At 43.4% G+C, this 57,671-nt stretch carries 53 protein-coding genes and 1 pseudogene (1 of these 54 running past the window's edge); 29 read left to right on the plus strand and 25 right to left on the minus strand.

Annotated features, from left to right (window positions below; genetic code table 11):
- Positions 1-73 precede the first annotated feature (73 nt).
- Complete coding sequence (gene lipA / locus AAA938_RS17255; protein ID WP_338222040.1) at positions 74-952, minus strand: lipoyl synthase; 879 nt, start codon at positions 950-952, stop codon at positions 74-76.
- A 48-nt stretch (positions 953-1,000) separates the two neighbouring features.
- Positions 1,001-1,729 (minus strand): hypothetical protein, encoded by a 729-nt coding sequence (locus tag AAA938_RS17260; RefSeq protein ID WP_338230011.1) that lies wholly within the window; start codon positions 1,727-1,729, stop codon positions 1,001-1,003.
- 209 nt (positions 1,730-1,938) lie between these two features.
- Between AAA938_RS17260 and sdaAA the strand changes: the two genes are divergently transcribed.
- Positions 1,939-2,847, plus strand: coding sequence for an L-serine ammonia-lyase, iron-sulfur-dependent, subunit alpha (gene sdaAA, locus AAA938_RS17265; RefSeq protein WP_338230012.1), 909 nt, complete (start codon positions 1,939-1,941; stop codon positions 2,845-2,847).
- Between the two features lie 443 nt (positions 2,848-3,290).
- Here sdaAA and AAA938_RS17270 read toward each other — a convergent pair whose 3' ends face one another.
- The 4 genes from AAA938_RS17270 to AAA938_RS17285 form a co-directional block, all read right to left on the minus strand.
- Positions 3,291-4,232 (minus strand): calcium/sodium antiporter, encoded by a 942-nt coding sequence (locus AAA938_RS17270; RefSeq protein WP_338230013.1) that lies wholly within the window; start codon positions 4,230-4,232, stop codon positions 3,291-3,293.
- A gap of 3 nt (positions 4,233-4,235) precedes the next feature.
- Entirely contained in the window at positions 4,236-4,874 is a 639-nt protein-coding gene (gene upp / locus AAA938_RS17275; protein ID WP_338230014.1) for a uracil phosphoribosyltransferase, read from the minus strand.
- A 49-nt stretch (positions 4,875-4,923) separates the two neighbouring features.
- Entirely contained in the window at positions 4,924-6,216 is a 1,293-nt protein-coding gene (locus AAA938_RS17280) for an OmpA family protein (RefSeq protein ID WP_338230015.1), read from the minus strand.
- A gap of 117 nt (positions 6,217-6,333) precedes the next feature.
- Positions 6,334-7,620 (minus strand): OmpA family protein, encoded by a 1,287-nt coding sequence (locus AAA938_RS17285; protein WP_338230016.1) that lies wholly within the window; start codon positions 7,618-7,620, stop codon positions 6,334-6,336.
- A 176-nt stretch (positions 7,621-7,796) separates the two neighbouring features.
- Here AAA938_RS17285 and AAA938_RS17290 point away from each other — a divergent pair, with 176 nt between their 5' ends.
- The 9 genes from AAA938_RS17290 to AAA938_RS17330 all read left to right on the plus strand — a co-directional run bounded on the left by AAA938_RS17290 (position 7,797) and on the right by AAA938_RS17330 (position 15,832).
- Positions 7,797-8,705, plus strand: coding sequence for an aminopeptidase (locus AAA938_RS17290; RefSeq protein WP_338230017.1), 909 nt, complete (start codon positions 7,797-7,799; stop codon positions 8,703-8,705).
- Between the two features lie 9 nt (positions 8,706-8,714).
- Positions 8,715-9,251, plus strand: a complete 537-nt coding sequence (gene hpt, locus AAA938_RS17295; RefSeq protein ID WP_338230018.1) for a hypoxanthine phosphoribosyltransferase — start codon at positions 8,715-8,717, stop codon at positions 9,249-9,251.
- Positions 9,252-9,265: 14 nt separating this feature from the next.
- Positions 9,266-9,838, plus strand: a complete 573-nt coding sequence (locus AAA938_RS17300; RefSeq protein ID WP_338230019.1) for an adenylate kinase — start codon at positions 9,266-9,268, stop codon at positions 9,836-9,838.
- 75 nt (positions 9,839-9,913) lie between these two features.
- Positions 9,914-10,906: a GTPase ObgE gene (gene obgE / locus AAA938_RS17305; RefSeq protein WP_338230020.1), complete on the plus strand. Its 993-nt coding sequence runs from the start codon at positions 9,914-9,916 to the stop codon at positions 10,904-10,906.
- Between the two features lie 77 nt (positions 10,907-10,983).
- Positions 10,984-11,553, plus strand: coding sequence for a nucleotide exchange factor GrpE (locus AAA938_RS17310; protein WP_338230021.1), 570 nt, complete (start codon positions 10,984-10,986; stop codon positions 11,551-11,553).
- Between the two features lie 4 nt (positions 11,554-11,557).
- Positions 11,558-12,664 carry a molecular chaperone DnaJ gene (gene dnaJ, locus AAA938_RS17315; RefSeq protein WP_338230022.1) on the plus strand — a complete coding sequence of 369 codons (1,107 nt, stop codon included), beginning with the start codon at positions 11,558-11,560 and terminating at the stop codon, positions 12,662-12,664.
- 80 nt (positions 12,665-12,744) lie between these two features.
- Positions 12,745-13,629, plus strand: a complete 885-nt coding sequence (locus AAA938_RS17320; RefSeq protein ID WP_338230023.1) for a hypothetical protein — start codon at positions 12,745-12,747, stop codon at positions 13,627-13,629.
- 6 nt (positions 13,630-13,635) lie between these two features.
- Positions 13,636-14,529 (plus strand): ABC transporter ATP-binding protein, encoded by an 894-nt coding sequence (locus tag AAA938_RS17325; RefSeq protein ID WP_338230024.1) that lies wholly within the window; start codon positions 13,636-13,638, stop codon positions 14,527-14,529.
- Positions 14,522-15,832 (plus strand): ABC transporter permease, encoded by a 1,311-nt coding sequence (locus AAA938_RS17330; RefSeq protein WP_338230025.1) that lies wholly within the window; start codon positions 14,522-14,524, stop codon positions 15,830-15,832. The genes AAA938_RS17325 and AAA938_RS17330 overlap by 8 nt, the downstream gene beginning before the upstream one ends.
- A gap of 33 nt (positions 15,833-15,865) precedes the next feature.
- Here AAA938_RS17330 and AAA938_RS17335 read toward each other — a convergent pair whose 3' ends face one another.
- Positions 15,866-16,336 carry a Dps family protein gene (locus AAA938_RS17335; RefSeq protein ID WP_338230026.1) on the minus strand — a complete coding sequence of 157 codons (471 nt, stop codon included), beginning with the start codon at positions 16,334-16,336 and terminating at the stop codon, positions 15,866-15,868.
- Between the two features lie 144 nt (positions 16,337-16,480).
- Between AAA938_RS17335 and AAA938_RS17340 the strand changes: the two genes are divergently transcribed.
- Both AAA938_RS17340 and AAA938_RS17345 read left to right on the plus strand, forming a co-directional pair.
- Positions 16,481-17,716, plus strand: coding sequence for a sensor histidine kinase (locus tag AAA938_RS17340; protein ID WP_338230027.1), 1,236 nt, complete (start codon positions 16,481-16,483; stop codon positions 17,714-17,716).
- Positions 17,717-17,888: 172 nt separating this feature from the next.
- Positions 17,889-19,469: a peptide chain release factor 3 gene (locus tag AAA938_RS17345; RefSeq protein WP_338230028.1), complete on the plus strand. Its 1,581-nt coding sequence runs from the start codon at positions 17,889-17,891 to the stop codon at positions 19,467-19,469.
- A 182-nt stretch (positions 19,470-19,651) separates the two neighbouring features.
- Here the strand turns inward: AAA938_RS17345 and AAA938_RS17350 are convergent.
- The 5 genes and pseudogenes from AAA938_RS17350 to ade form a co-directional block, all read right to left on the minus strand.
- Positions 19,652-19,807: pseudogene (locus tag AAA938_RS17350) on the minus strand (adenine deaminase C-terminal domain-containing protein); the annotation flags it as partial.
- Entirely contained in the window at positions 19,795-20,235 is a 441-nt protein-coding gene (locus tag AAA938_RS17355) for a hypothetical protein (RefSeq protein WP_338230030.1), read from the minus strand. The gene AAA938_RS17355 and the pseudogene AAA938_RS17350, both read right to left, overlap by 13 nt.
- On the minus strand, positions 20,195-21,340 hold the full coding sequence (locus AAA938_RS17360; RefSeq protein WP_338230031.1) for a DUF4221 family protein: 1,146 nt from the start codon (positions 21,338-21,340) through the stop codon (positions 20,195-20,197). Before AAA938_RS17360 ends, AAA938_RS17355 begins: the two co-directional genes overlap by 41 nt.
- A 79-nt stretch (positions 21,341-21,419) precedes the next feature.
- The gene (locus AAA938_RS17365) at positions 21,420-21,614 is read right to left on the minus strand and encodes a hypothetical protein (protein ID WP_338230032.1); all 195 of its coding nucleotides are present in this window, start codon (positions 21,612-21,614) and stop codon (positions 21,420-21,422) included.
- A 147-nt stretch (positions 21,615-21,761) separates the two neighbouring features.
- Entirely contained in the window at positions 21,762-23,390 is a 1,629-nt protein-coding gene (gene ade / locus AAA938_RS17370) for an adenine deaminase (RefSeq protein WP_338230033.1), read from the minus strand.
- A 126-nt stretch (positions 23,391-23,516) separates the two neighbouring features.
- Between ade and cmk the strand changes: the two genes are divergently transcribed.
- The 9 genes from cmk to AAA938_RS17415 all read left to right on the plus strand — a co-directional run bounded on the left by cmk (position 23,517) and on the right by AAA938_RS17415 (position 31,245).
- The gene (gene cmk, locus AAA938_RS17375; RefSeq protein WP_338230093.1) at positions 23,517-24,221 is read left to right on the plus strand and encodes a (d)CMP kinase; all 705 of its coding nucleotides are present in this window, start codon (positions 23,517-23,519) and stop codon (positions 24,219-24,221) included.
- The gene (locus tag AAA938_RS17380) at positions 24,205-25,101 is read left to right on the plus strand and encodes a 4-hydroxy-3-methylbut-2-enyl diphosphate reductase (protein ID WP_338230034.1); all 897 of its coding nucleotides are present in this window, start codon (positions 24,205-24,207) and stop codon (positions 25,099-25,101) included. Before cmk ends, AAA938_RS17380 begins: the two co-directional genes overlap by 17 nt.
- A 120-nt stretch (positions 25,102-25,221) precedes the next feature.
- On the plus strand, positions 25,222-26,565 hold the full coding sequence (locus AAA938_RS17385) for a Na(+)-translocating NADH-quinone reductase subunit A (RefSeq protein WP_338230035.1): 1,344 nt from the start codon (positions 25,222-25,224) through the stop codon (positions 26,563-26,565).
- 4 nt (positions 26,566-26,569) lie between these two features.
- A complete protein-coding gene (locus AAA938_RS17390; protein ID WP_338230036.1) occupies positions 26,570-27,769 on the plus strand; it encodes an NADH:ubiquinone reductase (Na(+)-transporting) subunit B in 1,200 nt (399 codons plus the stop codon).
- Positions 27,756-28,523, plus strand: a complete 768-nt coding sequence (gene nqrC / locus AAA938_RS17395; protein WP_338230037.1) for an NADH:ubiquinone reductase (Na(+)-transporting) subunit C — start codon at positions 27,756-27,758, stop codon at positions 28,521-28,523. Before AAA938_RS17390 ends, nqrC begins: the two co-directional genes overlap by 14 nt.
- Before the next feature lie 34 nt (positions 28,524-28,557).
- Positions 28,558-29,241, plus strand: coding sequence for an NADH:ubiquinone reductase (Na(+)-transporting) subunit D (locus AAA938_RS17400; RefSeq protein WP_338222014.1), 684 nt, complete (start codon positions 28,558-28,560; stop codon positions 29,239-29,241).
- Between the two features lie 15 nt (positions 29,242-29,256).
- Entirely contained in the window at positions 29,257-29,868 is a 612-nt protein-coding gene (gene nqrE, locus AAA938_RS17405; RefSeq protein WP_338222013.1) for an NADH:ubiquinone reductase (Na(+)-transporting) subunit E, read from the plus strand.
- A gap of 121 nt (positions 29,869-29,989) precedes the next feature.
- Positions 29,990-30,616, plus strand: coding sequence for a 3-keto-disaccharide hydrolase (locus tag AAA938_RS17410; protein WP_338230038.1), 627 nt, complete (start codon positions 29,990-29,992; stop codon positions 30,614-30,616).
- 68 nt (positions 30,617-30,684) lie between these two features.
- Positions 30,685-31,245 carry a DUF502 domain-containing protein gene (locus AAA938_RS17415; protein ID WP_338230039.1) on the plus strand — a complete coding sequence of 187 codons (561 nt, stop codon included), beginning with the start codon at positions 30,685-30,687 and terminating at the stop codon, positions 31,243-31,245.
- Here the strand turns inward: AAA938_RS17415 and selD are convergent.
- From selD to AAA938_RS17465, 10 genes are all read right to left on the minus strand, one after another.
- Positions 31,242-32,282, minus strand: coding sequence for a selenide, water dikinase SelD (selD, locus tag AAA938_RS17420; RefSeq protein ID WP_338230040.1), 1,041 nt, complete (start codon positions 32,280-32,282; stop codon positions 31,242-31,244). The two genes, AAA938_RS17415 and selD, sit on opposite strands and share 4 nt — an antisense overlap.
- The gene (gene mnmH / locus AAA938_RS17425; RefSeq protein WP_338230041.1) at positions 32,272-33,309 is read right to left on the minus strand and encodes a tRNA 2-selenouridine(34) synthase MnmH; all 1,038 of its coding nucleotides are present in this window, start codon (positions 33,307-33,309) and stop codon (positions 32,272-32,274) included. The genes selD and mnmH overlap by 11 nt, the downstream gene beginning before the upstream one ends.
- Positions 33,310-33,376: 67 nt before the next feature.
- Positions 33,377-33,697 carry a thioredoxin gene (trxA, locus tag AAA938_RS17430; RefSeq protein WP_338222005.1) on the minus strand — a complete coding sequence of 107 codons (321 nt, stop codon included), beginning with the start codon at positions 33,695-33,697 and terminating at the stop codon, positions 33,377-33,379.
- Positions 33,698-33,822: 125 nt separating this feature from the next.
- Positions 33,823-34,605: a hypothetical protein gene (locus AAA938_RS17435; RefSeq protein WP_338230042.1), complete on the minus strand. Its 783-nt coding sequence runs from the start codon at positions 34,603-34,605 to the stop codon at positions 33,823-33,825.
- A gap of 48 nt (positions 34,606-34,653) precedes the next feature.
- Positions 34,654-38,940 (minus strand): DNA polymerase III subunit alpha, encoded by a 4,287-nt coding sequence (dnaE, locus tag AAA938_RS17440; protein WP_338230043.1) that lies wholly within the window; start codon positions 38,938-38,940, stop codon positions 34,654-34,656.
- Between the two features lie 318 nt (positions 38,941-39,258).
- Positions 39,259-40,002, minus strand: a complete 744-nt coding sequence (locus tag AAA938_RS17445; protein WP_338230044.1) for a GLPGLI family protein — start codon at positions 40,000-40,002, stop codon at positions 39,259-39,261.
- A gap of 28 nt (positions 40,003-40,030) precedes the next feature.
- Positions 40,031-42,844, minus strand: coding sequence for an outer membrane beta-barrel protein (locus AAA938_RS17450; protein ID WP_338230045.1), 2,814 nt, complete (start codon positions 42,842-42,844; stop codon positions 40,031-40,033).
- A 767-nt stretch (positions 42,845-43,611) separates the two neighbouring features.
- The gene (gene rsmG / locus AAA938_RS17455; RefSeq protein WP_338230046.1) at positions 43,612-44,256 is read right to left on the minus strand and encodes a 16S rRNA (guanine(527)-N(7))-methyltransferase RsmG; all 645 of its coding nucleotides are present in this window, start codon (positions 44,254-44,256) and stop codon (positions 43,612-43,614) included.
- Positions 44,256-44,867, minus strand: coding sequence for a sigma-70 family RNA polymerase sigma factor (locus AAA938_RS17460; RefSeq protein ID WP_338222001.1), 612 nt, complete (start codon positions 44,865-44,867; stop codon positions 44,256-44,258). Before AAA938_RS17460 ends, rsmG begins: the two co-directional genes overlap by 1 nt.
- Positions 44,858-45,997 carry a glycosyltransferase gene (locus AAA938_RS17465; RefSeq protein WP_338230047.1) on the minus strand — a complete coding sequence of 380 codons (1,140 nt, stop codon included), beginning with the start codon at positions 45,995-45,997 and terminating at the stop codon, positions 44,858-44,860. Before AAA938_RS17465 ends, AAA938_RS17460 begins: the two co-directional genes overlap by 10 nt.
- Positions 45,998-46,119: 122 nt before the next feature.
- Here AAA938_RS17465 and tgt point away from each other — a divergent pair, with 122 nt between their 5' ends.
- Genes tgt through AAA938_RS17480 form a run of 3 tightly spaced genes read left to right on the plus strand, consistent with a single transcriptional unit; the run spans position 46,120 to position 49,242 of the window.
- The gene (gene tgt, locus AAA938_RS17470) at positions 46,120-47,250 is read left to right on the plus strand and encodes a tRNA guanosine(34) transglycosylase Tgt (RefSeq protein ID WP_338230048.1); all 1,131 of its coding nucleotides are present in this window, start codon (positions 46,120-46,122) and stop codon (positions 47,248-47,250) included.
- A 3-nt stretch (positions 47,251-47,253) separates the two neighbouring features.
- On the plus strand, positions 47,254-48,327 hold the full coding sequence (locus AAA938_RS17475; protein WP_338230049.1) for an LptF/LptG family permease: 1,074 nt from the start codon (positions 47,254-47,256) through the stop codon (positions 48,325-48,327).
- Positions 48,328-49,242, plus strand: a complete 915-nt coding sequence (locus AAA938_RS17480; RefSeq protein ID WP_338230050.1) for a DMT family transporter — start codon at positions 48,328-48,330, stop codon at positions 49,240-49,242.
- Positions 49,243-49,246: 4 nt separating this feature from the next.
- Here AAA938_RS17480 and AAA938_RS17485 read toward each other — a convergent pair whose 3' ends face one another.
- Genes AAA938_RS17485 through ispE form a run of 3 tightly spaced genes read right to left on the minus strand, consistent with a single transcriptional unit; the run spans position 49,247 to position 50,661 of the window.
- Complete coding sequence (locus AAA938_RS17485) at positions 49,247-49,579, minus strand: type II toxin-antitoxin system PemK/MazF family toxin (protein WP_338230051.1); 333 nt, start codon at positions 49,577-49,579, stop codon at positions 49,247-49,249.
- Entirely contained in the window at positions 49,566-49,808 is a 243-nt protein-coding gene (locus AAA938_RS17490) for a ribbon-helix-helix domain-containing protein (protein WP_338230052.1), read from the minus strand. Before AAA938_RS17490 ends, AAA938_RS17485 begins: the two co-directional genes overlap by 14 nt.
- A 46-nt stretch (positions 49,809-49,854) precedes the next feature.
- The gene (gene ispE / locus AAA938_RS17495; protein ID WP_338230053.1) at positions 49,855-50,661 is read right to left on the minus strand and encodes a 4-(cytidine 5'-diphospho)-2-C-methyl-D-erythritol kinase; all 807 of its coding nucleotides are present in this window, start codon (positions 50,659-50,661) and stop codon (positions 49,855-49,857) included.
- 527 nt (positions 50,662-51,188) lie between these two features.
- On the opposite strand from ispE, the gene ilvD reads away from it, so the two are divergent.
- From ilvD to AAA938_RS17520, 5 genes are all read left to right on the plus strand, one after another.
- Positions 51,189-52,877, plus strand: coding sequence for a dihydroxy-acid dehydratase (gene ilvD / locus AAA938_RS17500; RefSeq protein ID WP_338230054.1), 1,689 nt, complete (start codon positions 51,189-51,191; stop codon positions 52,875-52,877).
- Between the two features lie 5 nt (positions 52,878-52,882).
- Complete coding sequence (ilvB, locus tag AAA938_RS17505) at positions 52,883-54,574, plus strand: biosynthetic-type acetolactate synthase large subunit (RefSeq protein WP_338230055.1); 1,692 nt, start codon at positions 52,883-52,885, stop codon at positions 54,572-54,574.
- A 10-nt stretch (positions 54,575-54,584) separates the two neighbouring features.
- The gene (ilvN, locus tag AAA938_RS17510; protein ID WP_338230056.1) at positions 54,585-55,085 is read left to right on the plus strand and encodes an acetolactate synthase small subunit; all 501 of its coding nucleotides are present in this window, start codon (positions 54,585-54,587) and stop codon (positions 55,083-55,085) included.
- A 134-nt stretch (positions 55,086-55,219) separates the two neighbouring features.
- Positions 55,220-56,263 carry a ketol-acid reductoisomerase gene (ilvC, locus tag AAA938_RS17515; RefSeq protein WP_338230057.1) on the plus strand — a complete coding sequence of 348 codons (1,044 nt, stop codon included), beginning with the start codon at positions 55,220-55,222 and terminating at the stop codon, positions 56,261-56,263.
- A 20-nt stretch (positions 56,264-56,283) separates the two neighbouring features.
- A protein-coding gene (locus AAA938_RS17520) for a 2-isopropylmalate synthase (protein ID WP_338230058.1) crosses the window boundary here: on the plus strand, positions 56,284-57,671 show its 5' portion. The gene runs 121 nt beyond the window's last position; 1,388 of the gene's 1,509 nt are visible here — the first part of the coding sequence; it begins with the start codon at positions 56,284-56,286; its stop codon lies off the right edge, out of view.

Consider the following 57,671-nt stretch of genomic DNA (forward strand, 5'->3'; position numbering starts at 1 on the left):
CTATTTTTGACCACATTACCTTCAAATCAAAGATTAAGAAAAAAGCACGTGGGAAGACGTGCTTTTTGATTTTTTATACATGAACATGCCGCTCTGCATGGTAGGAGGATCGGACAAGCGGACCGGACTCTACGTACTTTAGTCCTCTTCTTAGCCCTTCTTCTTTGTAATGTGCAAATAGATCCGGATGAATGAATTCTGCTACTTCGATATGTCTTTTGGTAGGCTGTAGGTATTGACCTAGCGTGAGAATATCACATCCGTTTTCTACCAAGTCATCCATGGCTTTGTAGACTTCTTCCTTGGTCTCACCCAGTCCTAGCATAATTCCGGTTTTGGTTCTTTTTCCGTAGGCTTTGGTGAGTTTGATTTGCTCGAGAGAGCGGTCGTATTTGGCTTGGGGTCTGACCATTCTATAAAGTCGGCCTACGGTTTCCATATTATGGGAAACTACTTCCTGACCTCCTTCGATCATTCTGTAAAGAGCATCCCAATTTCCTTTTACATCAGGAATGAGCGTTTCAATGGTCGTAGCAGGAGACAATTCCTTGGTCAATACCACGGTTTGATACCAAATCTCAGCTCCCCGATCTTTGAGTTCATCACGGTTTACCGATGTGATTACTGCATGTTTTACACCCATCAATTGGATGGCTTCAGCGACTCTTCTCGGCTCGTCAGTGTCATATTCATTAGGTCGGCCAGTGGCCACTGCGCAGAAAGAGCAGGATCGGGTACACACATTACCCAAAATCATAAATGTAGCAGTGCCGGCTCCCCAGCATTCGCCCATATTGGGACAGTTGCCACTTTCACAGATGGTATGCAGCTTATGCTGATCTACCAGTTTTCTTACTTTGGCATATTCCTTTCCTACAGGTAGCTTCACCCTCAGCCAGTCGGGCTTTTTTCTTTTGGTTGCTTCCTCGGAAATTACAGGTAATTCAATCATGTCGGGGAAATTTGGTACAAAGGTAATTCAGGACATCACAAATGCCAATCACTTCCTGAATCCGTAATAAAAGGTGAAGTAGGCAGATTGGAAAATCTGATTGTTTTCAGCAGTCGGGATCAGGGGGATTTCTTTGCTATAACCCTCAAGCATGTAGCCCAGTTCCAATCCCGTGGCACTACTTCGGAATACTCCAAATTCAAACATCAAAGCAGCCTTGACATGGGCTCCAATGGCTAATTCAGATTCTCCAAGACCTTGGAAAAGTCGCCCGGTTCCTAAGATGTTAAATCTACTTTGGTGGACTTCAGGGTCGTATTGCTCAGTTACTGTTTCCAGTCGATTCAAAGCATATTCGATGTAATAGGGAGCGATCAGCCCCAAGCTGGGACCTACGGCCGCCAAAGCGGAAACCTGAACTCCCTGGTTGGGTGCTTTTTTAAATAAGACCACCTCTCGGCCATAGTGCGGTCTGATTGCGTAGAGGTAATTGGATTTTCCGAAAATATAACTATTGCCCAATACGGTATTGTATCGGGTTTCTTTTTGATTCTTTACATTGGATAGTTCTACTCCCCAAAAGGAAAACTGACTGTCATCTATCCGAGTCCCGGCTTTAAAAACAAATCCTCCGATCAGTCCTCCGTTGGTGTTTTTATTCAAACCAAAAAGATATTCCTTGTCGTATTCATAATTTCCCACGTCATCTCTTTGGGCATAGGCCGCATTTAGGTTCAGTAAGGAAAAGATAAAAAGGAGGATAGGGAGTTTTCGCATTTGTTCTCGCGGATTTTGCCTACGTTTTAGAGGTATTTAACTCGAAATTAAAAGTAAGAGTTTAACTCGAGGATAAAAAGATGGTTTTTGATCCAGCTATTGATTCTTCTTTTTCAAAAAGTGAAGAAAAATTTTCAAATCACCTCCATCAGAGGATTAAAACCGATATTTGAACAAAAGAATATTAAACCCAAATAAATCGATCCACGATGTGCTATTTATTCGAAAGTTTTAAAGGCTGGAAAGGCTATTGTGAAGAAAGGCAGGTCTCTTTGGTCCAATCTGTCATAGAATATGAGATTGAGCAAAAGAATTCTTCTGAAGAAAGAATCAAATCGGGACTGGCAGAGGCATATAGGGTCATGAAAGAGGCCGTGACTACCGGGTTGACAGAAGACATGACCTCCCGGTCAGGAATGATCGCCAATGGAGCCAAAAAGGTATTTAATCACCCCTTGGCAGTATTGTCTCCAGAGTTTCAGCAATTGATTTCCAGGGCATTGGCTGCCAAAGAGGTGAATTCCTGCATGGGTAGGGTAGTGGCTGCCCCTACGGCTGGAGCATCAGGGATTCTTCCTGGTGCACTGGTGACTCTACAGGAAATTCATGGGTTGAGCGATGAAAAGATTATTGAAGGCCTGCTGGTTGGAGCCGGAATAGCCTTGATTATTGAGGAGAAGGCTAGCTTGGCAGGTGCTGTTGGTGGCTGTCAGGCCGAGACAGGCTCGGCTGCTGCAATGGCTGCCGGAGCAATTGTTTATTGCCTTGAAGGTACTACGGATCAAATTTTCAACGCGGTGGCAATCACCATTCAATGTATGCTAGGCTTGGTATGTGACCCTGTGGCCGGCTTGGTGGAGGTGCCCTGCGTAGTTCGAAATGCAAGCGCTGCTTCCATTGCTTTTAGTTCGGCCCAGATAGCCATAGCTAATGTTGGATCTGTAATTCCAGTGGATGAATGTATAGAAGCAATGGGAGAGATAGGAGCTTCCATGGAAAGTCGCTATAAGGAAACGGCTTTGGGAGGCCTAGCAGCTACTTTGACAGGTCAGGAAATCTCAAATCGAATCCTAATTCAGGATATTGAGATCCTTCCAGACGAAACCTTACCCGATTAAATTTTGAAAGAAGGGAATGGACAAAATCTGTTCTATGGTTAAGCTAAAAAAGCAAGCCCAAAATAGCCCACTGATGAACATATAGAGAAAAATCTTCCTTTTTTGGGTGCCAAAGGAAACCAATATCAATGTGCCTCCAATCGGGGTAAGTAGGAGTGGGGTCAAAAAGGCAATTCCGATAATTCCTGATTTTTGCCATACCTGAACAATCCTTCTTGATCGCTTACTGAATATTGGTCGCTTTTTTATAAGGTGTTTTTCAACCAATTTTTTTATCTCTGTTCCTATGAAAGTGAAGATGAACACGCTGGTCATCATTCCAGCTATGGTGACAAATACAGTTTCAAAAAAGGAATAACCAGCTGCATACCCCAAAACTGGGCCACTGATAAATTTGAAGAGACTCAGTACATAAATTCCAAAAAATGTAATCAAGGCTTCACTCATATCAAAAAGAAGATGTATGCTATGTAGCAAGCCAATAAAACCAACCCTTCAAAGTAGGAAATCTTCATTTTGGTTTTCATCAATGGGAAAAGAATGGCTGAGAATCCAATCATCCAAAGAAAATCAGAACTCAGAAATGCATCTGAGACTCCGATAGGCTTGATAATGGCTGTAAGTCCAATAATCGATAGGATATTGAGAATATTACTGCCCAGGATATTTCCCAAAGCCAAGTCTGTTTTTTTGGAAAGTGCCGCAAGGATGGAAGTAATCAATTCAGGTAAGCTGGTCCCAATGGCGATTACTGTTACCCCGATCACTCTTTCTGAGATGCCAAATTCCCGTGAAATTAGGACTGCATTTTCTACCAAAAGCTCTGAGCCGAAATAAAGCCCTACAATGCCTGCCAGAAAAAGCCCCACAGATGCCAGCCAAGAATAGCTTTTTACTTCTTCCAATTCTTCATCGGCTTCTTTCACTCCTTCTTTGATTCCTGAGCCAAGATTCCGGAAAAGATAGGCGTTGAAAGCGATAAAACTCCCAAAAAGTAAAATGCCTTCCCAAAGCCCAATCTGACCGTTTAGGCTTAGCAAATAAAAAACTACCGTGACAATCATCATCAAGGTATAATCAAATCTCAGATGTTGGCGGGAAATCAAAATGGGATAAAATAGACCACTGAGTCCCAATACAAGCCCGATATTTGCAATATTTGAACCGACCACGTTGCCTATTGAAATATCAGCGTTACCCTTTAGTGCAGCATTTATGCTCACTAGGAGTTCAGGGGCAGAAGTGCCAAATGAAACAATTGTCAGCCCAATCAGGCCTGCAGATAGGCCAAGTTTGAGAGCTATGGAGGATGCACCGTCTACAAGGAATTTTCCACCAAGCAATAAGATAACAAGCCCTAAAATGAGGAATAAATAAGGAGTCATAGATTAAAGTTTTGGTCCAAAAGCCAAGTCTCCTGCATCACCAAGGCCTGGAACAATGTAGGATTTGGAGTTGAGTTTTTCATCTATGGCCCCAATCCAAAGTGAATGGGGGATTTTCAGATTTTCTTTAATAAACTGGACTCCCTCAGGTGCTGCAATAACTGCCGCAATGTGAATTATTTTTGGCGTTCCGTGCTGCAGTAGTGTTTCTATTGATTTCAGGAATGATTTTCCAGTTGCAAGCATGGGGTCGGCTAGGATCACGGTTTTCCCTTCAAGTGATGGAGAGGCGTGGTAGCCCAAGTTTATTTTGACATCCTCGCCTTCCTCTCTAAATGCTCCAATAAAGCCGCTTTCTGCATGGTCAAAGAAATTCAGAAATCCTTGATAAAAAGGAAGTGAGGCCCTCAGAACAGCAAATATCACTGGCTTTTCTTCTGGGATTCTGGCAAGTATTGGAGAAAGAGGGGTCTGAATGGTTTTCTCAGAAAATTGCAAGGTTTTAGAAATTTCGTATGCCAAAATTTCACCTAGACGTTCCAGATTTTTCCTAAACCTCAAGCTGTCTTTTTGAATCTCAATATCTCTAAGCTCGGTGAGAAACCGATTGGCAATGGAAGGAGTATCGGTTAGTTGAAACATGCAGCTAATTTACAAGAAAAAACCCGGCTTAGAATCCGGGTTTTGCTTGTCATTTTATTTCAAAAGAAACTTTCCTTGCCAATTGCCTTGCATCTGAAGACCCTTTATCTACACTGGTGTCTTCCCCATACCCTTTATAAGTAAGTCTGGAAGGATCTATTCCTGAAGCCACAAGGATATCATATACGGATTTCGCTCTCTTTTCTGAAAGATTAATGTTGTAGTCTTCAGGTCCCAATTCGTCAGCATACCCCTTGATTTCAATGCCAATGGTAGGATTCTTCTTAAGGAAGTTGCTAACATAGGCCAAGGTATTATTAGAGAAGGACAAAGGTGTGGCGCTGTCAAATGCAAAATAGACTCCCACATATCCTTCTTGTATAGACTTTTTCAAGTAATCTTCCTGTTCTTTGATTTCTTCTAGAGGACATCCATTATTGGCTCCAGGGCCAGGAAGAAAAGGACAGGCATCTTGATGATCAGCTATTCCGTCATTGTCAGAGTCCAAAGTGATTCCGGCGAAGGAAACATGAGCGCCTACAGGGGTATTTGGTTCTTTATCCAAATAATCTGGAACACCATCTCCATCAGAGTCCTTCAGCATATCCATGATAGAATTGACCTCAGAAGCTAATTCTTCTTTTGTAGCGTATTTATCGCTAGCAATATACCAGTCTGCATGCTGCTCTGCCCCTCCTAAATAGAAGGCTAAGCCTAATGTACCTGTCCACCATCCACCCGGAGCGTGTACAAAGGGATTAGTAGGGGGATTAGGTATGAATGGGGCGTTGTACCTATTGCCATCAAAAGTGTAGGTTTGTCTGCCATTATGAATATAGGTGATGTCACCGGTCAGAGCGATCTTGTTCGTCAGCTTGAATTGCCCAGTAACACCTGTAATTATATTGTAGACATAATCAGGCTCTTGATTAAATACAGTTTCCTCAAAAGTCAATCTTCCGAATCCGGCTCCAAAATGACCTAGCATACCCAGCCTCGGACTTAATTTTTCAAAGTTTAGCATTCGGCCCCAGTTCATTACCATTTGGGCGTTCACTCTGATATAGTCAGTTGAAAATTCAGGACTTTCACCTTTTGCTTCGTTAAAAGTGCCAAATCCGAAATCTCCCTTAAACCCAAAATATTCATTTAGCATATATCGAGCTCCAATATCTGCATGACCAATATTTAGAGTAGGAGAAAAATAATCAGGAGATAATGGGCCCATTGATTTGTTAAAACCTCCGCTAACCTCTAGTGACCAGCGATTAAAAGCTTTTTCTTGAGAATACAGGCTATTTGTTACTCCAAGTAGGAATAACATAGCAACAAACTTTTTCATTGGATGATTTAGGGTGTTTAGAATGACACTTCAAAAGTAGAAAAACTTTTTATTCTCCAAGTATGGATAAAAAAAAAGCCTGACTTCAGAGTCAGGCTTTTTTTGGAGCATCAAAATTTATTTCAATTCGAAGCTAGCTCTTCTTGCCATTTGACGTGCATCAGCAGATGCTTTGTCTACGCTTGTATCTTCTCCATATCCTTTGTAAGAAAGTCTGGAAGCATCAACACCAGAAGCAACCAACAGGTCATAAACTGCTTTTGCTCTTCTTTCAGAAAGCTTGATGTTGTAGTCTTCTGGACCTAATTCATCAGCATATCCTTTTACTTCTACATTGACACCTGGGTTTCTCTTAAGGAAGTTAGAAACGTACTGAGCTGCACTTACAGAGTATCCTAGTGGCTTATCGCTGTCAAATGCATAGTATACATTTACGTATCCATCGTTGATCGCTTTTCTCATGTAGTCAATTTCCTCACGGATTTCTTCAACTGGACATCCGTTTGTAGAAGCAGGACCAGGAAGGAATGGACACTTGTCCAAGTGGTCAGGAGTTCCGTCACCGTCAGAATCCAAAGTCATACCAGCAGCATTTACCCTAGCTCCAGCAGGAGTGTTTGGCTCTTTGTCCAAGTAATCAGGAACACCATCACCGTCAGAATCCTTCAACATATCCTTGATTCCGTTGATTTGAGTAGCCAATTCTTCTTTAGTGGCATATTTATCAGCTGCAATAAACCAGTCAGCATGCTGCTCTGCTTTGCCAAGGTAGAAGTTAAGACCAAGAGTACCAGTCCACCAAGTACCGTTAGCACCGTAGAAACCGTTGCTGATATCAGGTCTGATAGCTTCTGCACCGTCCCAAGTTACTGTCTGACGACCGTTGAGGATAGTGGAGATATCACCTACTAAAGCAACTCTTTCACTGATTTTGAATTGAGGAGTAATACCGAAGATTAGGGTATACACATTGTCGTCAAAATCATTGAAGGCGTTAAGTTCTGGATTTACCAATCCAATACCCGCACCACCATGCATTAACAAACCGAATTTTCTGGTGAAAGACTCAAAGTTCATTACCCTACCAATATTGGCAACACCTTGTAGATTCAATCTAAAATATTTGGTGTCAAAAGGTAAACTTTGGGAATCATTGCCCTGAGCTTCACGAACTGACCCAAAACCATAATCTAGTTTAAGGCCAAATTTCTCATTGAACATGTAGCGAGCTCCGAACTCAATATGCCCAAGGTTGAGGGACGGAGAGAGGAAGTTTCTGTTGAGAGGGGCCATCGGCTTGTTGAAGCCGCCTCCTACTTCAAGAGAAAACTTGTTGAATTCCTGAGCATTGGCAGAAATTGCCATTGCACCAGCCATAATTGTTGAGAGTATGAGTTTTTTCATGAGAAAAAATTTTTTGTTCAGTTTTTATTTAAGTGATTGATGGATGCAGGGACAAATTTATAAACTTTTAACTTATTGCAAATCTAGATGAAATATTTAAATCTCAATTATACCGAGTTAAATATCCCTCTAATTATCCGCAAATATTTCAATAATACAACATAATTAATGCCAATATGGAATTTTTAAAGCAGTTACTTGGCCTTTCTGGAGTCTCAGGAGATGAATCCTTGGTTTCCGATTGGCTTATTAAACAGATACTACAACGGATGGGTAGCTGGAAGGTTTGTCCCAAAATCTATTCTGGGGAAGATTTTCATGATGCGATTCTTTTGAAGTTTGGAGAGCCTCGTACAGCGGTTTTTGCGCATATTGATACCATAGGATTTATGGTCAGATACAATAATCAACTAATTCCAATCGGCGGGCCAGAATTTATAGAAGGAACAAAGTTGGTAGGGAAAGATAGTTTAGGAGAGATCAGATGTAAGCTCGCAGGTACAGAAGATGCCATGTTTTATGATTTTCCACGGGCAATTGAGCGAGGAACTCGCCTTACTTTTGAGCAAAACATCAGAATCAGTTCTGGATTTATACAGGCGGCTTATTTGGACAATAGACTAGGTATATATAATGCATTTCGTCTTTGTGAAAACTTGGAAAACGGTTGGGTGGTTTTTTCTACTTACGAAGAACATGGCGGAGGAAGTATGCCATTTCTTTTGAAGTTTATACAGGAAACAGCTCCTATCAAGCAGGCACTAATTTCGGATATTACCTGGATTACTGAAGGGATTGAGCATCATCAGGGAGTTGTTATTTCTTTGAGAGATAAATTCATTCCTAGAAAGAAGTTTTTGGACCGTGTCTTGGCCTTGGCAGATCAAAGTAAAATCCCTTATCAGCTGGAGGTTGAAGCTTATGGAGGTAGTGATGGGAGGGAGGTCCAATTTTCACCCTATGCCATTGACTGGTGTTTTATCGGAGCAGCAGAAGATCATGTCCATTCTCCTGACGAAAAAGTTTCTTTGGCTGATTTGGACGCCATGATTTCGATGTATGAATATTTAATGAAAGAGCTTTAAGCATAATCCATGAAAAGAAAGATTAAAGACAAGGATTTCGAACTGTATTTGAAGGGTGATCAGTTGAAGTCAAAACTTAAAGACCTGGGTAAAGAAATAACAGCAGATTTTCTAGGGGAGGATTTGGTGGTATTTGGGGTGCTCAATGGCTCCTTTATGGTCATGGCCGATTTGGTAAGGGCAATTGACCTACCTTTGAAGTGTGAGTTTTTGAGGATTTCTTCCTATTCGGGAATGGAAACGACGGGAAAAGTTCAATCCGTGTTAGGACTTACTACAGACATAACCGGAAAAAGTGTTCTGATTATTGAAGACATAGTCGATACTGGAGTCAGCATGGATTTTCTTTTGAAGGAACTTAAAAAACATCATCCGAAACGATTGGCTATCGCTACTTTGCTTTTTAAAAAGGATGCTTTTCGGTTTAATTACCCCTTAGATTATGTGGGTTTTGAAATTCCCAATAAATTTGTCGTCGGCTTTGGCTTGGATTACGATGGTTTTGGCAGGAACTTGCCAGACCTTTATCAACTCAGTTTAAGTTAATACACCATTCAAAAATGCTAAATATTGTTCTCTTTGGCCCTCCAGGCGCAGGTAAAGGCACTCAAAGTGAGAAGCTCATCGAAAAATATAAATTGACCCACTTATCTACAGGAGATCTTTTCCGAAAGCACCTAGGAGAGGGTACAGAATTGGGTCTCTTGGCCAAAAAGTACATGAATCAAGGCCATTTGGTACCCGACGAAGTTGTGATCCAAATGGTAGAGGATAAAATCAACTCCACTCCGAATAGCAAAGGTTTTATTTTTGATGGTTTTCCAAGAACAACCGCTCAAGCGGAAGCTTTGGATGTAATGCTTCAAAAAAACTCCATGTCTATTTCCGGTATGATTGCTTTGGATGTTCCTGAGGATATCCTTCGAGAGCGAATCAAGGAAAGAGGAAAGACTTCAGGAAGAGCAGATGATCAGGATGACGAAAAAATAACCACTAGAATAAAGGTGTACTTATCAGAAACCCTTCCTGTGGCTAAGTATTACGAAAATCAAGGAAAGTTTACCAAGATTCACGGAGTAGGTCAGATTGATGAGATTTTCCAAAACATCTCAGAAGTGATTGATGCCTATTGATTTCCCATAATTTTCTAATTTTGCACTTCCAAGACATGGCTAGGCTCTCGGGCTTAGCCTTTTTCATTCTATATCATGGCCGATTCAAACTTCATTGATTACGTAAAATTCTGCTCCAGATCAGGTGCCGGAGGCGCGGGTTCTGTTCATTTCCGAAGAGAAAAGCACGTGCCCAAAGGAGGACCTGATGGAGGAGATGGAGGCCGTGGTGGGCATATTATCCTTCGTGGAAATGCCCAGTTGTGGACATTGCTTCACCTGAAATACAAAAAGCACGTCATTGCCGAGCCCGGCAAAGGAGGTGAAGGAGGACGCAGGACAGGGGCAGATGGCAAAGATGTCATACTTGAAGTTCCATTAGGCACAGTGGCCAAAGATGCCGAGACAGGAGAAAAGCGATTTGAAATCACCGAAGATGGACAGGAAGTGATCCTGACATCAGGAGGACGCGGAGGATTGGGAAATGACCATTTTAAAACATCTACCAATCAAGCCCCACATTATGCTCAACCCGGAGAGCCGGGGATTGAGGAGTGGATTATCCTCGAACTCAAACTTCTGGCAGATGTAGGATTGGTGGGATTCCCTAACGCAGGAAAATCGACACTGCTTTCTTCCATTTCTGCCGCAAGACCTGAAATCGGCGATTATCCATTTACCACACTAGTTCCTAATCTGGGTGTAGTAGGCTATAGAGACGACAAGTCCTTTGTCATGGCTGATATTCCCGGTATTATTGAAGGAGCAGCAGAAGGAAGAGGACTTGGCATCCGGTTTTTAAGACATATTGAAAGAAACTCCATTCTTCTTTTTCTAATCCCCTCAGACGCCCCGGATATTGGAGAGCAGTATCGAATTTTGCTCAACGAACTGGAGAAATACAATCCTGAACTCCTGGATAAAAAAAGGATCCTGGCAATTTCAAAAGCTGATATGCTAGACGAGCAGCTAATGAAAGAAATGGAGCAGGAAATCCCCAAAGATATCCCTTACCTCTTTATATCCTCAGTCAGTCAGTTTAATCTGGAAAAACTGAAAGATTTGATTTGGCAGGCTATCCATCAATAGAAGTGTCACTTTGTCAGAAAATCCCCTCTGGCAAAAAACTTGTAGGTTGAGGCGAGACCAACTATTGCCCGAATATTATGAAAAACAAAGATCACGTGGAACAAGAACCTAAAGCGCAGACGGAAGAGCAACTAGTGGAAGAGACTCAAAAAGAAACAGCAGCTCAAAGCCAAGAGGAAGTACAGGAAGAAGAAAATAAAGAAGCTAAGCTTGAAGCTGAGGTGGCAGATCTTAAGGATAAATACCTTCGGCTCTATTCTGATTTTGAAAATTTCAGAAAGCGAACAGCAAAAGAAAGACTCGACCTGATTCAAACTGCTTCAGAAGGTGTATTGAAAGACTTGATCCCCGTAGTGGATGATTTTGAGCGGGCTTTCAAAGCTTCAGAAAAGGAAAAAGACGCAGTCAAAATCCGGGAAGGTAATCAGCTGATCTTTCACAAATTGGTTAGAATCCTTGAATCCAAAGGATTGAAAGTCATGGAAGATTTGATTGGGAAACCCTTTGATGCCGAGACTCAGGAAGCAATCACTCAGATACCTGCGCCATCAGAAGAAATGAAGGGAAAGGTCATAGATGTGGTGGAAAAAGGATATACACTTGGAGAAAAAGTGGTCCGATACGCCAAAGTAGTAACCGGAGCATAAAATCATGGCAAAAAGAGATTATTACGAAGTATTGGGAGTGAGCAAATCAGCCACAGCCGATGAGATCAAAAAGGCTTATCGGAAATTGGCTATTCAGTTTCACCCTGATAAAAACCCGGGAAATCCTGAGGCAGAAGAGAAGTTTAAAGAAGCGGCAGAGGCTTACGAAGTTCTGAGCAATCCGGACAAAAAGGCCCGTTACGATCAGTTTGGTCATCAAGGACTAGGCGGCAACGGTGGCTTCGGCGGCGGCGGAATGAACATGGAGGATATTTTCTCCCAGTTTGGAGACATCTTCGGCGGCGGCGGTTTTGGGTCTTTTTTTGGTGGAGGAGGCGGAGGCCGAAGAACCAAGAAAGGAACCAACCTTCGGGTAAAGCTCAAGCTGAATTTGCAGGAAATCGCAAATGGCGTTGAGAAAAAAATCAAAGTAAAGCGTCATGTAGTGGCTCCAGGAGTCACTTTCCAGACTTGTTCTACTTGCCAAGGAACCGGACAGATCAAAAAGGTAGTGAATACCATGCTCGGACAGATGGTGTCAGCTAGCACCTGTGCGGTCTGTGGAGGAAGCGGGCAGATTGTAGATAAAAAACCAGCGGAAGCAGATTCCAAAGGATTGATTATAAAAGAAGAGATTATCTCTATCAATATCCCTGGCGGTGTAGGCGAAGGTATGCAGCTCAGCATGTCAGGAAAAGGAAACGAAACTCCAGGAGGAATTCCCGGAGACTTGTTGATTGTCATTGAAGAGGCGGAGGACAAAGTGCTTCAGCGTGACGGTAATAATGTGGTCTACGACCTTTATATTTCTTTTATAGATGCAGCTTTGGGATCTTCCATTGAAGTTCCTACCATAGATGGCAGGGTGAAAATCAAAATTGATCCAGGAACTCAAAGCGGAAAGATGCTTCGACTCAAGGGAAAAGGAATTAAGGATATCAATGGGTACTCCCGTGGTGATCAATTGATTATGGTCAATGTCTGGACTCCTACTCAATTGTCCAAAGAAGAACGGGCTATGCTGGAATCTCTCAAAAATTCGGAAAATTTCAAGCCAGATCCCGGAAGACAAGACAAGTCCTTTTTCGATAAAATGAAGGAATTTTTCTAAAACTATTCAAGCCAGAAGCAATTCTGGCTTTTTTTATATTTTTAAAAAACCTTTTACCCTCCGAGTCGTACCCTATCCGTATGTTAAAAAATTTGTGTCTGCTTTACACTTGGATTTTCCTAGGGCTAAATTCCGGACAGGCGCAATTTGTCAAAGAATACCAAGTCTCTGATGTCAAAGGGTTTGAGCTGGTAGACCTTAAGTTTTCTTCTTACAAAAGCCAAATCCAATTGCGCAGGTCCAAATCCTACGGACCTCTGCATATTCATGGGCATTTGGCACAATCCAATATTCTTCCTGAGTTCAATTATGCCATCGATAAGGAAATTCTTTCGGCATCCTTGGTGCATAAAAACATTGAAACAGATAATTTGGGAAAGAGTATTACCTCCAAGTTGTTTTCTTCCAATACTGATTATGATCACTCTTGGGATATCAGCCTGAATTCTAATTTTTTGTATGATCTAAACTTCAATTTAGGAATGGGGAAGTCCGAGCTGGATATCAGTCATCTTCCGATAGCCGGTCTGAAAGTCCGAAGTGCAAGCTCGGACGTAAAGATATTTTTTGGCGATCCGGTTCCTAACTCAGTTACCATGGATACCCTATTGGTTACTTTGAGTATGGGACTTCTGGAAGTGGCTGACGCAAATTTTACAAATGCCAGGGAAATGATTTTTGAGGTAGATTATGGAAAAATCAAACTTGACTTTTCCGATGGCCTTCCTCAATCCTGCAAAGTAATTTCTGCGGTCAGTGTAGGCAGCGTTCAGGTAGTTTTGCCTCCGGAAAAATACCCTGTCAAAATCAAAATGAATACTACCCCGATGTGCAGAACCGTCCTGCCGAAGTACCTTAAGTCCACCGAAAAAGGTATCTATGTGACCAAAGGATTTAGCGCATCCGATCCCCGGCTATTGGAAATGATCATCGACGTAGGGGTAGGTTCTGTGACCATCGAATAGAAAAAAATGCTTCAAATCACCGGCCTGAATAAATCATACGGAAATCACCAAGCCCTTAAGGATGTGGACATGAGCGTTCCATCAGGAGTGGTTTTTGGGCTTTTGGGTCCAAATGGCGCAGGCAAAACCACCCTGATCAGAATTGTCAACCAAATCATCGAGCAGGACAGCGGAGTGGTAGAGTTGGACGGAAAGACTCTTTCTCCCTCTGATATTCGAAAAATCGGATATCTGCCTGAGGAAAGGGGGCTTTATAAGAAAATGAAGGTGTGGGATCAGTTGTTGTATTTTGCTCAGCTCAAAGATCTCCCTCCAAATGAAGCCAAGCTACAGATCAAATCCTGGCTGGAAAAATTGGATTTGGGAGCCTGGAGAGACAAGAAAATAGAAGACCTTTCCAAAGGGATGGCCCAAAAGGTCCAATTTATCTCCACGGTCATTCATCGGCCTTCTCTTCTGATTTTGGATGAACCCTTCTCCGGGTTTGATCCTGTCAATGCCGAAATTATAAAAAATGAGATTCTGGAATTGAAGGAAAAGGGCACCACGGTTATCCTCAGTACGCACAGGATGGAATCAGTGGAGCTACTCTGTGATCATGTAGCCATGATTAACCGATCCCGGAAAATCCTTGATGGTACAATCCAACAAGTAAAAAACAGCTTCCGACCTGAGGTATTCGAAATTACCCTGACTCAACTCAAGCAAACCATTCCCCAAGAATGGATACCCAGGCAAGTGGAAGATCATTGGCATTTTTCTTTGCCTCTTTCCGGCAAAACTCCAAATCAGCTTTTGTCAGAACTCATGGAGCTGGGAGAGGTCTTGGTATTTCGGGAAAAAATCCCATCCATGGAGGAAATTTTCATTCATCAGGTAAAAGCAAAGGCAAATGAATAAGGTTCTTTTAGTCATTCAGCGGGAGTATCTAGCTCGGGTCAAGAAGAAATCCTTTTTGATCGCTACTCTACTGACTCCTTTGATTTTTCCTGCCATCATGGGGGTTTTTGTCTGGATTGCTGTCAATGAAAGTGAAAACCAATCTCTCCGGATCATTGAGGTGTTTGATGAGACTGGCTTGTTTTTCATGGAGAGTTCAGACCAGTATGCTTTCGTTTCTTCAGATTTGGAATTGGAAGAAGCCAAAAAAATGGTGCAGGAGGGTGAGCGGTATGGCTTGCTATTGATCCCCAAAATTAATCTTGAGGATCCAAAAGGAATTCAATATTTCGGTGCCGAGAATCCCAGCATGAGCTTGATGAGCTATCTGGAAGGGGCCCTCAAGCGGAAAATTGAGGATCAAAAGCTATATGAGAAAGGAATTGATCCTGCAGTGATCAAGGAAATCCGGACCTCAGTCTCCATCCAGTCCATTACTTTGTCCGAAGGTGGAGAGGAAAAAATCAATGATGCCACAGTGAATTATGCCTTGGGATTCCTGGCGGGAATTCTGATCTACATTTTCATTTTTGTGTATGGAAATCAAATCATGCAAGGCGTCATCGAGGAAAAATCCAGCCGAATAGTAGAAATATTGGTTTCCTCACTCCGCCCTTTTCAGCTCATGATGGGGAAAATAGTAGGAATCGGAGCCGTAGGCCTAACTCAGTTTTTGATTTGGGTAGTATTGATCGGGACACTCACTTCCGTGGTGGTAGGTGTGTTGGGCATGCAAATGCCTCAGCAGCAGGCTATTGAAATGGCAAGCCCTGAATTGGCTCAGGCAGCCATGCCTGATACGGAGGTTGGGCAAATTCTTCAGGTTATTCAGGGTATCGATTTTGTTTCTCTGGTGGTAAGTTTTATCATCTATTTCTTGGGAGGGTATTTGCTCTACGGGGCGCTGTTTGCGGCAGTAGGCTCTGCAGTAGATGCTCCTTCCGATGCCCAGCAATTCATGTTTCCGATCACTATTCCACTCATTGTGGCATACATGGGACTTTTTGTCTTTGTGCTTCAGGATCCCAATAGCACGACTTCGTTTTGGCTATCCATCATTCCTCTTACCTCACCGATTGCTATGATGGGAAGAATCAGCTTCGGGGTGCCTTTTTGGGAATTATCACTCTCTGTAGGCTTATTGATCGGAGGATTCTTGTTTACCACCTGGTTAGCTGCCAAAATTTACCGAATCGGTATACTCATGCATGGAACCAAGCCAACTTACCGAATCCTTTGGAAGTGGATCAGAACCAGCCAATAAAAAAAATCCCGGCCAAATGACCGGGATTTGTTGTTATTTCAGGTAAGCTGATAGCATCCAGACTACCTTTTCCTTAGCTGTAATGTAATCGCTCATCAAGGTCACCGTACCCTCATCGCCATTGGCTGATGCTTCCTCCAATGTTTTTCTTTCCAAGTTCAATAGGTGATTAAGATTTTCTCTTACGATCTCCACCATTTTCTTGGCATCATGAACTTCCTTAGCCTCCTTGATCCCGGAGTTTTCGATGTATTCTCCATAAGAAGAATAAGGGCGCTCTCCCAAAGTCAATATCCGCTCCGCCACCTCGTCTACCTGCGCATTGGCAGTAGTATAGAGTTCTTCGAATTTGGCATGAAGCTCAAAGAAATTAGGCCCGGATACATTCCAGTGGAAATTTCTAAGATTTTGATAATACACTTGGTAGTTGGCCAAAAGCTTGTTCAGCGTTTTTACCAAGTTTTTTGAGTCTTTAATTTCTAATCCTATGTCGTTGGTTTTCATTTTCAAAGTAGTTTTTTGCTTTTGATTAATACCTTAAATTTACTCAAATTGGACCGGAAAAGCCAACTGATAAATTCTATCACCAACTTATACTTTCTATGACCTTGGGGAGTTAAATAGGGTGAATAGCTACAAATTGCATAGATGAAGACCCCTTTTCAGGATTTAACCTCCATTGATTTTTACCAGAATAAAAAGCAGGTCAAATGGCTTGTTTTCTTGGTGTCATTGCTGATCGGTTCGGGGTCAATCTGGTATACCAACCTCCTAGTGGATGAATTGAGAGAAAGGGAAAGTCGTCAGATTCAACTCCTCTCCTCGGCGCTAGAATATGCAGCCACCACCTCCGAAAACCTCACCTTTATTAACCAGGAAATTATCCAGCAGAATTATTCCATCCCGATCATCATGGTCGATTCGGAAGGAAATCCTTTGGAGTTTCGAAACATCAAATTCAAGAAAAATGCGAATGAAAGGGATTCTACCAAGACCTTAGAAAAGGAACTGGCCGAAATGCAGGAGGAATACGAACCCATACACCTTCAGGAAGCAGATATTCGGGTTTTTTACCGGAATTCAGAGCTGCTTACCAATTTGAAATACTATCCATATGTGCAGCTTGCAGTCATTTTACTTTTTGGGGCCTTGGCTTATGCTCTTTTCAACCAAAGTAAAATCGCTGAACAAAACCGGGTATGGGCGGGCTTAACCAAAGAAACAGCCCATCAACTCGGCACTCCCATTGCCTCCCTGATGGCCTGGATCGATTACCTGAGAAATTCCCCGGTTTGGAATGAAAATAAGGAAGTCATTCAGGAGATGGACAAGGATGTGGTCAAACTCCGGATGGTTACCGAGCGATTCAGCAGCATCGGAAGCAAGCCAGTCATCCAGTCTGAGAATCTGTATGAAGTGATCAAAGAGACGATCAATTACCTCAAGCCCAGAATTTCCACCAAAGTAGAGCTCATCATCAATTCTGACTCCAAGGACTTGGAGGCGATGATGAATAAGCCGCTTTTTGAATGGGTGGTGGAAAATATCTGCAAAAATGCAGTGGATGCCATGAAAGGCAAGGGGACCATCACCATTGATTTGGTTCAGGACAGTGATAAGTTTGTCATCGTAGACATTACCGATACAGGAAAAGGTATTGAGAAAAAGAATTTTAAAAAAGTGTTCTATCCCGGGTTTTCCACCCGTCAGCGGGGCTGGGGCTTGGGTTTGACCTTAGCCAAACGCATCGTAGAAGGGTACCATGGGGGAAAGATTTTTGTCAAAAACTCGGAGGTCGGCAAAGGCACCACTTTTCGCATTATGCTGTTGGGCAATCTGGAGGATGCATCGCAGTTTATTACGGAAGGGATTTTGGAATATTAGGATATTTACGAAGGCAGATTTACGATTTACGACATGGAATCGAACTTCAAACTTTTATCCTCAAGTTTGACCTTTTGGAAGTCAGGGGTGAGGTTCCTTAAAATGTCGTAAATCGTAATTCAAAAATCGTAAATCCATTTTCCTTACCTTTGCCCCCTGAATTTTACTACCCATGAGTTTGACCGAGGAAATCAAAAAGCGGAGAACGTTTGCCATTATTGCTCACCCGGATGCGGGGAAGACCACTTTGACTGAAAAGCTGCTTCTTTTCGGAGGAGCAATTCAGACTGCAGGTGCTGTCAAATCCAACAAAATTGACACGGCCACCAAGTCTGACTGGATGGAAATAGAAAAGCAAAGAGGTATTTCCGTGGCTACTTCGGTGATGGGTTTTGAATACAAGGATGTCAAAATCAATCTCCTCGACACCCCGGGTCACCAGGACTTTGCGGAAGACACGTATCGAACTTTGACGGCTGTTGACTCCGTGATCATGGTCATCGACTGTGTGAAAGGGGTTGAGATCCAGACCGAAAAACTCATGGAGGTTTGCCGCATGCGCAATACTCCGGTGATCTGCTTTATCAATAAGCTCGACCGGGAGGGAAGAGACCCTTACGATTTGTTGGATGAGGTAGAGGAAAAATTGAATATCAAAGTCCGTCCGCTTTCCTGGCCAATCGGTATGGGAAAAGGATTCAAAGGAGTTTATAATCTATATGAGAAAAAGCTCAACCTTTTTACTCCTTCGCAGCGCAAATTGAGTGATGATCGACAGGTTTTTGAAAATCTGGAAGATGCCCAGTTGGACGCATTGATTGGTCCGGGAAATGCCAATCAGCTCCGTGAGGATGTCGATCTGATCGAAGGAGTGTATCCTGATTTTGATGTGAATGATTACTTGGAAGGAAAAATTGCTCCTGTATTTTTCGGTTCGGCGGTAAATAATTTCGGAGTAAACGAAATGCTGGACACGTTTATCAAAATCGCTCCTACTCCAAAAAGCAGAGAAACTGACTTGCGAGAGGTGAAGCCTGAGGAATCCAAATTCTCTGGCTTTGTCTTCAAAATACACGCAAACATGGATCCCAATCACCGGAACCGAATCGCTTTCTTACGGATCTGTTCAGGGAAATTTGAGCGAAATAAGCCTTACAACCATGTCCGTGGACCGAAGCCGCTTCGTTTTTCCAACGTGACTCAGTTTATGGCACAAGACAAGGAAATCATCGATGAGGCATTTCCGGGTGATATTGTCGGGCTTTACGATACGGGAAACTTGAAAATCGGGGATACCTTGACCGAGGGCGAAAACATGGTCTTCACAGGAATCCCGAGCTTTTCTCCTGAGATCTTCCGCGAAGTGGTCAATAAGGATGCGATGAAGACCAAGCAATTGGAGAAAGGCTTGAAGCAATTGATGGAGGAAGGTGTGGCGCAGCTCTTTACTTTCGAAATGGGTCAGCGAAAAGTAGTCGGCACGGTCGGTCAACTTCAGTTTGAAGTGATCCAGTTCCGATTGAAAAACGAATACAACGCCACCGTGGAATTCCATCCAATGAACCTCTACAAGGCCTGCTGGATCAGTTGCAAAGACAAAAAGCAACTGGATGAGTTTGTCCGGTCTAAGAATCGGTACATTGCCCGAGACAAGGACGATAAGCTGGTCTTTATGGCCGAGTCCAAATCCTGGCTACAAATGGTACAGGACAACTACCCCGAGATTGAGTTTCACTTTACTTCGGAGTTTTGATATCTACCTTCCAAGGGTTTCGAACCCTTGGAGGTTTTTTTTTGGGTATCGTGGTCAAAAATAGGTTGTCCTGCTTCTCCAGAAGCTGGACTTACCACTTATAGAATGCTGCTTTCGGAAAAGCAGCAGAGAGAAAAACTGGAAAAATATGGAATCTAATTCCATATTTTTCCAGTTTTAGTTTAAGCTAAAATTACTTTGGCTTTGAGTACTAAAAAAACATTAACAAACTCAAACTTTTTCCAATCAAACAATCCTTTATCACTCAATTTCAAATCCGGAATCACCAGCAAGGCCATAAAGCTTAGGGTCATAAAAGGTGAAATTATCTGATTTCCTGAAGTACCCTTTCATAATCCAAGATATCGAAGGATTCAGCTCTTTCCTTTCTAAAAAGCAGAATTTGATCGGTCATTTGTACCAATCCTTCCTTGATCAGAAGTTTTTGTTCGTCCAGGTAAAGAGGAATTGGGGAGTTTTCAATGAATGGGTGAAGCCGTAACGTTTTCGAATTTTTTGCAATCAATACAACAGCACCCGGACTCTCTTTAGGTAGGAGTTGTAGTTCACTGTAAAAGCTATCCAGACAGGTTTTGCATCCTTCAGGATGAATGACGAGGATCCATTCTTCAGGTTCTGGGATACCAAGGATCGAGGCAACTTTTGATTTGGAAGGAGAAGAACATGCTACCAAACAAATGATCCCTATTCCAAAAATAAAGCTCTTAATCATCATACTCCAATCCCTCAAATCGGATAATGTCATATCGAAGAACATTTTCATCAAAATCATCCCGGTTGGGATTATTGGTAGATACGTATAATCCTTTTCTTCCAACAAAGTAGTTCCAAGATTCTATGTAATTGTCATCAAATACTTGCTCTCCAATTATCTCAAGGTTTTTGTTTAATACCAAAAGGCCAATTTTTGGTCTATTGGAATACAAATCTCTATAGCCTAGATTGTAATCCTCCCAATCCACTCCTTTAAAGAAAAAACGGTAAAAAACATCCCGAAAAGGATCATGGAGAATCAATTCATATCTATCACTAGCCAATTCTTCAATAATTCCCTTGTCACCCTCCGGAAAACCTTTGATGATATGAAAATTATTTACGAATGATGAGCGGACTTCTTTATAGCCTAGTAATTTACCTTCTCGCTTGGATACTATCCACAGTCGATGATCAGTTTGAGGTGATATGACAATACTGTCATTTCGGTCAGTCCAGGTAAAATTAGGAGTTTTCTTGCCCTCGTCCCATGCGTTTGAAGGGTGGGAAATAGGTAGCCAATCTGTCTTTTCGGTGGAAAGGCTTACTTTGTAAATATGGCTGTAAGTTGCTATTTCATCCGGGGTTGTCTCAAAAAAATTCCGAAAAAATGGTTGAGCACCGAATAATTCATGGTCACTGAATAAAAAAGGAATCTCATTATTTGAGCTTAGAAAATTGACATGATTAATTGTGTCCACAACAGGAATTTCTTTTTTTTTGATTCCTTCAAAATTCAGAATTTTAATGGAGGGAGGAATAGAGGCGATCAGTAAACAGTCTTGGGAAATAATTCTGAATCCATTAGTAGTACCGACTCTGTTAGGACCATCTTGGGCTAACTTGATTCTAGATACATGCTGTTTAGTGTTTAAATTATAAACTTCGATTTTGGGACCAATTTTATTCTGAAAAGCCAAATATTCTCCAGAATCTGAATCTATATATTGAAAGCTAGTCCCATTTGGCATGATATCTAAATCCAATGGAATTTTAATTGTTTGATGAACAGTTGCTATTAGATCAGTATGCTGATTTTGCTTAGTACAGCCGAAAAAGGAAAAAATAATAACGAAGAAACAGAATGAATATTTCATGGAAAATGAAGCGAATTAAAGAGTCTACTTCAAAAATTGTAATTTGAAGTAGCCGTGTTTAACCAATTAACTTAAAGGTTTACGGATTACCTGATCCGTTTTCACAAATGCAATAATTATTCACCGATGGGCTTAGACAATCCTTACCATTCCATTGACAATATTCTACTGTTGATGCCTGTGCTTCAGCATCCGTGGCAACGAGATAAGAAATACCAATGGTACTTAGTCCTATAAGGCCTAAACCAAGTAAGAAAATTTTTACCTTTTTCATGATTTTAGATTTTAAGTTAGAAAATTGATTTTGTTTGGGAACGCCTAGAATTTCCCGGTTTAACCTTTTTGGCCAAAAAGATCACTAGCAATATAGGAGGCGCAAAAAAAAAACAAACTAATTGGATAAAATATTTTAAACTTTTAATCACAAACCAATAAATAGGTCACATAAAGCGAATTTTTGTCCATCAAACAGCCCCTTATCGCTCAATTTCAAATCCGGAATCACCAGAAGAGCCATAAAGCTTAGGGTCATAAAGGGGGAATTGAGCGTGGAACCCATTTCCTTGGCCATTCGGTCGATTCGGGTGTAAGCCTCAGCGACCTGATAGCCGTCTTCCGGAGACATAATGCCTCCTACGGGTAAGGGGAGTATTTCTTCCTTTTCTTCCGAAATAGCTGAAATCCCGCCTTTCGCTTCGATCAAAAGGTTAACCGCTCGGCAGATGGATTCATCATCCACGCCTACGGCGATGATATTATGAGAGTCGTGGCCGACGGAAGAAGCGATCGCTCCGGCTTTCAGCCCAAAGTTTTTGATAAAAACTACTGCTGGAGGAGCATCCTGATAGCGGTTGACCACAGTGATTTTCAGGATGTCCTTTTCCAGATTGGATTCCGCAAACCCATTCTGAACCAAAATCTCTCCCTCGATCTCTGGAGTGATCAATTGTCCGTCCAAAGCTTCGATGACGCGTACCTTGGTGCCGGAAGCGGAAATTTGAAAGTCTTCCGGCTTTTTGAGTGAGGTGTGGAAATTATTGATCACCTCATTTTTGATCCGGGGAATCAGGGTTTTTCCGTCTTCAGCTACTTTTTGTCCTTGGATATAGGTGGCGAGGACCTCAAACTTTTCCAGATCCTTCACCAAGATAAAATCCGCAGGATCTCCTTCCCGCAACTGACCCACAGGTAGGGAATAGTGAGCAATCGGATTCAGGCAAGCCGCCTGAAGCACTTGAAACAGGTCTTTTCCTTTGGCCACGGCCCTAGCTGCCAGTTCGTTGATGTGGCTAATCGCTAGATTGTCGGGATGCTTGTCGTCGGAGCAAAACATAATCATATCGGGATAGTCATCGATCAGATCGATCAAGGCTTCGAAGTTTTTGGCGGCCGAACCTTCCCGGATGGAGATTTTCATCCCGAGTTTGATTTTGCCCAGGGCCTCCTCGTAGGTAAAGCATTCGTGATCCGTGCTTGGGCCTGCGGACACATATTTTTCTGCTAGCTCCCCCATCAGACCCGGCGCATGTCCGTCGATAGGTTTGCCGTATTTTTTTGAAATCTGAATCTTTTCCATCACCAATGGATCCCGATTGACCGTTCCGGGCCAGTTCATCATTTCGGCTAGATAAAGAATCTCTGGGCGAGCCATCAGATTTTCGATATCGGCAGCATCGATTTCTCCTCCGGCAGTCTCAAAAGTTGTTGCCGGCACGCAGGAAGGTGCGCCAAAGAAAAAGTGAAAGGGCACCTGTTTGCCGTTTTCGATCATGTACTCCACGCCTTGCATGCCGCAGACATTGGCGATCTCATGCGGGTCGGAAATGGTAGCGACTGTTCCGTGAACAACAGCTAGTCGGGCAAATTCCGAAGGAACCAACATGGAGGACTCCACATGCACATGCGCATCAATAAATCCCGGCATCAAATAGGGGAGTCCTTCTTTCGCAGGAATTTCCTGAATTGAAATAATCTTTCCCGCTTCCAAGGAGAGCCGGACAGGCTGAAGTTGTTTTTTGGGAATATTTACAAGAATGCCTTCGATAGTCATAGGGAGAAGTTTTGGGGGAGACTGGGAGGGGATTTTGGATTTATCCCTCTCTTCCCCGGAAAATGGTTTGAATTAAAACTACTATATTTGCGCAAAATTAATAGCCAAACCAAGACAGGTTTTTTGATGGGCAAAATAGTCATTGCAATAGACGGATATTCAGGGTGTGGGAAGAGCTCGACCGCAAAAGCTGTTGCAAAGGCCTTGGGCTATACCTACATCGATTCGGGAGCAATGTATCGAGCAGTTACGCTTTATTTTTTGGATCAACACCTTTCTCCCAGTAATCCAAAAGACGTGCAAAGAGGTTTGGGAGAAATTGAAATATCCTTTCAGATCAACCCCGATACCCAAAAGCAGGAAACCTACCTCAACGGACTGAACGTTGAGGAAGAAATCCGAACCATGAGGGTGTCCCAATCCGTAAGTGAAATAGCGGCTGTTTCGGAAATCCGTCAGGCCATGGTGAATCAACAGCAGCGTTTGGGAAAGAAAAAAGGAGTAGTGATGGATGGAAGAGACATTGGGTCTGTGGTGTTTCCTGAAGCAGAATTGAAAGTATTCATGACCGCAGATTTGGAGACCCGAGCAGGAAGAAGGCAAAAGGAATTGATGGAAAAAGGAGATTTGGTCGATTTGGAAGAAATCAAAACCAATCTAGCCGAAAGAGACCGCGTAGATTCCTCCCGGGCAGCAAGTCCTTTGCTCAAGATGCCCGATGCAGCAGAAATAGATACGAGTAATTTGGAATTTGAGGAGCAAGTCCAGCAGATTGTGGATTTGGCCCAAAAAGCCATTCAAAAAGAAAAAGATTATGCAGGTAACCATTGATAAAAACTCCGGCTATTGCTTTGGAGTGGAATTCGCCATCAAAATGGCTGAGGACGAAATGGAAAACAGCGATCAGCTGTATTGCCTTGGAGATATTGTGCACAATGACATGGAGGTGAAGCGCCTTCGCGAGAAGGGACTGATTGTTATCGACCGGGAGCAGCTTGCTGAGTTGAGCGACTGCAAAGTGCTTATTCGAGCTCATGGTGAGCCACCGGAGACTTACAAGACGGCTATCGAAAACAACATCGAGCTTATTGATGCTTCCTGTCCCGTAGTACTGAAATTGCAGCATCGGGTCAAGACTGCTTTCGATAAAATGGAGCGGGAAAACGGTCAGATTGTCATCTATGGAAAAAAAGGCCATGCTGAGGTGATTGGCCTGACCGGACAGACTCTAGAGAAAGCTATTGTGGTCATGGAAGATTCCGATTTGGAAAAAATCGATTACAACAAGCCGGTCACTCTATTCAGTCAGACGACCAAGAGTACCAAAGGCTTCTATGAACTTTCTCAAAAAATTGAAGAAAGAATCAAAAACTCCAAAGGCGAATTGACTGAATTAGACTTCAATGCCAATGACTCCATTTGTCGGCAGGTTTCCAACAGAGAGCCTCAGCTTCAGAAGTTTGCAAAGGAAAATGATGTGATTCTTTTCGTTTCCGGGAAGAAAAGTTCCAACGGCAAGGCGCTTTACCAAGTCTGCCTAAGCGAAAATCCAAGAAGTTATTTTATAGAAAACGAAACAGAGTTGCAGGCTGAGTGGTTTAACCCGGAGGATAAAATCGGGATTTGCGGAGCGACTTCTACTCCGATGTGGCTGATGGAGCAGGTCAAAAACTCTCTGGAAACCATGGAAGAGAATCTAATGGAGGCTTGATTTCTCCGAATTCACCAACCAAGGAAAAGTTCCGATAATTCCCAGGACTTTGGCTTCAATTCAAAAGGTTTTTCTTTAGATTTGGGGCGTTTTTCAAAAGCTCATAGTTCAAAAACAGATATGTCTAAAATAGTGAAGCTTAACAAGGGTTTTGACCTAAAGTTGGCAGGAAAGGCCTCTCAGGAGATGGCCAACTTCGCCCCGGCACAGACCTTCGCCCTTAAGCCGACAGACTTTCCGGGCATCCAACGCCCCAAAGTGCTCGTCCAAGAAGGAGATACCGTAAAGGCCGGTACTCCCATCCTGATCGACAAAGCCATGGATCAGGTCATCTACGCAGCTCCCGTTTCCGGTGAGATTGTCGAGATCAGAAGAGGAGAGAAAAGAAAACTTCTCGAAATCAGAATCCTGGCAGACCAAACGATCTCTCATGAAAATTTGGGCAAAATCGATCTAAACGCAGAAGATTTGGCTGCTAAGCTCGCTTCTTCCGGTGTTTGGCCAAATATCATCCAAAGACCTTTTGGAGTGGTGGCCAATCCGGCAGATAAGCCTAAGGCTATCTTCATTTCTGCTTTTGACACGCATCCTTTAGCTCCGGATTATGGATTTACCCTACAGGGTGAAGAGATATATTTCCAAGCTGGAGTTAATGCTTTGGCCAAGCTTACTTCCGGAAAGGTTCATCTCAATGTGGATGGTTCCAAGCCAGTACCGGCAGTTTTCTCTGGAGTACAAAATGTGCAATTGAATACTTTTTCCGGCCCACACCCTGCCGGGAACGTAGGTGTTCAGATCCACCATATTGACCCAATCAACAAAGGGGATTTGGTTTGGACTGTAAGCCCATTTGGCGTAGTGCAGATTGGAAAGGCAGTCGTGGAAGGAGTCTATGATGCTTCCAGAACCATCGCCATCACAGGATCTGAAGTGACCAAAGCTGCTTATGTGAAAACTTACGTTGGTGCTAATGTTTCCACCTTTGTCAAAGGAAATCTCAATTCAGGTCACGTTCGGGTGATTTCTGGCAATGTATTGACTGGAGAAAAAATCAACCTTGACGGGTATCTTGGTTTTTACCATAATCAAATCACCGTTATTCCTGAAGGGGATTATGAGGAGTTCTTGGGCTGGTTGAAGCCAAGTACTTCCAAATTGAGCTTCCACAAAGCTCTTGGAATGTTCTCTTTCCTCAACAAAGGAGAATTTAAAGTAGATACCAATACTCACGGAGAAGAAAGACCATTTGTGGTTTCCGGGGTATTTGAAAAGGTTCTTCCTATGGACATCCTTCCAACTTACCTATTCAAAGCGATCATCGCTGAGGATTTTGATGAGATGGAAGAATTGGGACTATATGAATTGGTCGAGGAAGATGTAGCCTTGTGCGAGTTTGTAGATCCTTCCAAGAATGATTTGCAGGAGTTGGTAAGAAATGGGATTGAATTATTAATGTATAGTTAAAGATATGAAGGCGTTACAAAATCTCTTCGATAGTGTCAAGCCGAACTTTGAAAAGGGAGGCAAATGGGAAAAGTTTTATACCCTTTATGAAGGTCACCGGACCATTGCTTTTGCTCCGGACTTGACCACAAAGGCAAAAGGTGCTCAAATCAAAGATGCCACAGACCTGAAGCGGGTGATGATCACTGTGGTGATTGCCATGATTCCTGCCTTGCTTTTCGGGATCCTCAATGTGGGACATCAGCACTTCATCGCCACTGGTGAGGAAGCTACTTGGGTAGACAAAGCCATCTTTGGTGCTTGGTCTGTCCTTCCGATTGTAATTGTTTCTTACGCAGTCGGATTGCTTACTGAATTCACCTTCTGTGTAATCCGAAACCACCCTATCAGTGAAGGTTATTTGGTGACAGGTATGTTGATTGCCTTGGTAATGCCTCCGTACATTCCGCTTTGGCAAGTTGCATTGGCTACTATTTTCGCTGTAGTGGTAGGCAAGGAAGTATTTGGTGGCACAGGGATGAATATCCTGAACGTCGCGATGACCGCAAGAGCTTTCCTTTATTTCGCTTATCCTGCACAGATTTCTGGTGATCAAGTTTGGACTTATTTGTCTGACAAAACTGCTGTAGATGGTTTCTCCGGTGCTACCGCTTTGTCAGTGGCATACAATGCAGGCGTAGAAGGCACACCAGTAGTAGATGCCTTAGCCACCCACAATGCTTCCACAGGTGCTGACTTCAGCTTCTTCAATATGTTTATGGGATGGATTCCGGGTTCAATCGGAGAAACTTCCACCCTGATGGCCCTTTTGGGTGCTGTGATATTGATTGGTACAGGTGTAGCTAGCTGGAAAATTATCGTATCCGGTTTCGCAGGTGCTTACCTGATGGGCTTGGTAATGAATATTTTCGCTGTCAATGAATTTATGGCGATGCCTCCTCAGTATCACTGGGTAATGGGAGGTTTGGCTTTTGGAGTCATCTTTATGGCTACTGACCCGGTTTCTGCAGCGCAGACGGAGACAGGAAAATGGATTTACGGTCTGCTGATCGGTATGCTTACGGTGATTATCCGAGTGACTAATCCAGCTTATCCAGAAGGTATTATGCTAGCCGTTCTTTTCATGAACGTGTTTGCACCTTTGATCGATTATTATGTAGTAAAAGCCAACAAAACAAGGAGGTTACAACGTGCAACAGTCTAACGTTTATATCATCACATTTTCGGTCATATTGACCGTGGTTCTTGGTCTGCTTCTATCAGGCACTTCTCAGGTTTTGGGACCTTTGCAGAAAGAAGCTATTGCCTTGGACAAGAAAAAGCAAATCTTGGGTGCTGTGATTTCCGGTGAGGAGATCGATGCGATGAGTCCTGAGCAAATCAATGCCTTCTATGCAAATAGAATTTCTTCTGTAGTAGTAGACATCAATGGCAAGGAAGTTACTGAACAAGCTGGTGCACCTGTCACTGCTGAGAATGTAGACATTGCCAAAAACTACAAGAAGCCTGCTGATCAGCGCTTGTTTCCTGTTTTCATTTTCCATGCAGAAGGAGACAATGAAGCTGTTGAGTCCTACATTTTCCCGCTTTACGGAGCTGGACTATGGGATGCTATCTGGGGTTATCTGGCATTGGATACGGATATGAATACAGTAGGTGGTATTACTTTAGCCCATGCTGGTGAAACTCCAGGTTTGGGAGCAAGAATTACTGAGCCAGGTGTTCAGGAAAGATATACTGGAAAAGAGATTTTTGATCAGAACGGAGAATTGGTTGCAATCCAAATGCAAAAAGGAGAAGGAAAAGATTATTCCTCTGATCCTCACAAAGTAGACGGTATGTCTGGAGCTACAATTACCGGAAACGGTGTGAATGCCATGTTGCAGAATTATCTGGGCTACTACAAGTCTTTCATCGAATCCAAAAAGAACTCTCAGGCAGTTGCCGAGGCTCTTTAATCCCATTCTTTCCACCTTTCTAGAATAAAGACCTATGAGTGCTGAAACTATAGAAAAAGCGATTGAAAAGAAGCCAGCTGAGGCTCTTCTTTCCAAGCGCAGAAAAAAACTGGTTACCGATCCTCTAGTAGATGACAACCCGATCACCATTCAGGTTTTGGGTATCTGTTCTGCCTTGGCGGTAACGACCCAGATGAAGCCTACTCTAGTAATGGCAATATCTGTAATCTTCGTAGTGGTCATGTCCAACTTGGCCATCTCTCTACTTAGAAATACTATTCCGACCCGAGTTCGAATTATCGTGCAATTGGCTGTGGTTGCAACTTTGGTGACTTTGGTTTCCGAGGTGCTAAAAGCTTTCGCTTACGATATGTATAAGGAGCTCTCCGTATTCGTTGGATTGATCATTACCAACTGTATTGTAATGGGTCGTTTGGAAGCTTTTGCTTTGGGTAATAAGCCTTACGATTCTATCCTTGATGGTTTGGGGTCTGCCTTGGGTTATTCCTGGATCATTCTTGCGGTAGCTTTCTTCCGCGAACTCTGGGGTTCTGGATCTGTATTCGGAGTTCCTGTATTTGATTATGTTTCCGGTCTATTTGGTCCTGACTTCAAGTTGGCGACCAATGGCTTGATGGTTTCTCCTGTAGGTGCGTTTATCATCTTGGGCTTGATCATCTGGGTGCAGCGCACCAAAACAGGGTATGTTGAACACTAAAAATCGCTTAGAAAAATGGACTTAATTAATCTTGGAATCCGGTCGATCTTTATCGACAACATGGTTTTCGCCTACTTCTTGGGGATGTGTTCTTTCCTTGCCGTTTCCAAAAAAGTAAGTACAGCCCTTGGTTTGGGTGCTGCTGTTATTTTCGTATTGACTGTAACTGTGCCTGTCAACTGGCTTTTGAATGAATTTGTATTGAAAGAAGGTGCTTTGGCTTGGGCTAATGCTTCTTTGGCTTCAGTAGATTTGACTTTCCTACGCTTTATCATGTTTATCGCGATCATCGCGGCGATGGTACAGCTGGTAGAGATGGTCGTTGAGAAGTTTGCCCCTGCACTTTATGGTCAGTTGGGTATCTTCCTTCCTTTGATTGCGGTAAACTGTGCGATCTTAGGTGGATCTCTTTTCATGGCTCAGAGAGACTATACTTTCGCCGAATCTGCAGTTTATGGATTTGGTTCAGGTACAGGTTTCTTCTTGGCAATCGTAGCTTTGGCTGCTATCCGTGAAAAATTAAAGTACTCTGCTGTACCTGATGGATTGAAAGGATTGGGAATTACCATGCTTTTGACTGGATTGATGGGTATTGCCTTCATGTCCTTCATGGGAATTGACTTGTAAAATCACCTTATCATAAAAAAATGGCTCCGGAGGTATTCTTCGGAGCTTTTTTGTTTTTGGTGGTAAAACATTCTTGTCAATTATCCCTTATCTTGAACCTAGCTAATCAAAACCTTGCCTTATGATAAAACTTACTTTCCTTTTTGCCTTCACCTTTCTTTCCGTGTCTGTTTTCGCTCAAAAGGGAGAATGGATCGAGCTTTTCAATGGAAATAACCTGGACGGCTGGAAAGTTTCAGAAAACCCGGGTTCTTTTACCGTAGAGGATGGAGTGATCAAAGTAGCCGGTCCTCGAGGACATGCATTTTATGTAGGCCCAGTGGGCGACCATGACTTTAAAAACTTTGAATTGAAGGTCGAGTTAAAGACTATGCCCAAGGCTAATTCTGGAATTTTTATCCACACGGAATACCAAGACACCTGTTGGCCTAATGTAGGCTACGAGATTCAGGTGAATCAAAGCCATGGAGACTGGAGGAAAACGGGCAGTGTATATTCCTTTCAGGATGTCCGGGAGGTTTATGTGGAAGATGGAGAATGGTATACCGAACACGTGATTGTGGAAGGAAGCAAAATTACCGTCAAGGTCAACGGACAGACCATCAACGAATACGATGAATCCAAAGACGAAAAGCGCGGTGGCGATTTGGGTACAAAGAAGTTGAGTAGCGGAACCATTGCTCTTCAGGCCCATGACCCGGAAAGTGTGATTTACTACCGAAGTGTCAAAGTGAAAATATTAGACTGAAATCCTTGAAGACCAACAATAAAATGCCTTTTCTTACGATTGGGCATTTTTTTTGAAATACGATTTATATGGCTTTTACCTATCGCAGAATCTTATCCTATTTCTTTCGAGGATTACTTTTTCTAACGCCCTTGGCAGTCACTATTTATGTGATGTACGCCATTTTCGTTTTTCTGGACAACTTAATTCCCGTGCCTATTCCCGGTATCGGGATTTTGATGGTTTTGGCTCTGATTACCTTTATCGGTTATTTAGCCAGTCTCTTCTTCACCAAGCCCTTCTTTGAATGGTTTGAGCGGGGAGTGTTTAAGATTCCTTTGGTTAACCTGCTTTATACCTCCATCAAGGATTTGATGGGGGCATTTGTAGGGGAAAAGAAAAAATTCAGCTCTCCGGTCATTGTGGAGATTTCTGATTCCATGTGTCGCTTGGGTTTTATCACTCAGGAAGACATGGCTGTGGTGGGCAAAGAGGACATGTTAGCAGTTTATTTTCCTCACAGCTACAATGTCTCTGGAAATGTATTTTTGGTCAAGAAAGAAAAGGTGACCCCACTCAGGGGAGTGAAAAGCTCTGATGTGATGAAGTTTATGGTTTCAGGTGGGGTATCCAATTTGGAGCCTCATTAAAAAACCTTTACCATGAATTCTTCTTGGGGGACAAATTTCCCGATTTCCCAAAAAACCTGATTTTCCTGCTTCATTGTTGCCTCAAACCAATCCCTGTTTTCCGGAGCAACTGCAATCAATAAACCACCACTAGTCTGCGGATCACAAAATTTGACCAGATCCATCCCATTTATTCCGGTAGCCTTGGTACTGAATGCATTCCAATTTCGGTACGTATTGTCCGGGAAAATAAACTGATTGATGTAGTCTTGAATTCCTTCGATCAAAGGGATTTTTGCCAGTTCGATCTCAGCGCTTAGGCCTGCACCCTCTGCCATTTCAATCAGATGGCCCAACAGACCAAAACCGGTAACATCCGTGAGGGCATGGACCTCCTCATGATTCCCCAAAATCGCCCCGATGGAGTTTAGCCTGCAGGCCGTATCCAAAAGATTCCAATAGTCCTTTTCTTGGATTTTTTCTCTTTTCAAGGCTGTTGCTAATACTCCAATTCCGATTGGCTTGGTCAGAAAGATCAAATCTCCGGCCTTGGCCCCGTTGTTGGTTTTTATCTTTTTTGGGTGAATGACACCGTTGACCGAAAGCCCGAAAATAGGATCTTTTGCCGCAATGGAATGCCCTCCTGCCAGCTCGATACCCGCCTGATTACAAATCTGCTTGGCTCCTTCCATTACTTTCGCAGCGAGTTCCGGTGCCAACTTCTCCACAGGCCAGCTTAAAATCGCATTGGCGAAAATCGGTTTCCCACCCATAGCATAGATATCAGAAATGGCATTTGCTGCCGAAATTCGCCCAAAATCAAAAGGATCATCAACAATTGGAGTGAAAAAATCCACGGTATTGATCACTGCCAAGTCCTCAGAGACCTGATAGACTGCCGCATCGTCTTTTGAAGAATTGCCCACCAAAAGGTTAGGGTCTTTTTGGGAAAAAGATCCGCTTGAGGACAAAATTTGCTCCAGGATAGCTGGGGCAATTTTGCAGCCGCAGCCGGAGCCTTCGCTCCATTCGGTTAGTCGGATGGGTTTAGTTTCCATACAGTTGGTGTTTAGCTTGTAAAAGTTGGTGAAGTTGATCTTCCAAGGAAAGATGACTTAGATCCAGATGTTTTGTTTTTCCTTCTTCATGCCTTTCCAAGTCAAAATCATAGGTTTTGTCGTAATACAACAAAAGATTCCGAATCCAGGAAGGGTGATTTTTGGCCTCAATATCTGCAATCGCTTCTTGCGTTCTCAAACCACCCAATCGCTTCTGAAGCCTTTTCACGGCCTGAATCAGTTCTGCTTTTGGAAGTATGGCATATTCCTCTTGGATATGCTGGATTCGCTCAGTTTCGGATTTTTGAATGTCTATGAATGGACTATGAATCATCTGCTCAAAAAACCGATCAGGAAGAATGACTCGGCCGATTTTCCGGCTTTCATTCTCTACCCAAATAGGCTGGTTAGCGTCCAAGGTACGGAGCTTTTCTGCCAAAAGATTCTCAAACTGCTCCACGCTAGGCTGGGGTGGAAGTCCAATCGATCCAAAGGAAGAACCCCGGTGATTGGCCATACCTTCCAGGTCCACTACCTGTTCTCCATTTTGGGCCAGTGCTTTTAAAAGCTGGGTTTTACCCACCCCTGTTTTTCCTCCCAAAACCAAGAGCCGGAGATCTTTTCTTACCTCTTCAAAAGTGAAATTCCTGTAGGTTTTGTAGCCACCTTTTAATCGGAAAATCTCAAACCCTACCATTTCCAGAAGCCAGGACAGAATCTGACTTCTCATGCCTCCTCTCCAGCAATACACGATGATTTTTTTCTCTGGAAAACCGGAAAGGGCTTCCTTTTGAATTTGGTGAAATCTGGGGCCCACCAGTTCAAAACCCTTTAAAACAGCATGCTCAGGACCTTTTTGCTTGTAGAGTGTTCCGACTTCAATCCTCTCTTGATTGTTGAGAATGGAGAGGTTGATGGCTTCGGGAATATGGCTTTGGGCAAATTCCCCTTCACTTCGGGCGTCGATGATTGGCATTTGCTTTCGCAAAGTCCAGAAATCATCCAAGGAAATCATCGTTTCAGCCATATCGGTGGTGAAGATAAAAAAAGCCGTGAAGTTTTCTCCACGGCTCGATTCTCAGTGTAATTAAGAATTAAAGTTGTGCGTCCAGCTTTTGAGCAAGGACTGCTTTTGGCACAGCGCCGATTTGCTTGTCTACAATCTGTCCATCTTTGAAGAACAAGAGAGTAGGGATAGAGCGGATTCCGAAAGCTTGAGCTACAGAAGGATTGGAGTCCACATCCACCTTACCGATGACTGCTTTACCCTCATATTCTGCGGCCATTTGCTCTACCACGGGGCCGATCATTTTACATGGTCCACACCACTCTGCCCAAAAGTCTACCAATACTGGCTGATCACCGGAGATGATTTCTTCGAAATTCGCATCGGTGATTTCAATTGCTTTTCCCATTTTATTTTTGTTTGATTCTGTTCGGATTTTCAAATATATCAGAGAAAGTGAATCGTCGCCCGATTAGTTCCTGCGGAATTATTTTTTTTGTCTATGATAGATAGGCAGCCTTCATATTTGGCTTTTCAATAGTATTCAAAAACCCTTCTTTCTACCGGAGAAATCCCAAATCGCACGTCATTGACTACTTCTTCGATCTTTTGGTTTTTGTCATTATATATGTAGACAAACTCAGGGCTCCCAGCATTTGCTAATCCCATGTTCAAGAGTTTTTCTGCCAAAAGACCTTGCTCGTTGTACTTGTAGTCATAAAATCGTAGGGGAAAATCCGAGCCGGATTCGTAATAAACTTCCCTTTCTATTTGATTGGGCAGATCGGAGGAATAGAGGTATTCGTGGCGATTATGATTGCTCTCTGTACCTCTTCTATACGAGGTGATTTGGCCTGAATCATTATAGGTGAATCGTTCATAAGGAATAAAGACATCATCTTTTCCATGAAGGACTTCATGGATTTTATTCTCTTCTGAGTATTCCCATTTAAAGAAAAATGCGAAAAACAAACCTGCCGAACTTCGGTCAAAAACCCTTTTTTGATCGATTCTGTCATCTTCCAAATATTCGGTTAGCACAATCCTTACTGTGTCACTATCCTTGATGGTGAAGCTGAGTTTTTCCCGTTTGTTTACATCATAATATAAGTCCCTACGATATTGAAGCGTCTGGGGGCCGTAAAAGTATAACTCGGATTTGAGTTTTCCCGCAGGCTGGAATAATGGACCGTTGATGACCTGTTCCAATAAAATGAGATGCTCATCTATTTCAAGGTCAGGAGAAAGATCGTCCGAATTGGTGCAACCCGCCCACATGAAAACTAGGCCAAAGCTAAATTTAAGGAGATCTTTCATCGTTTTCGTTTACGGATAGATTACTCAGTATGTTCTTTGTTTTAAACGTCAGATCACCCTATAAATTACTTCCGGGATGGATTTTAGCTCCTGAATCATCTCCGAACTCGGGTCCACGGTGAATTTCTTGGAGAAGAGCTCCAAGGTGATGTTTTCTTTTTTGTCAATCACATCAATGAATAGTTTGGCGGCCCCTTTATACTTAACCGTGATGGCTTCTAGTTTTTCCATCAAGTCGTAATTCAGATCATCCAAGTCGATATTCACTCGGATTCCTTTGACCATTTTTCCACGGACTTCACTGAGAAGCATCATGTTGTTGATCTTGAATTCCAGCTCATTTTCATTGCCCCATTTCCGCTGTTCGGCTTTGCCCGTTAGGAATAGGAACCATCCGGTCATGAAGTATTCCTTGTACTTGACATAGTCCTCCCCAAAGAGAAAGAAAGTGTGAGAACCGTGGTAATCCTCGAGAGTCAGCGTCCCGAATGGTTTTCCGTTTTTGGTGGTTCTGTGGGCAAAAGAAGCCACTGAACCGGCCATTTTCAGTTCCTTGCCTTTTAGGCTTTCCAAATCTGTCAATGCAGTCAATGGACAATTGGTGAAGGAGTCTATTTCCAGCTTGTATTGATCCAAAGGATGTCCGGAAATAAAGAGCCCAACCACTTCCTTTTCAATATTCAATTGCTGAATCTGTGAAAATGGCTCCATCGGGGCTACAGATGGCAATGGAATCTCGGCATTCCCTCCTCCGCCTCCGAATAGGCTTACCTGAGCGCTTTCTTCTTCTTGCTGCACCTTTTGGGCATACTTAGTCGCTTTTTCGATCAAAGTAATGTCTCCATCCGGCGCTTCGAGATATTGTCTGCGGTGATGCTCTTTGAAGCAGTCAAATCCTCCTGCCATAGCCAAAGCTTCCATAGTCTTCTTGTTCAGAGCCCGGGAATTGACCCGCTTCGCAAAGTCAAAGATGTTTTTGAAAGGGCCTGCTTTGATCCGTTCTTTAATGATTTCTTCTACAGCAGCAGCACCTGCACCTTTGATCGCAGCCAGCCCAAAGCGGATTTCCCCGGCAGCGTTAACTGTAAAGTCACTTTTAGATTCGTTGACATCAGGTCCCAAAACCGGGATTCCCATTCGCTTGCACTCTTCCATGAAGAAAGTCACCTGAGTGATATCATTCATGTTGTTGCTGAGCACCGAGGCCATGTATTCTGCCGGATAGTGGGCTTTGAGGTAGGCGGTCTGATAGGCTACCCAGGCATAGCAAGTGGAATGGGACTTATTGAAGGCGTAAGAGGCAAAAGCCTCCCAGTCTTTCCAGATTTTTTCCAGGGTTTTGGCATCGTGACCCTTCGCAGAAGCTTGCTCTACAAATTTGGGCTTCATTTTGTCCAAAACGTCCTTTTGCTTTTTACCCATCGCCTTTCTCAAGACGTCAGCCTCACCCTTGGTAAATCCGGCCAGTTTCTGGGACAAAAGCATTACCTGTTCCTGATAGACTGTAATCCCGTAGGTCTCTTCCAGATACTCCTTCATATCATCCAAGTCATAGGAAATGGGTTCTTGCCCATGCTTTCGCTTGATAAATGAAGGAATGTATTCCAATGGCCCCGGTCTATACAAGGCATTCATCGCAATCAAATCTGCAAAGACAGTGGGTTTCAACTCCCGCATGTATTTCTGCATCCCGGCAGATTCGTATTGGAAAATCCCGACTGTTTCGCCCCGTTGGAAAAGCTCGTAGGTTTTCTCGTCATCAATAGGGAAAGCATCCGCATCGAGTTCAATGCCGTGTCGTTCTTTGACAATTTTGATGGCATCCTTGATCAAGGTAAGGGTCTTTAAGCCCAAAAAGTCCATTTTGAGCAGTCCGGCAGATTCTACTACTGAGTTGTCAAACTGGGTGCAAACCATATCCGAGTCTTTGGCAAGGGCTACCGGGACAAAGTTGGTGATGTCATCCGGTGTGATGATTACCCCACAGGCATGGATACCGGTATTCCGAACCGAACCTTCCAATACTGTCGCTTGATTTACGGTTTTGGCTAATTCGTCCTGTCCTTGGGCGATTCGAAGGAGCTCTTCGGCTTTTTGGATCAATTCTCCCTGACCTTTTAGCTTGTCATGGAGAGAAGGGCGATTTTTTGCCAGGTCAAAAAGTGCCTTCAGCTTGATATCAGGAACCAAATTAGCTAAGCGTCCAGCCTCTGCCAAGGGCAGGTTGAGTACGCGGGCTGTGTCCCGAATGGCTGATTTGGCGGCCATGGTGCCATAGGTGATAATTTGGGCTACCTGATTGCTACCGTATTTTTTGATCACATAGTCGATTACATCCTGTCGGCCCTCGTCGTCAAAGTCAATATCAATATCGGGCAAGGAAACCCGATCAGGATTTAAGAATCTCTCAAAAAGCAAATCGTACTCGATAGGGTCCACATTGGTAATTCCGATGCAATATGCCACGGCGGAACCCGCTGCCGAACCCCGGCCCGGTCCTACGGATACGCCCATTTTTCTGGCGGCACCTGTAAAGTCCTGTACAATCAAAAAGTAGCCCGGATACCCGGTTTTTTCGATGGTGGCCAACTCAAAGTCCAATCTTTCCTGAATTTCAGGTGTAATTTCTTTGTATCGCTTTTTCGCTCCTTCGTAGGTTAAGTAGCGCAAATAGGCATTTTCTCCCCGCTTTCCTCCATCCACTTCGTCTTCCGGATGCTTGAATTCCTCTGGAATGTCGAATTTGGGAAGCAATACCTCCCTAGCCAGTTTGTAAGCTTCGCACTTGTCTACAATTTCTTGAGTGCATTCGATGGCCTCAGGAAGATCGGCGAAAAGTTTTTTCATTTCCTCCGGACTCTTGAGGTAGAATTCATCATTGGGAAAGCCATAGCGGAATTCTCTACCCCGCTTTCCAATGTACTTTTTGGGCTTTTCTACCAGCTCCCCATCCTTCACACACAGCAAAATATCGTGTGCTTTAGCATCTGCTTTGTTGTTGTAATAGGTGTTGTTGGCTGCGAAATATTTTACGTCATATTTGAGCGCAAAATCCAACAGCACCTCATTCACTTTTTCCTCTTCGGGGATTCCGTGGCGGTTGAGCTCCACATAGAAGTCCTCCCCAAACTGCTCTTTCCACCAAAGAAAGGCTTCTTCAGCCTGGGTTTCTCCCACGTTCAAGATGAGATAGGGGATTTCTCCCCAAAGACCGCCTGTGGTCGCGATGAGGTCGCCTTTGTATTGAACTAGCAGTTCTTTATCAATTCGAGGAACATAATAAAAACCTTCAATATTGGCATAGGAGGCCAGTTTGGCGAGGTTGTGATAGCCGGCTTTATTTTTGGCAATAAGTACCGTTTGGTAGCCGTCGTCCTTATTGGCTTTGTTTTTCCGATCCCGACACAGATTGAATTCGCAACCCAAGATGGGCTTGATTTCTTTGCCCATGGCTTCTTTCACAAAGTGAAATGCACCCATCATATTCCCATGGTCGGTCATGGCGATGGCTGACATTCCCATGGATTTTGCTTTGGCAACTATGGCCGGAATCTCTGAGGTAGCCTGAAGAACAGAGTATTGGGTATGGACATGCAGGTGGGTGAAGGGAACTTCGGCCAAGTCGGAGATGTCCGCTTTACCGGCTTGCTTGAGAACTTCTTTGGCTGCCTTATGCTCATCTTTGGCTTGAACAAAATTAGCTTCAGACAGCTTTGGAGCCTCATAAATGACTTCCTCGAGGAGGATTCCCGGTTCAGGCTTTTGCACTCCCTGAGTGATCAGTCCAAAAAAGCATCGGGCCGTGGCATCCACGTCATAGGCTGCATCGTGGGCGTCTTCAAAGCCTACTCCAAACAGTTTTTGGTGGAGTTCGGTAAGGGTAGGCCATTTGAATTTCCCACCTTTTCCACCAGGAAGGGCGCAGAAGTCGGTGGAGATATCCTTGGTGTCCAGCTCGGCTTTGCCTTCCATTGGCATCACGAATTCCGCCCGCAGGTATTCCGAACCGACCACATTGATATCAAAACCGATGTTGTGGCCTACTAAAAATTTAGCCTGAACCACATCTTCCCGGAAAAGCTGCAGGATTTCTTTCAGGTCATGCCCTTCTGCCAAAGCCCGCTTAGTGGAGATTCCATGGACTTTCTCCGCATTGTAAGGAATCGTAAAGCCCTCCGGACGGATGATATAATTATGGTTGGAAATGAGCTTGCCTCGGGCATCGTGCAGCTGCCATGCGATCTGAACCAACCTGGGCCAGTTGTCCACATCAGACATGGGTGCATTGTAATCCCGGGGTAAACCGGTGGTCTCTGTATCAAAAATGATGTACATACTTCTTGGGGAAATGAGGCTTCAAATTAGGGGATTATGCGGAAGCAAAAAATTGATTGGCGGGAATTGTCACAATAAAAGTCTAAGACTCTGATTTCCTTATAATTATTGATAATTTATTGAAAATCAGGTAGTAATGAAATTTTAACTTTGAAATTGTACAGATTTTTTTGAGTGCTTCATGAGGTAGATTCTAATAATCTCCAAACCTTATCTTAGTGAAATTCAGAATTTGGAAGGTGGTTCTGACTTTGTTAAACCTCATGGGAATAGGCTTGTTTTTATTTATTTAAATCCATTTTTGGGTTTTATCCTTTCTCAATACCTTATTTCCCACATCCAAGCCTGCTTACTTTCAATTGAGGTCTTAATAAAGTCTTTTACTAAGTCCAGATATGCGGTGCCTGAGACTTCCCTTCCTTTCATTTTTTTGGGGAGAGTAATGGGTTCTTTAGGCTCTCCAAAAGTAATTTTCTCTGCTTCAACGATAAGCATACCGTCATTGATGTCGTAAGCCAGAATTAAACCTGGTAGTCCGAAAAGCTCCTCAGGACCCACCGGTACTGGAATATCAGAAGCGAACCAAGCGGTAATCTTTTGGCCTTTGACGGGGTCCTCACTCACTGCTTTCATGCACATGTGTCCAAGGATATCGCGGATTTCATTCATCACCCTCCATTTGGGTGCAGTCAGGCTGTCCCGGACTATAAAAGTCTTGCCCATTTGGTCCATGTATTTCAAGTAGGTTTGATCTTTTAGGTTATTTTCAATTAAATAGTCCTCTACCTGCCAAGAGTAGCTGCGCACTTCATAGGGCTCACCGAAAGTATAGAGGCTTTTTTCCGGCCAAAACTGGAGTTTCATTCGGGTGCTGTAGCCTTCTGGATTACCCCAAGTGAGGAGAATTCTGTCTCTTTCTTGCTGGGTGAGGTAGGGCAAGCTTGAATAGATTTTGTCATAAAAAATTTTGTAACGGTATTCTACCTCTCCGATAACATTTTGACCTCTAAGTCCGGTTGTGATCATTATCAGAATTAGGGTTTTGAGAAATTTCAATTTCATTGTGGTAAAAGTTAACAGCTTAGTTAAATTATCTTCGATCTTTTACTTCCACTCCTCGCATATTGTAGGTCACTCCGAGTAGGAAATATCTGGATAGGGTTTCAATTCTTCCTGTGGAAACGAAGTTTTGACCTGCAAATTGATTGATCGTTTGATTTTGCTTGAAGATGTCATAAGCAGAAAGCCTGACTTCCCATTTTTTTGCCTCGCCGAGAAGTTTATAGATAAATGCATTTAGGATGGGTACTTCCTGATTAAATCCAAAACTTTCGTTTTCAAATCGGCTATAGTTAAATTTCATATCAAAGTAGAAATCTTTAGGAAACTTGATATTCATGTTTGTATAGGCAGTCGAATTAACAATATCCTGGTTTTGAGCGGGATTCTGATCGTATTTGGTTTTGCTCAATCGGAACGAGGTGCCTGCGTAAAAATTGAGCCATTCCGTCGGGCTCAAGTCTAAATTGACTCCAAAATTATAGCTAAAGGTATTTGTCTCTGTTTCAATGGAGTTAATCAAAGCAAGGCTTTTCGTATAGGATGGATTTGCATTAATGTTCGCGTTTATTTTAGTTTTTACAATTGGAAATCCAAAACCTAGGTAGGTAAAATACCGCTGTCCACCGGAAACATTTCCTGACTTAAATGTAGTGACAAAGGTCTCGGGGTCTATCGTTTGGTTTTGAACTATCTGGCTTTGGTAGAAGGTTGAATTCAATGAAAAATAAAGATTTATAAATGTAGCAGGATCATACATGTTGTATCCGGCATTTAGAGAATGGGTCACTTCAGGTTGCAAATCGGGATTTCCTTCTCGAATGTACAACGGGTTAGAAATGTCCTTGTATGGCTGTAAATCATTGATATTTGGAGGAACAACACCCATGGCATAGCTTGCGTTAAGGCGTTTGTTGCCTTTCATTGTTTTGTAATAGGAAACATTCGGGGTGAGATTGAGGTAGTTTTTGTCCACCGTTCCTAGAATTTCACTCCCTTCAACCACCGAAAAGAGCCCATTCAATTTAAAGTTTGCCGCTGCCAAACCCACACTAAGGTTTGAGCCTTTGTTTGCATAGCGGATACTTGAGCCTATCCTATTGTAGGTAATTATATTGTCAAAAAAGCGGCTTAGGTCAGGATTTAGCTCTTGAATGTCACTGGACTCTACATCGAAAACTTTACGGTCCGTATTGCTCGTGGTTTGGCTGAAATTGTAGAAAGTTTCCCAAAAAAAGGTTTTGTTGATTGGTTCGACAAAAAGTAAGCTGGACTTGAACAGGTTGGAGGTATTCAATGCCTCATTCACTTGGTCCAAGCTTTGGAAAAAGGAATTCGGATCCGATGAATCCATCATGTCGGCTACGGCTTTTTGGATACCATCCTGATCTGCATTGGTGTAGGTGTTACTTATACTTGCTGCGAAGTTTCTTCCGCTTTTTTTGAATTTATGTCTGAAAATTGCAGTTCCTTGGAAGGCTCCAGACCATTTATTTGATTGGTTGATACGGTCCAGTTGGCCTTGCTCCACATTATTTGATAATACCTCCTGAAAGCTTAATAAGGAAGTAGTGAGTGTGCTCAGCCTACCCTTTGCATTAATGGTAAGGGTGTTGGCACTGTCAAGCTCATTTTGAAATCGAAAATTTACCCTATGGTGACCAGCTATGTTGTTTTGTTTACTTCGGTCGGTGGAGGTAAAGGATGAATTGTCCTCAAGAAAAGTAGTTCTGCTATTGAAACTCTCCACAATTTGGTCACTTCGGCTGTAGAAGTAGTTGGCGCTAAGGTCTTTTTTGTCTTTTAGACGGTTAAAATTGACTCCGAAAGCTTGATTATTGGAAAAGCCTGAGCTGAGGTTGTTGAAGGGGATTTCGAAGGAATCTTCGCTGTCTCCTCCTGAAAAAAATATTACATTCCCTCCACTGCTGTTAAACCCAAAATCTCCCGTGTCTCCAAATTGAAATGCGCCACTTCCCCTAAACTCCTGCAAGTCATCCCAATCCAATCCGGTTTGGTTGACATTATTGCCATAGCCAATGACTGAAAATTGGTTCACGTTGTCAAATTTGTTGTAAGAGGCATTGGAAGACCATCTTTCGTCTGTGCCTCCAGCCGCTGAAATTTTTCCAAACCCTCCTTTTTTGGCTTCCTCTTTCAGCTCCACATTCAACGTTTTTTCATTTACCCCGTCATCTACCCCGGTGAGTTTGGCTTGCTCTGACTTATCGTCGTAAAGCTGAAGTTTACTTATTGACTCTGCATTCAAGTTTTGGGTAGCCATTTTTGTATTTCCTCCAAAAAAACGCCTTCCATCGACGGTTACCTTCTGGACACGTTGGCCTTGGGCAACTATATTCCCTTCTGCATCGATTTGCATCCCGGGCAGCTTGCGGAGTAGGTCTTCCAAGGTAGCCCCCGGAGGAACTTTGAATTTGCTGGCATCATATTCCAGTGTGTCCCCGCGCATCATGAGCGGCGCTTTGGCTGCTTTCACTACTACTTCGTATAGTTCTTGCATGATGGGAATCAAGCGAATCTCTTCCACTTGCAATTCATCTGCCTCAGGCAAAACAAGTTCTTTTTGGAAGGGAATATAGCCCATGTAGGTAGCCTTGACCAAGAGTGGTTGCCTATCTATATTCTTGAAAATATATTCCCCATCCTTATTGGTCAATGTGTAAGCGACCAAAGCAGAGTCTTTTGGGCTAAGGAGTAAAACCGAGGTGTAGTCAAGAGGGAGGTTTGTTGTGTCTTTTACCGTTCCACGAATGGTTAATTTAGATTGGGCTTTCAGAGCGCAAGTGGAGGCAAGCAGTAAAAAGAGGGAAAAGAAAAGTTTCATATTTTAAGGCTTGGTTTTTAATATCCGCCGAAACCTGCACACAGCTAAAATTTTTTCCAGTTGATCACTTTGGCCGAGGCTTTTCTGAGAAGTTGATCTTCTCGGGTTTGGAGAGGAAGAATAGTGATTTTGTCTAAAATATTAGTAGTTAATTGATTTCATCCTTTGTAGATCATTGTTCCCTTCAATTCTCTTCCAACATTCTACCAGATAGATAGAGATCAAGGTTTCTTTTAGGTTAGCCCCATTTCCAATTAAGGATTCTTTGCTCCCATGTATTTAGAAGAAGTGTTCTAAAATACTAAGAGAGGTTATTTATCACTTAAATTTCAGTGATTATTTTCAAATAATAAAACGAAAAAATTGTTAAAAAATGTTGGAGGCGAAATTGGGTTAGCGAATGGTGAGAAATATTTAGGTTGAATAGGGTGCCAAACTCTATACAAAAATTAACTTCTTTGAGAATTTCTCTTACATTAAAATCTTAATATTCATCATTTTAGAGTAAGTTGTCCGAAGACCAAAGATTGATAAATCGAATGTTCAACCAAGAAATTTTCTCCCAAATGAATCATCCGGTAAAGAAAAGGAGGAAAACCAATAAAGAAATCATTATCGATTAGCTTCAATTAAGAAATACATAGAAAAATTTTGCGCCAAACTGCTAATAGAGAAAAGGAATTCTAGGTTATTCATGAAAATATGCCTCTTTTAGTAGGCAGTTGTCACGAAATACTATACTTCAGTTTAAAAAACGTTTAAATAAATTACCTCTTATCTTCCCAAGGCATATAGACGACCTTTTTGGTCTCAAAAAAATCTTCCTTGAAGTAGTCGCTCAGATGATAGGTAACATAAGACTTGCCTGTTTCTTCCATTTCTTCATCCACATCACCACCTTTGAGATAAAGAATGCCATTGGGAAACTCGTTGAAGTCTTCTTTTTTGATTTTCCCTTTCACCCAAGGATAAAAATTAATCATTCGAGTCACAGCCCGGCTGATCACAAAGTCATATTTCCGCACCAAAGTCTCGGCTCTAGCCTGCTGGGCTTCGACATTGCTTAATTTGAGTGCTTTGGCGACTTCCTTGACCACGGTGATCTTTTTTCCAATCGAATCAACCAAATGGAAGTGGGTATCGGGAAAAAGAATGGCCATCGGAATCCCCGGGAAACCACCCCCAGTACCAATGTCGAGTACTTTGGTACCCTGCTGAAAGCGCATGACTTTGGCAATACCCAAGGAATGCAGCACGTGATGGACATAAAACTGATCCATATCCTTGCGGCTGATCACGTTGATTTTGGCATTCCAGTCTTCATAGAGCTCTTGCAAGCGGTCAAATTGCTCGATTTGCTTCTCGGTGAGGTCAGGAAAGTAGGAAAGAATCAGCTGGGTGCCGGAGTTCATCAGATGTGTTTTTCTTTGCCGGAGGCGATTTCGTACAGCAACTCCCGAGAGCGGTGAAGCTGGGCTTTTACAGTTCCGAGGGGTTTTTCCAATTCTTGGGCAATCTCCTCGTAGGAGAGTTCATCGAAATAGCGCAGTTGAACAAGCTTTCTGTATTTGGCAGGAAGTTTATCCACGAAAATCCTCACCATCTCAATACGTTGGGATCTGATGAATTCATCCTGAGGATTGTTGTCGTCATCTTCCACATCGATATTGACCGAGTTGCCGCTGTCATCCGATAGCGTATTGTTCAAGCTCATGGTTTTGAGCTTTTTCTTTCGGATAAAGTCAATGGTATTGTTGGTAGCTATTCGGAAAAGCCAAGTAGAAAACGTGTAATCTTTTTTGAATCGGTGAAGATTTCTGAAGGCCTTGGCGAAGGCTTCCATGGTCAAGTCCTCCGCATCATCCGCATCCCGGATCATTTTGAGAATCATGAAATAAACGGCCTTTTTATACCGCTTCATCAGGGTAGCATAGGCTGTTTGGTCCTTTTCAATGACCGCTTTGTCAATCAGATCAAAATCCTGAAGCGCTTTGTTTGAAAAACCTCGTTCGTTTATTTCCATTTGATGTCTTTTGCCTGGTAGGAAACTGTGCCCAAAACCCAGAAGTATGCGAGGTAAAACAAATCATGAATCAGGGTTTGGGATACCTTTACCTTGCCTTGGATTCTTTTGGAAGCGGAGCGGAAAATACTCCAAACCAAAATAACCCTCATGGTGATAATACTGAAAACGACCAAAAATTGTTCCCATTGCTTGAAAACTCCCAAATAGATCAATAAGCCCAGGCCACCAATCCAGAATAATGCATGGGAAAAAGAGTAAAGTCCTATTTTTCGCTTGTCTTCTCCTCTGAGGTATTTTCCTGCATGGAGATGACGCTTCTTTTGAATCAGATATTCCTTCCAGGTTTCTTTTGGCAAGGAAAGGGTCGAAGCTTCCGGGTCAATGACCAATCCGGTATTTTTTCCAGTAGCGTAGGCATTGACAAACAAGTCGTCATCCCCACCTTCCAAATGCCAGATTCCTTTAAATGCTTTTACATCCATGAAGAAGCTCTTGCGGTAGCACAAGTTTCTTCCAACACCCATGAAAGGGGCTTTCCACAACCCAAAAGAAAGGTAAAGCAAGCCAGTCAGTAAGGTTTCAAACTGGATCCAAGCATTCAGCATGCCTTTTTTGGATTCATAGCCCGAAAATCCCAAAGCAAAGGTTTTTCCTTCCTCTCGTACCGGAGCAGTCATTTTTTCTATCCATTGAGGGGAGGAAGGCATACAATCTGCGTCAGTCAAAAGGATGACGTCGTACTTCGCCACTTTGATACCCAAGGTCAATGCATATTTTTTGGAAGTGACGTGATTGGGTGTGTATTTGACAGTAACGGATCTGAGGCGTGGATATTCAGCCATCATTTCTTCCAAAAGTCGTTTGGTTCGATCTGTACTTCGATCGTTCACGATCATGACATCGTACTTGGGGTATTCCTGTTCAAAAAGCATGGGAATCAGCTTCTTCAGGTTGTGGTATTCGTTGTGTGCGGATATCAAGACAGTGACTCCTTCTGCAGATTCTGAAGCAGAACTGGAAGAAGATGGAGTCTTGGACCAAGCGGTCCTACCAAATATCAACAGGAGATAAACTGCCTGAATAAGAATACCAATGCCAAAGAGAAACCAAAGTAAAAATAGGCCCATAGGTCGATTTTGCTGGGCAAATATAAAATCTATTTCAGCAAGTCATTTAGGAATAAGTGGATATTTTTGCAAGCCCAAACCCTTTGGTAAAAACCGAGGTATTTTCGGAAAATTTCTACCGCATGAAGTTTACTTTAGAGAAAACAGACTCCCAATCCCAAGCCCGTGCCGGCCAAATCCAAACTGACCATGGCACGATCCAAACCCCGATTTTTATGCCTGTGGGAACGGCAGGAACGGTCAAAGCGGTTCATCAGCGGGAGTTAAAGGAAGACATTCAGGCTCAGATTATTTTGGGAAACACCTACCATTTGTATCTCCGGCCAGGCTTAGATATTTTGGAAAAAGCCGGTGGACTTCACCAATTCAATGGTTGGGATCGGCCGATTTTGACAGATTCGGGAGGCTATCAGGTCTTTTCGCTTGCGGGTACCCGAAAGATCAAAGAAGAAGGAGTCACCTTCAAATCTCATATCGATGGGTCGAAGCATGTTTTTTCTCCTGAGGGAGTTATGGACATTCAGCGAAGCATCGGGGCGGATATCATTATGGCCTTTGACGAATGTACGCCTTATCCCTGCGAATATGGCTATGCCCGAAATTCCATGGAAATGACCCATCGCTGGCTGGATCGCTGCATTAATCGATTTGACTCTACGGAAGGGAAATATGGCTACAGCCAAACGCTTTTTCCGATCGTGCAGGGTTCGGTTTACAAAGATCTTCGAAAGCAAAGTGCGGAATTCATCGCTTCCAGAAACCGGGAGGGGAACGCTATTGGTGGGCTTTCTGTCGGCGAACCGGCAGAGATGATGTACGAGATGACTGAGGAAGTGACAGCTATTTTGCCTCGGGATAAACCGCGATATCTCATGGGAGTAGGGACGCCAGCCAATATTCTGGAATGCATTGCCTTGGGAGTGGATATGTTTGACTGTGTGATGCCGACAAGAAACGCCCGGAATGGCATGCTTTTCACTTCTGAGGGAATAATCAATATCCGAAATGAAAAGTGGAAGGATGATTTTTCTTCCATTGACCCGGCAATTGGCAACTATGCCAGTACCTTCTACTCCAAAGCCTATTTGAGGCATTTAACTATTTCTAAGGAAATTTTGGCAGCTCAAATAGCCAGTATTCATAATTTAGCTTTCTATCTCTGGCTTGTCGGACAGGCTAGAGAGCATATCCTTGCCGGAGATTTTGCCGTTTGGAAGGATCAGATGGTGAAAAAAGTAAGCACGAGATTGTAAATCATGAAAATACTGGACTGGCTGATCATTAAGGAATTTCTGAAGACCTACTTTTTTGTGGTGGTCATGTTGATCCTTATTGTTTTGGTCTTGGACTTCACCGAGAAAAACGATACCTATATCCGAAATGAAGTTCCTTCGGGTGAGATACTTCGGTACATGGGCAATTATGGCCTGTATTTGAATAATCTCCTGACACCGATTACCGTCTTTATCGCGGTTATTTTTATCACTTCCAAAATGGCCGGGCGAACCGAAATCATTGCCATTTTGAGCTCAGGAGTGAGTTTTGTTCGGCTTTTGGTTCCTTTTCTTTCTGCAGCGGTGATGATCGGAGCGATCAGCTTTGTTTTGAATGGATGGATCCTTCCGGGAGCCACAGCAGGAGTGACGGAGTTTAGAATAAAATATCTGGATAAAGGGCGGGCATCCACAGATCCCAATATTCATGTCAAAGTAGGTCCTGATACCTACGCCTACCTGAGTAGGTTTTATCGCACAGGAAATACAGGCTATAATTTTACTTTAGAGGAAATCCGGGACGGAGAGTTGATTTCCAAGCTTTCTGCAGACCGGATTCTTTGGGATACCACAACCAATGCCTGGAAGGTAATGAATTGGAGGCTTCGAAAACTCCGGCCGGATGGGGAGGACTATACTGTGGGCGAACAGCTGGATACGGTGCTTTCCATAACTCCCGCAGACTTTGATTTGCCGGAAAACCACCACGAAACGCTCAAATTGCCTGAATTGACTCAGCAGATCAAAATTCTTGAAGATCGGGGTGCGGACAATGTCAGCTATTACCGAATCGAGCGTTATGTACGGTTTATGTCTCCGTTTGCGGCCTTGATTTTGACTTTCATCGGGGTTATCATGTCGGCCCGCAAAACTCGGGGTGGCTCGGGTTTTCAGATAGCCATGGGCTTTCTTTTGGCTTTTATATATATACTTCTCTTTATCCTATCCAGAACCTTCGCTGAAAACGGAGCCCAATATCCCATTTTTGCCGTCTGGCTACCCAATATCATTTTTGCTGTGACTGGCCTGGTACTTTATAAAACAGTTCCCCGCTAAATGAATCAGTCCAATCTGAAAGACTACCTGATGCTGCACTTTATTGTGCTTATTTGGGGATTTACGGCGATTTTGGGTTTGCTGATCAGCCTGCCTTCTTTGGAATTGGTGTTTTATCGAACTCTCCTTGCTACAGTTGGAGTGGCTTTGATCATGGTTTTCAGGAAAAAGCCCATGTGGGTCACGACTCCTGAACTACTGAAAATTACCGGTGTTGGGGCTATAATTTCCCTGCATTGGATTTTATTCTTTTGGTCGGCCAAGGTTTCCACTGCCTCTGTTTGCCTGGCAGGAATGGCCACTACCTCACTTTGGACAGCTTTTGTAGATCCTCTGATCAACCGAACCCGAGTGAAATGGTATGAAGTGGCTTTGGGGCTGCTTGTTATTTCCGGATTGCTGGTCATCTTTCAGTTTGAGACCGGGTATTGGCTGGGCTTGACCATGGCTTTGGTTTCAGCATTTCTGGCGGCTCTTTTTTCCGTTCTTAATGGCAGGCTGACGCAAAAGCATACACCTTACCAAATCACCCTCTATGAAATGGGGGCTGCAAGCTTATTTGCCCTGCTCTTTATGCCGCTTTATTCTGCCTTTTTAATGGATGGTGCTCCAATTCAGTGGGCTTGGAAAGGCCTAGACTGGTTTTGGCTGTTGATTTTGGGAGGAATTTGTACCGTTTATGCCTTTTCGGTTTCTGTGGACTTGATGAAGCGATTGCCGGTTTTCTCAATTAACCTGACTATCAATTTGGAGCCGGTTTACGGAATACTTTTGGCTGTGCTGGTTTTTGGAGAAAGTGAAAAAATGACTCCCCAGTTTTATTTGGGAACGCTGATTATTCTGATTTCGGTGCTGATTTATCCGGTATTGAATTATTGGAATAAGCGGAGGAAAGCTGTTAGGACCTTAGGTTGAATTGCTACAGGGTAGTCAAGTCTTTCAATGTCTCAAGTGCTAGATCCAGTTGCTCTTGTGAAATTTTGCCAAGTCTCTCGATCAACCTTTGCTTGGAAAGGGAGCGAATATGGAAGATCATCAACTCAGACTTTTGTTTTAAGCCATTTTCAGCTGAAGGTTCCAGGATTGGGTTTCCTTTGTAATTCTTGATTTGAGAAGTCAAAGGGGCTGTGATGACCACTTGCAAATAGTCATTCATCAGATTACCGCTCAAAATGACGACAGGTCTTCTGCCGGCTTGTTCAGAACCAGTTACAGGATTGAGGTCTGAAATCCAGATTTCACCTTGTCTCATCTTCGATTTGCTTCAGATATTCTCCCATCCCTTCTTCAGCCAAAAGAATCACATCGTCATCCTGAGCCGCTAATTTGTAGGATTTGATGTATTCGGCGCGTTTTAGATGTTCCAAATAGAGACTGAGGGCATTTTCAATCAATTTGTTTTTGGGCATGGCAAGCTTTTCCGCATAGGTTGCGAGCTTTTGAAGAAGTTCATCAGGAAGTGTACTGGTAAAAGTTGCCATATAATTTATATTTACGATTTGTAAATATAAATTGTAAATCAAGGCATTACAATACGCTTTCGAAAATAAAGTAGTCTGATTTTAAACTTAGATTATCTGGCTTTTCCTCAAACAGACCAAAGACGCTGGAGCCTGAACCGGACATGGCTGCGTAAAAAGCTCCGGCTTCATACATTTTCTCTTTAATCTCGGCGATTTCAGGATGGTTTTTGAAAATGCTGGCTTCAAAGTCATTGACCAGTTCCGCTTTCCATCTACTTTGGTCGGCCAAGACTTCTTCAAGTTTAACTTTTGGGGCTGCAGGAGTCACACCGGCATAGGCTTCTTTGGTCCCCACATGGATACCGGGATTGATGAGAACCAAATGGCGGCCTTTCAGGGAAAGATCGATAGGCTCCAGGATTTCTCCCCGGCCTCGGGCGATTTTTGGCGTGTTTTCTATGAAAAAAGGGCAGTCACTTCCCAACTGCGCTGCATATTCCTCCAGAAAGAAATTATCCAAATGGAGGTCAAAGAGATTGTTCATCAGCTGAAGAGCAAAAGCACCATCTGCCGACCCTCCTCCAAGTCCAGCGCCCATAGGAATGTGCTTGTGCAGATGGATTTTAAGGGGCGGTAGTCCCGGGAAGTCTTTTCTTAATAGTTTTTCGGCTTTGAGAATGAGGTTGTCCTTTGGGTCTCCGGGTATGGAAAGTCCCGAGGAGTTCCAACTTGGCTTTTTGTCCAAAACCATTTCCAAAGCATCACAAAGGGGAATAGGTACCATGCAGGTTTCGATGTCGTGGTAGCCATCTTTCCTTCTGGCTGTGATATGAAGACCCAAATTGATTTTTGCGTTGGGGAAAGTGATCATGAGATAAGCTTTGAGGCAAATTTAATCGAAAAGCTCAGGAGCAGTTGATTCTTGAGAGTAATTGAATAATCGTTAAAAATTTCAAGATATTTTGAAAAATATTTAACCCTAGCAAAATTTGAATTAAATAAAAGGAAAATATTTTTCTGGATTTTATCAAAACTATAAATCGGAACAAAATTTTGGATTCGTACGCTTTTCCTTGTATTTCAAAAATATAGGTTTTGAAATTTGTCAAATAATGGAATTAAATTTTGAAAAAAATCAAATTGAATATCTTTTAATCTTGCATATATCGATTTGGAAAGAATTAAATATTGTAAGTCTGGGAAATGGGTTTTAATATTGTTGCGTGATTCTCAACAGAAGCATTCACTCAACAAAAAAACTATGTACCCACTGGTCGTCCTGCTAAGCTTTATTATTCTCATCGGATTTTCGAAGTGAGGCACTAGACCATATCTAATACAGCATATAAAATCTAAAGTGCCTCACGCCAATGAGGCACTTTTTTATTACTCAAACCTATGACCCAGAACCGCCTGAAAAAGTACAGTTGGGAAATCAGTGACAATGACGAGCATCCGGCAGGCAAGGCCATGTTGTATGCTACGGGATTGTCAGATAAAAAAATGAAGCAGCCCTTTGTAGGGATAGCGAGCTGCGGATACGAGAGTAACCCCTGCAACATGCACCTCAATGACTTCGCCGGTCTGATCAAGTCCTCCTCGCAGGAATACGATCTGACCGGTTTGGTTTTTAATACCATTGGTATATCCGACGGTACGTCTATGGGCACTTTGGGGATGCGCTATTCCTTGGTTTCCAGAGAAATCATAGCAGACTCGATAGAATCATTTATTCTAGGACATTCTTTTGATGCTTGCGTCGCTGTAGCTGGTTGTGATAAGAATATGCCCGGTGCGATTATCGGAATGCTCCGAATCAATCGACCCGCAATCATGGTCTACGGAGGCACAATTGCCTCAGGACTATACAAAGGAGAAAAGTTGAATATCGTTTCCGCTTTTGAGGCCTTTGGAAAGAGGATTCAAGGTACGATATCCGATGAGGATTACGATGGAGTCATCCGAAACGCTTGTCCCGGTGCCGGGGCCTGCGGAGGGATGTATACTGCCAATACCATGTCTTCTGCAATTGAAGCCATGGGGATGTCCTTGCCTTATTCCGCATCTTATCCTGCCAACTCTCCGGAAAAGCTGAGAGAATGCAGAGAGGTCAATAAATACATCCAAATCCTTTTGGAAAAAGACCTGAAGCCTAAAGATATCATCACCCGAAAAAGCATTGAAAATGCCGTTCGAGTGGTCATTGCTTTAGGAGGTAGCACCAATGCAGTCCTTCATACCTTGGCTATTGCCCGGACTGCCGGAGTGGATTTCACTCTTCAGGATTTCAAAGACTTGAATGCAAAAACTCCCCTGATCGGAGACTTCAAGCCTTCCGGTAAATTTTTGATGGAAGACCTGCACGAGCAGGGAGGATTGCCTGCCTTCATGAAGTATTTCCTGGACAAAGGATTCCTCCATGGGGATTGCATGACTGTCACCGGAAAGACTTTGGCAGAAAATCTGGAAAAAGTAGATGCGATTGTCCCCTCCAAGGTCAATGTCATCCATCCGGTAGAATCTCCTATCAAGGAGACAGGACACCTTTGCATCCTTTCAGGTAATCTGGCTCCAGAGGGAGCTGTGGCCAAAATTACCGGGAAAGAAGGCCGATTATTTACCGGGCCGGCCAAAGTGTTTGATTCCGAATTGGAAGCAAATAATGCGATTCGGGATCATGTGGTCAAAGCAGGCGATGTGGTTGTCATTCGAAATGTAGGGCCAAAAGGAGCTCCCGGAATGCCGGAAATGCTCAAGCCTACCTCCATGATTATCGGAGCAGGATTGGGTGCAGATGTAGCTCTGATTACCGATGGTAGATTTTCAGGAGGTACTCACGGCTTTGTAGTGGGGCATGTCACTCCGGAAGCCTGGTGCGGTGGACCAATTGGTTTGCTCAGGGATGGGGATTTGGTCACCATTGACACGGACAATCAATCCTTGTCCGTGGAAGTAAGCGATGCAGAATTTGCAGAAAGAAAGAAAACATGGTCTCCCAAGCCCATCGACGGACTTCAGGGAACCCTCAAAAAATACAATAAACTCGTAGCAACCGCTTCCGAGGGTTGCGTTACCGACAAATTCTAAAGCCTATGAAGGACTTGATAAGAGGTGCGGACATTGTAGTACGCTCATTGATTGCCGAGCAAGCTGAGCTGATTTTTGGATATCCCGGTGGAGCTATCATGCCGGTTTATGATGCTCTGTATGATTATCATGATCAGATCAAGCACGTCTTGACCCGTCATGAGCAGGGAGCAATTCATGCAGCCCAGGGGTATGCAAGAGTATCTGGAAAAGTTGGTGTCTGCCTTGCCACCTCAGGCCCGGGTGCTACTAATTTGATTACTGGACTCGCCGATGCACAGATTGACAGTACGCCGCTTGTGTGCATCACAGGTCAGGTTGCTGCTCACCTTTTGGGAACTGATGCTTTCCAGGAGACGGATGTAGTCGGGATTTCTATGCCGGGCACCAAATGGAATATTCAGGTAAGAAGAGTGGAAGACATTGCTCCTGCCATTGCCAAAGGCTTCTACATCGCTCGATCTGGAAGACCCGGTCCGGTTTTGATTGACATCACCAAAAATGCCCAAGTAGACTTTGGGGAATTCAACTATACGCCTTGCCTCGGGTTTAGATCCTATAAGACTCATCATCCTGTTGACCTTTCATCCATTCAGCAGGCTGCAGATTTGATCAATCAAGCTGAAAGACCCTATTTGCTTTTTGGTCAGGGAGTGGTTTTGGGTAAAGCAGAGGCAGAATTGAAGTTTTTCTTGGACAAATCAGGAATCCCGGCCGCCTCGACTCTTTTGGGTTCAGGAGCACTTTCAGAGGAGCACCCGAATTTCGTTGGGAAGTTGGGGATGCATGGCAATTATGCGCCCAACCTATTGACCAATCAATGTGACGTATTGATAGCTGTCGGGATGCGCTTCGATGACCGGGTCACAGGAGATTTGAAGCGCTATGCCAAGCAGGCCAAAGTGATTCATTTGGAACTTGACCCTGCAGAAATCAACAAGAATGTAAAAGCTACTGTGGCTGTGCAGGGGGATTGCAGGGAGAGTTTGGCTATGCTGACTGATTCTATTCAGGCAAAAAAGCATGGAGATTGGATGGCCAAATTCCGTGAATTGGAGCAATTGGAAAAATCTTCCGTAGTCCAGCATGACCTGACTCCTACCAAAACAGGATTGACTATGGGTGAGGTAATCCATCAGATTAACCAATACAAGGCAGATGATGCCGTTTTGGTCACCGATGTGGGACAGCATCAGATGATTGCCTGGAGATATTTCAATTACAAAAAACCGAGAACTCAAGTCACCTCAGGAGGATTGGGTACCATGGGATTTGCACTGCCTGCCGCCTTGGGGGCGCAGCTTCATGATTATTCCCGCCAAGTAATCTGTGTAGCAGGTGATGGAGGTATTCAGATGACCATTCAGGAATTGGGAACAATCAAGCAGACCAAAGCTCCTGTGAAGATCGTTTTGCTCAATAACAACTACCTCGGAATGGTCCGTCAGTGGCAGCAGATGTTTTTCGATAAGCGGTACTCCTTCACTGAATTGGACAATCCTGACTTTGTGAAGCTTTCGGAGGCCTACGGAATCAAGGCTCAAAAAGTAGTGGAGCGAGGAGATCTCAAAGAAGCAATTGAGGATATGCTGATTCACGATGGTCCTTATTTCCTTGAAGTGGTTGTGGAAAAAGAAGATAACGTATTTCCGATGATCGCTACCGGATGCTCGGTAGAAGAGGTCAGACTCAGCTAATCCCCTCGCTATGAAACGCTATACCATTTTCGTCATCACAGAGAATTTCATCGGGATACTCAACCGAATCACGATCATTTTCACCCGAAGGGGAATCAATATTGATGCTTTGACAGCTTCGGAAAGCCGGATTTCCGGAATTCACCGGATTACTATAGAAGTGACTGTAAGTGAGGAAACCGTGATTCATCTGGTCAATCAGATCGAAAAAATCATCGATGTGATCAAGGCCTTTTATCATGAAGACTCCGGGGTGGTCTATCAGGAGATTGCTCTTTACAAAATACCGGTTACCCGATTGGATTCAGGTTTAGAGAAAATCATCCGTCAGCACAATGCCAAAATCATTGCAGCAGAGCCGGAGTTTGTCGTTCTCGAACTCACCGGACACAAGGAGCAAACCCAAGAACTCTTGGAAATCCTGAAAAGCTATGGTTTGCTGGAGTTTGCCCGATCAGGAAGAGTAGCAGTGGCCAGGAGAATGCTAACTATAGATACGCTATTGAAATAAGTATAACCTATTGAATATCAAATTGTAAATAAATCCAAGACTGTGAAATTGAGCCTGTCGATCTACTTCAATCGCTAGATTGATTTAAAACTAGGTGAGATTCCATATAGCCTTTAAAATCAAACCATACACTTATGAAATTGAAATTTGGAAACGTTGAAGAAAACGTAGTAACCCGAGAAGAATTCCCTTTGGAAAAAGCCAGAGAAGTTCTCAAAGATGAAGTAATCGCAGTCATCGGCTACGGTGTACAGGGTCCAGGTCAGGCACTAAACCTGAAGGACAACGGATTCAACGTAATTGTGGGCCAAAGAAGCGGCTCCAAAACTTGGGACAAAGCCATTGCAGATGGTTGGGTTCCCGGTGAGACTCTATTTGAAATTGAAGAAGCCTGTGAAAAAGGAACTATCATTCAATTCCTTCTTTCTGATGCAGGTCAGATTGCTCTTTGGCCAACCGTAAAAAAACACCTGACTCCGGGAAAAGCACTTTATTTTTCTCATGGTTTTGGAGTGACCTATAAGGAGAAAACAGGAATTATTCCTCCTGCTGATGTGGATGTGATCTTGGTGGCACCAAAAGGATCCGGTACTTCATTGAGAAGAATGTTTGTGGAGGGCAGAGGATTGAACTCATCTTATGCGATTTACCAGGATGCCACGGGCAAAGCAAAAGACCGCGTAGTAGCCTTGGGTATTGGCGTAGGATCAGGATACTTGTTTGAAACGGATTTTTATCGTGAAGTGACTTCTGACCTTACTGGTGAGAGAGGAACATTGATGGGAGCCATTCAGGGAATTTTTGCTGCACAGTACGAAGTGTTGAGAGCCAATGGACATACCCCATCTGAAGCATTTAATGAGACCGTGGAAGAACTGACTCAATCCTTGATGCCTTTAGTAGCTGAAAATGGTATGGACTGGATGTACGCCAACTGTTCCACTACCGCTCAGCGGGGAGCTTTGGACTGGTGGAAGCCTTTCCGTGATGCGACCAAGCCGGTTTTCGAGGCGCTTTATGATTCAGTAAAGACAGGTAAGGAAGCCCAGAAATCCATCGATTCCAACTCCAAAGCCGATTACAGAGAAAAGCTGGAGGCTGAATTGAAAGAATTACGTGAGTCTGAAATGTGGCAGGCCGGAGCGGTCGTCCGTCAGTTGAGACCAGAGAATAATTAAAAACCCAAACCCGAAAGATTATGAGTGACAAGCTGTGGATATTCGATACGACCCTGCGTGACGGGGAGCAAGTGCCCGGGTGCCAGCTCAATACCCAGGAAAAGATCATTGTGGCCAAGGCTCTGGAAGAGCTTGGCGTGGATATTATCGAGGCGGGATTTCCGATTTCCAGTCCGGGAGATTTCAATTCCGTGCAGGAGATTTCAAAAGCCGTTTCCAATCCAATCATTTGTGCCCTTTCCCGAGCTGTAGAAAAGGACATCGAAGTAGCCGCCGCGGCACTCAAGTATGCCAAAAAAGGCCGAATCCATACGGGAATTGGAGTGTCTCCTTATCACATCCAGTACAAGCTGCGCTCTACTCCTGATGAAATCATCCGTCGGGGTGTGGCGGCGGTGAAGTTCGCCAAGCGTTTTGTGGAAGATGTGGAGTTTTATGCCGAGGATGCCGGGCGCTCTGAGCCGGACTTTCTCTTCAAAATCATCGAGGAAGTAATCAAAGCCGGAGCTACAGTAGTCAATATTCCGGATACGACGGGGTATACTCTTCCCGAACAGTACGGTGCCATCATTGCAGGCTTGAAAAATAATGTGCCGAACATTGATAAGGCAATCATTGCGACCCACTGCCACAATGACCTCGGTATGGCGACTGCCAATACCGTGGCCGGAGTTCAAAACGGAGCCCGTCAGGTCGAAGTGACTATCAACGGAATCGGTGAACGGGCAGGAAATACTTCGATGGAAGAAGTGGTCATGGCTATCAAATGCCATAAATCCATTCCAGTTCACACGGACATTGTTACTCAGAAGATTTACCAGACCAGCCGCTTGGTGTCCAAGCTGATGAATATGCCGGTGCAGCCCAACAAGGCAATCGTTGGTAGAAATGCCTTTGCGCACTCTTCCGGAATTCACCAAGATGGGGTACTCAAGCACCGAGAGAACTACGAAATCATCGACCCGAAAGAAGTTGGGGTGGAGGAATCATCCATCGTTTTGACTGCTCGGTCTGGAAGGGCTGCTTTGAAGCATCATTTGGATGCTTTGGGAGTCGAGCTGGAAGGAGAAGAGCTGAGAGAGGTCTATGAAGCATTCTTGGTTTTGGCTGATTCCAAGCGAGATATTGGTAGAAAAGACCTCTTGGAGCTTGTTGGAAAGTACATGGACGAGTCCAACTTTATTGAATTGGAGAATGTGAGTTATTCCTCGAATGGTTCGGTAAAGGCAGAAGTTCACCTGAAAATCGGTAATGAAAAACACGTGGCCTCTTCTTCTGGAGTGGGCCCTGTAGACGCCGTATTGAAAGCCATTGAGAAAATCGTAAAACCTCAGGTGGATTTGGAAGAATTTCTTATTCAGGCAATTACTCACGGTTCAGATGATGTGGCCAAAGTCCACATGCGCCT

Origin of the sequence: Algoriphagus taiwanensis (assembly GCF_036245645.1) — a bacterium.
Lineage (GTDB): Bacteria > Bacteroidota > Bacteroidia > Cytophagales > Cyclobacteriaceae > Algoriphagus > Algoriphagus taiwanensis.

Excerpts from the sequence above, each read along its gene's own strand:
- lipA (WP_338222040.1), bottom strand. The coding sequence starts at position 952 with ATGATTGAATTACCTGTAATTTCCGAGGAAGCAACCAAAAGAAAAAAG.
- AAA938_RS17260 (WP_338230011.1), bottom strand. The coding sequence starts at position 1,729 with ATGCGAAAACTCCCTATCCTCCTTTTTATCTTTTCCTTACTGAACCTA.
- sdaAA (WP_338230012.1), top strand. The coding sequence starts at position 1,939 with ATGTGCTATTTATTCGAAAGTTTTAAAGGCTGGAAAGGCTATTGTGAA.
- AAA938_RS17270 (WP_338230013.1), bottom strand. The coding sequence starts at position 4,232 with ATGACTCCTTATTTATTCCTCATTTTAGGGCTTGTTATCTTATTGCTT.
- upp (WP_338230014.1), bottom strand. The coding sequence starts at position 4,874 with ATGTTTCAACTAACCGATACTCCTTCCATTGCCAATCGGTTTCTCACC.
- AAA938_RS17280 (WP_338230015.1), bottom strand. The coding sequence starts at position 6,216 with ATGAAAAAGTTTGTTGCTATGTTATTCCTACTTGGAGTAACAAATAGC.
- AAA938_RS17285 (WP_338230016.1), bottom strand. The coding sequence starts at position 7,620 with ATGAAAAAACTCATACTCTCAACAATTATGGCTGGTGCAATGGCAATT.
- AAA938_RS17290 (WP_338230017.1), top strand. The coding sequence starts at position 7,797 with ATGGAATTTTTAAAGCAGTTACTTGGCCTTTCTGGAGTCTCAGGAGAT.
- hpt (WP_338230018.1), top strand. The coding sequence starts at position 8,715 with ATGAAAAGAAAGATTAAAGACAAGGATTTCGAACTGTATTTGAAGGGT.
- AAA938_RS17300 (WP_338230019.1), top strand. The coding sequence starts at position 9,266 with ATGCTAAATATTGTTCTCTTTGGCCCTCCAGGCGCAGGTAAAGGCACT.
- obgE (WP_338230020.1), top strand. The coding sequence starts at position 9,914 with ATGGCCGATTCAAACTTCATTGATTACGTAAAATTCTGCTCCAGATCA.
- AAA938_RS17310 (WP_338230021.1), top strand. The coding sequence starts at position 10,984 with ATGAAAAACAAAGATCACGTGGAACAAGAACCTAAAGCGCAGACGGAA.
- dnaJ (WP_338230022.1), top strand. The coding sequence starts at position 11,558 with ATGGCAAAAAGAGATTATTACGAAGTATTGGGAGTGAGCAAATCAGCC.
- AAA938_RS17320 (WP_338230023.1), top strand. The coding sequence starts at position 12,745 with ATGTTAAAAAATTTGTGTCTGCTTTACACTTGGATTTTCCTAGGGCTA.
- AAA938_RS17325 (WP_338230024.1), top strand. The coding sequence starts at position 13,636 with ATGCTTCAAATCACCGGCCTGAATAAATCATACGGAAATCACCAAGCC.
- AAA938_RS17330 (WP_338230025.1), top strand. The coding sequence starts at position 14,522 with ATGAATAAGGTTCTTTTAGTCATTCAGCGGGAGTATCTAGCTCGGGTC.
- AAA938_RS17335 (WP_338230026.1), bottom strand. The coding sequence starts at position 16,336 with ATGAAAACCAACGACATAGGATTAGAAATTAAAGACTCAAAAAACTTG.
- AAA938_RS17340 (WP_338230027.1), top strand. The coding sequence starts at position 16,481 with ATGAAGACCCCTTTTCAGGATTTAACCTCCATTGATTTTTACCAGAAT.
- AAA938_RS17345 (WP_338230028.1), top strand. The coding sequence starts at position 17,889 with ATGAGTTTGACCGAGGAAATCAAAAAGCGGAGAACGTTTGCCATTATT.
- AAA938_RS17355 (WP_338230030.1), bottom strand. The coding sequence starts at position 20,235 with ATGACATTATCCGATTTGAGGGATTGGAGTATGATGATTAAGAGCTTT.
- AAA938_RS17360 (WP_338230031.1), bottom strand. The coding sequence starts at position 21,340 with ATGAAATATTCATTCTGTTTCTTCGTTATTATTTTTTCCTTTTTCGGC.
- AAA938_RS17365 (WP_338230032.1), bottom strand. The coding sequence starts at position 21,614 with ATGAAAAAGGTAAAAATTTTCTTACTTGGTTTAGGCCTTATAGGACTA.
- ade (WP_338230033.1), bottom strand. The coding sequence starts at position 23,390 with ATGACTATCGAAGGCATTCTTGTAAATATTCCCAAAAAACAACTTCAG.
- cmk (WP_338230093.1), top strand. The coding sequence starts at position 23,517 with ATGGGCAAAATAGTCATTGCAATAGACGGATATTCAGGGTGTGGGAAG.
- AAA938_RS17380 (WP_338230034.1), top strand. The coding sequence starts at position 24,205 with ATGCAGGTAACCATTGATAAAAACTCCGGCTATTGCTTTGGAGTGGAA.
- AAA938_RS17385 (WP_338230035.1), top strand. The coding sequence starts at position 25,222 with ATGTCTAAAATAGTGAAGCTTAACAAGGGTTTTGACCTAAAGTTGGCA.
- AAA938_RS17390 (WP_338230036.1), top strand. The coding sequence starts at position 26,570 with ATGAAGGCGTTACAAAATCTCTTCGATAGTGTCAAGCCGAACTTTGAA.
- AAA938_RS17400 (WP_338222014.1), top strand. The coding sequence starts at position 28,558 with ATGAGTGCTGAAACTATAGAAAAAGCGATTGAAAAGAAGCCAGCTGAG.
- nqrE (WP_338222013.1), top strand. The coding sequence starts at position 29,257 with ATGGACTTAATTAATCTTGGAATCCGGTCGATCTTTATCGACAACATG.
- AAA938_RS17410 (WP_338230038.1), top strand. The coding sequence starts at position 29,990 with ATGATAAAACTTACTTTCCTTTTTGCCTTCACCTTTCTTTCCGTGTCT.
- AAA938_RS17415 (WP_338230039.1), top strand. The coding sequence starts at position 30,685 with ATGGCTTTTACCTATCGCAGAATCTTATCCTATTTCTTTCGAGGATTA.
- selD (WP_338230040.1), bottom strand. The coding sequence starts at position 32,282 with ATGGAAACTAAACCCATCCGACTAACCGAATGGAGCGAAGGCTCCGGC.
- mnmH (WP_338230041.1), bottom strand. The coding sequence starts at position 33,309 with ATGGCTGAAACGATGATTTCCTTGGATGATTTCTGGACTTTGCGAAAG.
- trxA (WP_338222005.1), bottom strand. The coding sequence starts at position 33,697 with ATGGGAAAAGCAATTGAAATCACCGATGCGAATTTCGAAGAAATCATC.
- AAA938_RS17435 (WP_338230042.1), bottom strand. The coding sequence starts at position 34,605 with ATGAAAGATCTCCTTAAATTTAGCTTTGGCCTAGTTTTCATGTGGGCG.
- dnaE (WP_338230043.1), bottom strand. The coding sequence starts at position 38,940 with ATGTACATCATTTTTGATACAGAGACCACCGGTTTACCCCGGGATTAC.
- AAA938_RS17445 (WP_338230044.1), bottom strand. The coding sequence starts at position 40,002 with ATGAAATTGAAATTTCTCAAAACCCTAATTCTGATAATGATCACAACC.
- AAA938_RS17450 (WP_338230045.1), bottom strand. The coding sequence starts at position 42,844 with ATGAAACTTTTCTTTTCCCTCTTTTTACTGCTTGCCTCCACTTGCGCT.
- rsmG (WP_338230046.1), bottom strand. The coding sequence starts at position 44,256 with ATGAACTCCGGCACCCAGCTGATTCTTTCCTACTTTCCTGACCTCACC.
- AAA938_RS17460 (WP_338222001.1), bottom strand. The coding sequence starts at position 44,867 with ATGGAAATAAACGAACGAGGTTTTTCAAACAAAGCGCTTCAGGATTTT.
- AAA938_RS17465 (WP_338230047.1), bottom strand. The coding sequence starts at position 45,997 with ATGGGCCTATTTTTACTTTGGTTTCTCTTTGGCATTGGTATTCTTATT.
- tgt (WP_338230048.1), top strand. The coding sequence starts at position 46,120 with ATGAAGTTTACTTTAGAGAAAACAGACTCCCAATCCCAAGCCCGTGCC.
- AAA938_RS17475 (WP_338230049.1), top strand. The coding sequence starts at position 47,254 with ATGAAAATACTGGACTGGCTGATCATTAAGGAATTTCTGAAGACCTAC.
- AAA938_RS17480 (WP_338230050.1), top strand. The coding sequence starts at position 48,328 with ATGAATCAGTCCAATCTGAAAGACTACCTGATGCTGCACTTTATTGTG.
- AAA938_RS17485 (WP_338230051.1), bottom strand. The coding sequence starts at position 49,579 with ATGAGACAAGGTGAAATCTGGATTTCAGACCTCAATCCTGTAACTGGT.
- AAA938_RS17490 (WP_338230052.1), bottom strand. The coding sequence starts at position 49,808 with ATGGCAACTTTTACCAGTACACTTCCTGATGAACTTCTTCAAAAGCTC.
- ispE (WP_338230053.1), bottom strand. The coding sequence starts at position 50,661 with ATGATCACTTTCCCCAACGCAAAAATCAATTTGGGTCTTCATATCACA.
- ilvD (WP_338230054.1), top strand. The coding sequence starts at position 51,189 with ATGACCCAGAACCGCCTGAAAAAGTACAGTTGGGAAATCAGTGACAAT.
- ilvB (WP_338230055.1), top strand. The coding sequence starts at position 52,883 with ATGAAGGACTTGATAAGAGGTGCGGACATTGTAGTACGCTCATTGATT.
- ilvN (WP_338230056.1), top strand. The coding sequence starts at position 54,585 with ATGAAACGCTATACCATTTTCGTCATCACAGAGAATTTCATCGGGATA.
- ilvC (WP_338230057.1), top strand. The coding sequence starts at position 55,220 with ATGAAATTGAAATTTGGAAACGTTGAAGAAAACGTAGTAACCCGAGAA.